This is a genomic window from Botrimarina colliarenosi (assembly GCF_007859955.1).
GTDB lineage: Bacteria > Planctomycetota > Planctomycetia > Pirellulales > Lacipirellulaceae > Botrimarina > Botrimarina colliarenosi.
Window position 1 is genome coordinate 57,672 of sequence record NZ_SJPR01000007.1, and the last position, 57,671, is coordinate 115,342.

At 66.3% G+C, this 57,671-nt stretch carries 51 protein-coding genes (2 of these 51 cut by a window edge); 36 read left to right on the forward strand and 15 right to left on the reverse strand.

The window, feature by feature from the left end; all coding sequences use genetic code 11:
• On the reverse strand, positions 1-322 hold the beginning of the coding sequence (locus tag Pla108_RS18470) for a sigma-70 family RNA polymerase sigma factor (protein ID WP_197526691.1). The gene continues 530 nt to the left of window position 1, outside the view; only the first 322 of its 852 coding nucleotides appear in the window; its start codon is at positions 320-322; its stop codon lies beyond the left edge, outside the window.
• Between the two features lie 606 nt (positions 323-928).
• Between Pla108_RS18470 and Pla108_RS18475 the strand changes: the two genes are divergently transcribed.
• The 5 genes from Pla108_RS18475 (at position 929) to Pla108_RS18495 (ending at position 6,649) form a co-directional block, all read left to right on the forward strand.
• Positions 929-1,825 carry a B12-binding domain-containing protein gene (locus Pla108_RS18475; protein WP_146446461.1) on the forward strand — a complete coding sequence of 299 codons (897 nt, stop codon included), beginning with the start codon at positions 929-931 and terminating at the stop codon, positions 1,823-1,825.
• 108 nt (positions 1,826-1,933) lie between these two features.
• Positions 1,934-2,851 (forward strand): PfkB family carbohydrate kinase, encoded by a 918-nt coding sequence (locus tag Pla108_RS18480; protein ID WP_146446462.1) that lies wholly within the window; start codon positions 1,934-1,936, stop codon positions 2,849-2,851.
• Positions 2,852-2,872: 21 nt separating this feature from the next.
• Entirely contained in the window at positions 2,873-3,460 is a 588-nt protein-coding gene (gene thpR / locus Pla108_RS18485) for an RNA 2',3'-cyclic phosphodiesterase (RefSeq protein ID WP_146446463.1), read from the forward strand.
• 403 nt (positions 3,461-3,863) lie between these two features.
• Positions 3,864-5,009 (forward strand): recombinase RecA, encoded by a 1,146-nt coding sequence (recA, locus tag Pla108_RS18490; RefSeq protein ID WP_390616058.1) that lies wholly within the window; start codon positions 3,864-3,866, stop codon positions 5,007-5,009.
• Positions 5,010-5,053: 44 nt separating this feature from the next.
• Positions 5,054-6,649 carry a S1C family serine protease gene (locus Pla108_RS18495; protein WP_146446464.1) on the forward strand — a complete coding sequence of 532 codons (1,596 nt, stop codon included), beginning with the start codon at positions 5,054-5,056 and terminating at the stop codon, positions 6,647-6,649.
• Here Pla108_RS18495 and Pla108_RS18500 read toward each other — a convergent pair.
• Positions 6,646-7,455, reverse strand: a complete 810-nt coding sequence (locus Pla108_RS18500) for a hypothetical protein (protein ID WP_146446465.1) — start codon at positions 7,453-7,455, stop codon at positions 6,646-6,648. The genes Pla108_RS18495 and Pla108_RS18500 overlap by 4 nt on opposite strands.
• A 445-nt stretch (positions 7,456-7,900) precedes the next feature.
• Between Pla108_RS18500 and thiC the strand changes: the two genes are divergently transcribed.
• The 3 genes from thiC to ppnP all read left to right on the forward strand — a co-directional run bounded on the left by thiC (position 7,901) and on the right by ppnP (position 10,117).
• Positions 7,901-9,238 (forward strand): phosphomethylpyrimidine synthase ThiC, encoded by a 1,338-nt coding sequence (thiC, locus tag Pla108_RS18505; RefSeq protein WP_146446533.1) that lies wholly within the window; start codon positions 7,901-7,903, stop codon positions 9,236-9,238.
• A gap of 23 nt (positions 9,239-9,261) precedes the next feature.
• Positions 9,262-9,645 (forward strand): heavy-metal-associated domain-containing protein, encoded by a 384-nt coding sequence (locus Pla108_RS18510; RefSeq protein ID WP_146446466.1) that lies wholly within the window; start codon positions 9,262-9,264, stop codon positions 9,643-9,645.
• 151 nt (positions 9,646-9,796) lie between these two features.
• The gene (ppnP, locus tag Pla108_RS18515; RefSeq protein ID WP_146446467.1) at positions 9,797-10,117 is read left to right on the forward strand and encodes a pyrimidine/purine nucleoside phosphorylase; all 321 of its coding nucleotides are present in this window, start codon (positions 9,797-9,799) and stop codon (positions 10,115-10,117) included.
• Positions 10,118-10,128: 11 nt separating this feature from the next.
• Here the strand turns inward: ppnP and Pla108_RS18520 are convergent, their stop codons facing one another.
• Positions 10,129-10,323, reverse strand: a complete 195-nt coding sequence (locus Pla108_RS18520; RefSeq protein ID WP_146446468.1) for a DUF433 domain-containing protein — start codon at positions 10,321-10,323, stop codon at positions 10,129-10,131.
• Positions 10,324-10,404: 81 nt separating this feature from the next.
• Positions 10,405-11,745 carry an MFS transporter gene (locus Pla108_RS18525; protein ID WP_146446469.1) on the reverse strand — a complete coding sequence of 447 codons (1,341 nt, stop codon included), beginning with the start codon at positions 11,743-11,745 and terminating at the stop codon, positions 10,405-10,407.
• A 231-nt stretch (positions 11,746-11,976) separates the two neighbouring features.
• Between Pla108_RS18525 and Pla108_RS18530 the strand changes: the two genes are divergently transcribed.
• Complete coding sequence (locus Pla108_RS18530; protein WP_231934552.1) at positions 11,977-12,687, forward strand: hypothetical protein; 711 nt, start codon at positions 11,977-11,979, stop codon at positions 12,685-12,687.
• Positions 12,688-12,714: 27 nt separating this feature from the next.
• On the opposite strand, the gene Pla108_RS18535 is transcribed toward Pla108_RS18530, so the two are convergent.
• Positions 12,715-13,089, reverse strand: a complete 375-nt coding sequence (locus Pla108_RS18535; protein ID WP_146446471.1) for a hypothetical protein — start codon at positions 13,087-13,089, stop codon at positions 12,715-12,717.
• A gap of 257 nt (positions 13,090-13,346) precedes the next feature.
• On the opposite strand from Pla108_RS18535, the gene Pla108_RS18540 reads away from it, so the two are divergent.
• The 3 genes from Pla108_RS18540 to Pla108_RS18550 all read left to right on the forward strand — a co-directional run bounded on the left by Pla108_RS18540 (position 13,347) and on the right by Pla108_RS18550 (position 16,209).
• Positions 13,347-14,222, forward strand: coding sequence for a helix-turn-helix domain-containing protein (locus Pla108_RS18540; protein WP_197526693.1), 876 nt, complete (start codon positions 13,347-13,349; stop codon positions 14,220-14,222).
• A gap of 211 nt (positions 14,223-14,433) precedes the next feature.
• On the forward strand, positions 14,434-15,162 hold the full coding sequence (locus Pla108_RS18545) for a hypothetical protein (protein WP_146446473.1): 729 nt from the start codon (positions 14,434-14,436) through the stop codon (positions 15,160-15,162).
• 138 nt (positions 15,163-15,300) lie between these two features.
• Positions 15,301-16,209: an NAD(P)-dependent oxidoreductase gene (locus tag Pla108_RS18550; RefSeq protein WP_146446474.1), complete on the forward strand. Its 909-nt coding sequence runs from the start codon at positions 15,301-15,303 to the stop codon at positions 16,207-16,209.
• 18 nt (positions 16,210-16,227) lie between these two features.
• On the opposite strand, the gene Pla108_RS18555 is transcribed toward Pla108_RS18550, so the two are convergent.
• On the reverse strand, positions 16,228-17,898 hold the full coding sequence (locus Pla108_RS18555; RefSeq protein ID WP_146446475.1) for a hypothetical protein: 1,671 nt from the start codon (positions 17,896-17,898) through the stop codon (positions 16,228-16,230).
• Between the two features lie 361 nt (positions 17,899-18,259).
• On the opposite strand from Pla108_RS18555, the gene Pla108_RS18560 reads away from it, so the two are divergent.
• Entirely contained in the window at positions 18,260-19,231 is a 972-nt protein-coding gene (locus Pla108_RS18560; protein WP_146446476.1) for a hypothetical protein, read from the forward strand.
• A gap of 114 nt (positions 19,232-19,345) precedes the next feature.
• On the opposite strand, the gene Pla108_RS18565 is transcribed toward Pla108_RS18560, so the two are convergent.
• From Pla108_RS18565 to Pla108_RS18585, 5 genes are all read right to left on the reverse strand, one after another.
• Entirely contained in the window at positions 19,346-20,293 is a 948-nt protein-coding gene (locus Pla108_RS18565) for a phosphatidate cytidylyltransferase (protein WP_146446477.1), read from the reverse strand.
• 116 nt (positions 20,294-20,409) lie between these two features.
• Positions 20,410-21,036: a lysophospholipid acyltransferase family protein gene (locus tag Pla108_RS18570; protein WP_231934553.1), complete on the reverse strand. Its 627-nt coding sequence runs from the start codon at positions 21,034-21,036 to the stop codon at positions 20,410-20,412.
• Between the two features lie 66 nt (positions 21,037-21,102).
• Entirely contained in the window at positions 21,103-22,359 is a 1,257-nt protein-coding gene (locus tag Pla108_RS18575; protein WP_146446478.1) for a glycosyltransferase, read from the reverse strand.
• Positions 22,360-22,384: 25 nt separating this feature from the next.
• Positions 22,385-23,914 carry a lipopolysaccharide biosynthesis protein gene (locus tag Pla108_RS18580; RefSeq protein ID WP_197526694.1) on the reverse strand — a complete coding sequence of 510 codons (1,530 nt, stop codon included), beginning with the start codon at positions 23,912-23,914 and terminating at the stop codon, positions 22,385-22,387.
• The gene (locus tag Pla108_RS18585; RefSeq protein WP_146446480.1) at positions 23,907-24,833 is read right to left on the reverse strand and encodes a polysaccharide deacetylase family protein; all 927 of its coding nucleotides are present in this window, start codon (positions 24,831-24,833) and stop codon (positions 23,907-23,909) included. Before Pla108_RS18585 ends, Pla108_RS18580 begins: the two co-directional genes overlap by 8 nt.
• A gap of 322 nt (positions 24,834-25,155) precedes the next feature.
• On the opposite strand from Pla108_RS18585, the gene Pla108_RS18590 reads away from it, so the two are divergent.
• The 6 genes from Pla108_RS18590 (at position 25,156) to Pla108_RS18615 (ending at position 35,558) form a co-directional block, all read left to right on the forward strand.
• Positions 25,156-26,832, forward strand: coding sequence for a GumC family protein (locus Pla108_RS18590; protein ID WP_146446481.1), 1,677 nt, complete (start codon positions 25,156-25,158; stop codon positions 26,830-26,832).
• A 149-nt stretch (positions 26,833-26,981) separates the two neighbouring features.
• Positions 26,982-28,406 carry an O-antigen ligase family protein gene (locus Pla108_RS18595; RefSeq protein ID WP_146446482.1) on the forward strand — a complete coding sequence of 475 codons (1,425 nt, stop codon included), beginning with the start codon at positions 26,982-26,984 and terminating at the stop codon, positions 28,404-28,406.
• A 70-nt stretch (positions 28,407-28,476) separates the two neighbouring features.
• Positions 28,477-29,277 carry a WecB/TagA/CpsF family glycosyltransferase gene (locus Pla108_RS18600; RefSeq protein WP_146446483.1) on the forward strand — a complete coding sequence of 267 codons (801 nt, stop codon included), beginning with the start codon at positions 28,477-28,479 and terminating at the stop codon, positions 29,275-29,277.
• A 49-nt stretch (positions 29,278-29,326) separates the two neighbouring features.
• Positions 29,327-30,409 (forward strand): hypothetical protein, encoded by a 1,083-nt coding sequence (locus Pla108_RS18605; RefSeq protein ID WP_146446484.1) that lies wholly within the window; start codon positions 29,327-29,329, stop codon positions 30,407-30,409.
• 80 nt (positions 30,410-30,489) lie between these two features.
• Positions 30,490-34,212 carry a hypothetical protein gene (locus tag Pla108_RS18610; protein WP_146446485.1) on the forward strand — a complete coding sequence of 1,241 codons (3,723 nt, stop codon included), beginning with the start codon at positions 30,490-30,492 and terminating at the stop codon, positions 34,210-34,212.
• 137 nt (positions 34,213-34,349) lie between these two features.
• The gene (locus Pla108_RS18615; RefSeq protein ID WP_146446486.1) at positions 34,350-35,558 is read left to right on the forward strand and encodes a hypothetical protein; all 1,209 of its coding nucleotides are present in this window, start codon (positions 34,350-34,352) and stop codon (positions 35,556-35,558) included.
• Here the strand turns inward: Pla108_RS18615 and Pla108_RS18620 are convergent.
• Positions 35,555-36,643, reverse strand: coding sequence for a tRNA dihydrouridine synthase (locus Pla108_RS18620; protein ID WP_146446487.1), 1,089 nt, complete (start codon positions 36,641-36,643; stop codon positions 35,555-35,557). The genes Pla108_RS18615 and Pla108_RS18620 overlap by 4 nt on opposite strands.
• 31 nt (positions 36,644-36,674) lie before the next feature.
• Positions 36,675-37,817: a tRNA epoxyqueuosine(34) reductase QueG gene (queG, locus tag Pla108_RS18625; RefSeq protein ID WP_146446488.1), complete on the reverse strand. Its 1,143-nt coding sequence runs from the start codon at positions 37,815-37,817 to the stop codon at positions 36,675-36,677.
• A gap of 183 nt (positions 37,818-38,000) precedes the next feature.
• On the opposite strand from queG, the gene Pla108_RS18630 reads away from it, so the two are divergent.
• The gene (locus tag Pla108_RS18630) at positions 38,001-38,465 is read left to right on the forward strand and encodes a hypothetical protein (protein WP_146446489.1); all 465 of its coding nucleotides are present in this window, start codon (positions 38,001-38,003) and stop codon (positions 38,463-38,465) included.
• A gap of 153 nt (positions 38,466-38,618) precedes the next feature.
• Entirely contained in the window at positions 38,619-38,963 is a 345-nt protein-coding gene (locus Pla108_RS18635) for a histidine triad nucleotide-binding protein (protein WP_146446490.1), read from the forward strand.
• Between the two features lie 57 nt (positions 38,964-39,020).
• On the opposite strand, the gene aat is transcribed toward Pla108_RS18635, so the two are convergent.
• Positions 39,021-39,728 (reverse strand): leucyl/phenylalanyl-tRNA--protein transferase, encoded by a 708-nt coding sequence (gene aat / locus Pla108_RS18640; protein ID WP_146446491.1) that lies wholly within the window; start codon positions 39,726-39,728, stop codon positions 39,021-39,023.
• 52 nt (positions 39,729-39,780) lie between these two features.
• Positions 39,781-40,920, reverse strand: a complete 1,140-nt coding sequence (locus tag Pla108_RS18645; RefSeq protein ID WP_146446492.1) for an ATP dependent DNA ligase — start codon at positions 40,918-40,920, stop codon at positions 39,781-39,783.
• A 261-nt stretch (positions 40,921-41,181) separates the two neighbouring features.
• Here Pla108_RS18645 and Pla108_RS18650 point away from each other — a divergent pair, with 261 nt between their 5' ends.
• The 15 genes from Pla108_RS18650 to Pla108_RS18720 form a co-directional block, all read left to right on the forward strand.
• Positions 41,182-42,402, forward strand: a complete 1,221-nt coding sequence (locus Pla108_RS18650; protein WP_146446493.1) for a S1C family serine protease — start codon at positions 41,182-41,184, stop codon at positions 42,400-42,402.
• A gap of 173 nt (positions 42,403-42,575) precedes the next feature.
• Complete coding sequence (gene dnaG, locus Pla108_RS18655) at positions 42,576-44,462, forward strand: DNA primase (RefSeq protein WP_197526695.1); 1,887 nt, start codon at positions 42,576-42,578, stop codon at positions 44,460-44,462.
• Between the two features lie 298 nt (positions 44,463-44,760).
• A complete protein-coding gene (locus Pla108_RS18660; protein WP_146446535.1) occupies positions 44,761-46,488 on the forward strand; it encodes a sigma-70 family RNA polymerase sigma factor in 1,728 nt (575 codons plus the stop codon).
• A gap of 257 nt (positions 46,489-46,745) precedes the next feature.
• Entirely contained in the window at positions 46,746-47,453 is a 708-nt protein-coding gene (locus tag Pla108_RS18665; RefSeq protein ID WP_146446495.1) for a zinc ribbon domain-containing protein, read from the forward strand.
• A gap of 295 nt (positions 47,454-47,748) precedes the next feature.
• On the forward strand, positions 47,749-48,228 hold the full coding sequence (gene greA, locus Pla108_RS18670; RefSeq protein WP_146446496.1) for a transcription elongation factor GreA: 480 nt from the start codon (positions 47,749-47,751) through the stop codon (positions 48,226-48,228).
• 424 nt (positions 48,229-48,652) lie between these two features.
• Positions 48,653-49,780 (forward strand): GspE/PulE family protein, encoded by a 1,128-nt coding sequence (locus tag Pla108_RS18675; RefSeq protein ID WP_197526696.1) that lies wholly within the window; start codon positions 48,653-48,655, stop codon positions 49,778-49,780.
• Positions 49,781-49,819: 39 nt separating this feature from the next.
• A complete protein-coding gene (locus tag Pla108_RS18680) occupies positions 49,820-50,854 on the forward strand; it encodes a type II secretion system F family protein (RefSeq protein ID WP_146446498.1) in 1,035 nt (344 codons plus the stop codon).
• Between the two features lie 33 nt (positions 50,855-50,887).
• On the forward strand, positions 50,888-51,943 hold the full coding sequence (locus Pla108_RS18685; RefSeq protein WP_261342531.1) for a type II secretion system F family protein: 1,056 nt from the start codon (positions 50,888-50,890) through the stop codon (positions 51,941-51,943).
• Between the two features lie 13 nt (positions 51,944-51,956).
• Positions 51,957-53,228 (forward strand): type II secretion system F family protein, encoded by a 1,272-nt coding sequence (locus tag Pla108_RS18690; RefSeq protein ID WP_146446500.1) that lies wholly within the window; start codon positions 51,957-51,959, stop codon positions 53,226-53,228.
• A 98-nt stretch (positions 53,229-53,326) separates the two neighbouring features.
• Positions 53,327-53,662: a hypothetical protein gene (locus Pla108_RS18695; RefSeq protein WP_146446501.1), complete on the forward strand. Its 336-nt coding sequence runs from the start codon at positions 53,327-53,329 to the stop codon at positions 53,660-53,662.
• Between the two features lie 502 nt (positions 53,663-54,164).
• Positions 54,165-54,563: a hypothetical protein gene (locus Pla108_RS18700; protein ID WP_146446502.1), complete on the forward strand. Its 399-nt coding sequence runs from the start codon at positions 54,165-54,167 to the stop codon at positions 54,561-54,563.
• 38 nt (positions 54,564-54,601) lie between these two features.
• Positions 54,602-55,624, forward strand: coding sequence for a DUF1559 domain-containing protein (locus tag Pla108_RS18705; protein ID WP_146446536.1), 1,023 nt, complete (start codon positions 54,602-54,604; stop codon positions 55,622-55,624).
• Positions 55,625-55,810: 186 nt separating this feature from the next.
• Positions 55,811-56,833: an IS110 family transposase gene (locus tag Pla108_RS18710; protein WP_146446503.1), complete on the forward strand. Its 1,023-nt coding sequence runs from the start codon at positions 55,811-55,813 to the stop codon at positions 56,831-56,833.
• A gap of 334 nt (positions 56,834-57,167) precedes the next feature.
• Positions 57,168-57,410: a DUF6429 family protein gene (locus Pla108_RS18715; protein WP_146446504.1), complete on the forward strand. Its 243-nt coding sequence runs from the start codon at positions 57,168-57,170 to the stop codon at positions 57,408-57,410.
• Positions 57,411-57,461: 51 nt separating this feature from the next.
• On the forward strand, positions 57,462-57,671 hold the 5' portion of the coding sequence (locus Pla108_RS18720) for a hypothetical protein (RefSeq protein WP_146446505.1). 954 nt of this gene lie beyond the right edge of the window; 210 of the gene's 1,164 nt are visible here — the first part of the coding sequence; its start codon is at positions 57,462-57,464; the stop codon falls past the right edge of the window.

Here is a 57,671-nt window from a genome sequence, read left to right on the forward strand (position 1 = left end):
TGAGGTGGTTGCGAATCCGCTCGGCCCGGCAGAGGTACTCCTCGACCTCGGCGACCTTCGCCGCGTCGGGCGACGTCCGCGAAAGCCGTGATCGCAACGCATTCGCGCGGTACTTGCAAAAGTTCATCCGGCGGAAGAGCTCTTGCTCCTCTTCAAACTTCAGCAGCGGCGTCGCGCACATCCGGCCCAGATGGGAGGGGAGCCCCGCCGACGGCGACTCTTCGACGGCGCCACGTCCCAACTCAACCGCCGCGGCGAGGCCCGACAGCTCGGACAGGTTGTCGCGACGGCCTACGAAGCTGCCGTTCGCGATGAACGCCATTTCGGTCTCTAACAAGGCCTCGACACGCCGGGTGAGTCGGGCCTTCGCGGACGCTTCCCGGCGGCGGCTGGATGAGGCGGGCGAGCGGAGGCGTTGGGAAGGTCGTTGGGAAGTTTTCATAGGAGTGGCGCCAGGGCTTTCGAGGCTGGAGGTCCCGCGGCGGAGTTCAAACGGCTCGTTTGCGGCGGCCTTGGTTTTGATGGCTAACGTTTCGTGGCGAATTTGCTTTAGAAGCGGCTCTGACGAGCCTCCTAGGCCAAACGGCGTCGCGGTGGGATGGGAGGAACGACAACGGCAGTGCTGTGAGCCGGCAAGTTTCGTCCGATCCGTCCATAACGTTCATTTCGTTCACTTCAAACCTACCGGCGCCAGACCTCCGCGAGCAACCGTAAAAACGTTCAATTCGTTCATTTCGTTCGAAGAATTAACCACCTACCAATAACGGGGGGGGGGGGATTTCCCGACAACCCGCAGGGAGCGTTGTAGGTCGCCTTCGCAGACAAGGACCTACCCGATGCGGGCCGCCGCGCTAGAGTCGGGCAGTCGGCGGCAATCGGCACGTCCCTCCAACGCACCGCTCGGCCCCGGTGACACGGCGGAACTTACATGCAGGAACTCCTTAGCCCTAAACAAGTTGCGACCTCAATTGGGGTCAGCGAGTCATCGCTAAAGCGATGGTGCGATCAAGGCGTCATCGCGACAGAAAGAACTCCCGGAGGACATCGCCGGATCCAAGTCGGCGCGGTGATTCGCTTCCTCCGCGAGCAGCGGCGTTCCCTCGTACGGCCCGAAGTGCTGGGTCTGCCCGTCGGCGCTGGTCAGGTAATTCGATCGCAGGACAAGGCCAACGAGGCGCTCTTCGACGCCCTCAAGGCGGGCAACCATGAACAAGCCCGGCGGCTCTTCATCGACCTCTACGTCGCGGGAATGAGCGTCGTCCAACTGGGCGACCAAGTTGTTGCTCCCGCGCTCCACCGTCTTGGTGACAGCTGGCAGTGCGGCCAGATCGAGGTCTACCAAGAGCACCGCGCCTGCGAGATACTCAGCCGCGCTCTGTACGAGTTGCGGCTGATGCTGCCGCCACCTTCGCCCTCCGCGCCGATCGCCATCGGCGGCACCCCCCCGGGCGACGACTATCGACTGCCGACGCTCATGGTCGAGTTGGTGCTTGCGGACGAAGGATGGAACGCCGTCTCGCTAGGCAGCAACCTCCCCTTCGGCACGATGGCGGCGGCGGCCGTTCAGCACCGTCCCGACCTCTTCTGGCTCAGCTCGACGCATGTCGCGGACGCCACCGCGCTGCGGGCCGGTATGGCGTCCTTCCTCGCCTCGACACCGGTGTCGATGAAGGTCGTGGTCGGCGGTCAGAAGTCGAACCAGGTCTTTAGCGGCCTGGATCAGGGCGGCCGACTGCTGCACGGCGCCGACTTGGCCGAGCTGCAGCGGATCGCCAGCGGACTGCGGCCGACCGCTGCGGTGTCGAGCCAGCCCGCCCCCGACTGACGGGCACTAGCCAATCCTCCCCCCGGCGGGGACGATCTTCTTACCTTCGCCGCCGCCACGCGTCTGGGCCGGCGTCAATCCGTACTCCCCCGCTAGAGGCTGCTCAGGATGTCGCTGCTCGTCGTTGGTTCGGTCGCTATTGATAACGTCGAAACGCCCTCAGAGCGGCGTGATGACCTGCTCGGTGGCTCGGCGACCCATTTCTCCTATTCTGCCAGCTTCTTCACGCCGGTTCGCTTGGTGGGGGTTGTCGGCGACGACTTCCCGAAGGCGCACACCGATTTGCTCGAAGGCGCCGGCGTCGACACCGAGGGGCTTCAGCGGCGTGCGGGCGGCAAGACGTTCACCTGGACGGGCCGCTACCTGCCCAACATGAACGACCGCGAAACGCTCGACGTGCAGCTCAACGTCTTCGGCGACTTCGACCCGGTCGTGCCCGAGTCGTTCAAAGACGCCCGGCTCGTGTTCCTAGCGAACGGCGTCCCGGCGGTGCAGGCGAAGGTCCTCGCCCAAGCGCCCCACCGCAAGCTCGTGGTCGCCGACACGATGGACCTCTGGATCACCACCCATCGCGCCGACCTCGACGCGTTGATGCATAACCTCGACGGCCTGTTCCTGAATGACAGCGAGGCGAAGCTCCTTACCGGTTGCGAGAACCTCGTCTCGGCGGGCGAGGCGGTGCTCGACATGGGGCCGCGCTTTGTCATCGTCAAGAAGGGCGAACACGGCTCGATGTACTTCGGACGCGACGCCCAGGGAAACCCCGAGTCGTACGTCCTACCGGCCTACCCGACCCGTGAAGTTATCGACCCAACCGGCGCCGGCGACAGCTTCGCGGGCGGCATGATGGGCTATCTGTCCCAGTGCGAACACCTGACCGCGAAAGACCTTAAGACCGCCATGGCGTACGGCACGGTCGTCGCCAGCTTCAATGTCGAAGGCTTTGGCCTCGAGCGGATGACACGGCTGACGCGCGAAGTGATCGACGAGCGCCTCGACGCCTACCGGCGGATGCTTTCGATCTGACGTCAGCCGAGGGAGGCAACGATGGCGAAGACCCGCACTTTCGTCGCGATCGACGCTGACGACGCCGTCCGACGCCGCCTCGCGGCGTTGACGGACCGCCTACGCCCCTACGCGCCCGACGCCAACTGGGTCGAGGAAGAGAACCTCCACCTGACGCTGCTGTTCCTCGGCGACTTGGCGGACGCCGAAGTCGCCGAGGTCTGCCGTCGCACCGAGTGGATCGCCCGGGCCAACCCGCCGTTCACCCTCCGGGTGGCCGGCGTCGGGGCGTTCCCCAATCCGGTCCGGCCACGCGCCCTGTGGGTCGGCGCGACGGACGGGGCCGAGGAGATTTGCCGCCTTCAAGCCGATCTCGACGAGGACCTGACCGAGCTGGCGCCCCGTGGCGAAAACCGGAGCTTCGTCCCCCACTGGACGCTCGCTCGCATGGGCCGCCGGGGGGCTGCGGTATCGCCCCACCTGACCGACGTTCTGGCCGGCCTCGCCGATCACGAGGCGGGGGAGCTGCGTATCGACCAGATCGTCGTCTACTCCAGCGAATTGCGGCCCGGGGGTCCCGATTACTATCCGCTAGCAACCTGCCCGTTGGGGATCCAAGGTAAGGCCTAGGGACCGACTAAGCCGTCGGCGACCTCAGGGGCTAAGCCGTCGACGACCGGAGGGGCTAACCCGTCGGCGACCGCAGGGGGGTAGGAAAGCCGCAGGAAAAGTGTTGCGTGAACAGCCGAACACCGATACAGTGTTCCTGCGTACACTACCCTGGCGGCCGCCGGACTTGGCGGTCGTCCGCTTGCCTTCCGCTCCTTTCCCCCGCATAAAGGGGCCCGGTCGCCGCCGGGCTTAAATCCCGATGGTCGCCACCGCCCAACCGAAGAGCCCGACCCAACCGAAGAGCCCCAACGCCCCGGCGAAGAGCCCGACGACTGCCCCCAAGGGCGTCACCGGCCAATCGAAGGCGCCGGTCACACCGAACAGCTCCGCCGCCTCGCCCGCCCGCCCCAAGACCGACACCATGGCAAAGAAGTCCTCCGCTAAGAAAGGCCCCGATTCCAAACAAAGAAAGGGCCCCAAGTCCGACGCCAAGAAGTCGGTCATGGACCTCGTGCTGGAGAACAGCGACGACCTGCGGCACACCGTCGCCGCGATCGAGAAGCAGTTCGGCGAAGGGGCCATCATGCCCCTCGGCGCCGACTCCGACCGCCGGATCAAGGGCATCTCGACCTCCAGCCTGTCGCTCGACATGGCCCTGGGTGGTCAAGGCATCCCGGAAGGGCGGATCATCGAGATCTTCGGTCCCGAGTCGAGCGGCAAGACGACGCTCGCCCTGCACGTGGTGGCCGAGGCGCAAAAGAAGGGAGGGATCGCCGCGTTCATCGACGCCGAGCACGCCCTCGACCCGAGCTGGGCGAAGAAGCTGGGGGTCGATCTTGAGACGCTGCTCGTCAGCCAGCCCGGCCACGGCGAAGAAGCGATGCACATCACCGAGATGCTCGTCAAAAGCAACGCGGTCGATGTCATCGTCATCGACTCGGTCGCCGCCCTCGTGCCGAAGAAGGAACTCGATGGCGAGATCGGCGATTCGCACGTCGGCCTCCAGGCCCGGCTGATGAGCCAAACGATGCGGAAGCTCACCGGCGCCATCGCCAAGAGCAAGACCTCGGTGATCTTCATCAACCAGATCCGCGAGAAGATCGGCGTCATGTTCGGCAGCCCCGAGACGACCCCCGGCGGCCGGGCCCTCAAGTTCTACTGCTCTTGCCGGATCGACGTGCGGCGCATCGGCCAGCTCAAGGATGGCGAGGAGGTCGTCGGCCAGCGGGTCCGGGCCAAAGTGGTCAAGAACAAAGTGGCGCCCCCTTTCCGCGTCGCCGAGTTCGATATGATGCACAAGGACGGGATCAGCTACGAAGGTGACCTGATCGACCTGGGGACCGAGAAGAAAGTCATCTCCCGCACCGGCGCATGGATCCGGTACGGCGAGATGCAACTCGGCCAGGGGCGTGAAAAGGCCCGGCTGTTCCTCCGTGAGAACCGCGAGATCGCCGACGAGATCCGCGAAAAGCTCCTCGCCACCGGCGGCTTCGACGACTTGCTGAGCATGGTGAAGCCCGACGCCGAAGAAGCCGAAGACGATGGCGATTTAGACGAGTCGCTCTGAAGCAGAGCGGTCGTAGCCGGCGACAGCCTAGGGAGGCGCCCCGCGTGTCTGGATCCTCGATAACCCCGCGCTGGCTGCTGGCCACGGTGCTGGCCAGCGGCGTGACGCTGGGCAATACCGCGGCCGCGCACGCCGCCCCCGAAGGGGCGTCTGCGACGGAGGGGGCGGCGGTTCTCGCGGCGATCGAATCGTCGCTGGTTGATTTGATCGACCGTTGCGAACGTTCGGTCGTTTCGATCACGCGCTACTCGGAGCCGCCAGAACTCGCCGGCGCCGCTATCTCTCGAGGTGGAAACCAGATCCTGGCGCCGGGACCGGGGCAGCCACGAATCTTCATCGGCGGGCGCCAAATGCTCCCCGCGGGGCTTGGCAACCTCCAACAAGTCCCCGAACCAACCCCTCTAGCGAGCGGCGCTGGGGTGGTGATCGATTCGGCGGGGCTCGTCCTCACGCAGTTTGGCGTCGTCCAGCAAGACGCAACCCACGTCGTAACCGACGTCGATGGCAACCGCTACCTCGCCGACCTCCGCGCCGCCGACGCCCGCAGCGGCCTCGCGGTGCTGGCGATCAGCAAGCGGCTGGCGCCCGAGCCCGGCGACAAGAGCGAACCGATCCAACTCCCCGCCCTGCCGATTGGCGAGGCGGAAACCTTGCGGAAAGGTCGCCTTGTGGTGTCGATCGGCAATCCTTTCGCCATCGAGTCGGACGGCCAGCCGACCGCTAGTTGGGGATCGATCACCAACACCGCTGCGAAGCTCCCCCCGAACGAACCGCTCACCGACCTGGAGGTCTCTGACGGGCGGTTCCGTGAGACACTGCACCGCTTCGGATCGCTGATCCAAACCGACGCCCGCCTCGGCTGGAACGCCAGTGGCGGCGCCCTCGTAATGATCAACGGGGACCTAGTCGGGATCACGACAACCGCCTCGACCATCGCCGGGCACGAGCAGCCTGCCGGCTACGCGATCCCCCTCAACGCGGCGATGCGACGCGCCGTCGAAGCCTTGTCCGCCGGGCGTGAGCCGGAGTACGGCCTCCTCGGCGTCAGCTTCAACCGGGGCGTGAGCCGCAATCCCAAGACGGGGCGCGTCGGCATCGGCGTTAGCGAGGCTTACCAGGGCTGTCCAGCCCAGGTGGCGGGGCTCCAGACGGGCGACCTTCTGCTATCCATCGCCGGCGCGCTGGTCCGTTCGCCCGAGGCGCTGCAGCTCCTGGTAGGCAGCCTCCCCCCGGGCGACAAGGTCGAGGTCAGCTTCGAGCGCGCTGGCGACGTGAATCAGACGACCGTCGTCCTCGGCAAGGCGTACGTCGAGGGAGGCGATCAGATCGTCAGCGCCCCGCGCCGGCTCTGGCGGGGGCTCGAGGTCGATTTCGCGACGGCGGTCCCCGGCACGGTGCTCATGGAGAAAGCCCGTGAGGGCGCCATCGACGAAGAAGGGTGCGTCGTGGTGATCGGCGTCGAAGAAGGGAGCGTCTCTTGGGAGAGTGGCGTCCGCCCCTACTCGTATATCAGCCACGTCAGCGGCCGTCGGGTGAGCTCGCCCGACGAGTTCTACGACGCGGTCCGCGACGCCAAGGACAATGTGAAACTGAAGTTCACCAAGCCCCTGTCCGCCACGCCGCAGGCGGCGCTGAATTAGCGCTGACGAGGCAACGCCGTGGGCGTTCGACCCAATGCCATCGGCGAGAGGGCGGCGAGCAGCAGCAACGCCGCGGCCGGTTCGGGAATCGTGGTGATCGACGGGCTTGCTTCGATAAAGGCGGGCTGGGTGATCGACGGCGCCGGGGCGAGCACGAGTTCGGGCGAGTCACGCCAGACGGTGTAGTCGGCGGCGTTGACGACGTTGTCGTGGTTGCCATCCGCCCGCAGGTCCATCGTCGATCCGTAGGTCTCCTGAAAGACGAGGTAGTCGTTCAGATCGACGACGAGGTCCTTGTTGTAGTCCGCTCGCAGGTTGCGGAGTTCGCCGTTGATGAAGCTATTCTCGCCGTTGGCGGTGAGGACGGCGTAGAACGCCCCCAGCTTGGTGATGTCGTAAGAGAAGCCGAGGCTCACCACTTCCCCCGGCGTCAGCGACCCACTCCCCTCGGCGAGCGACGCCTCGGAGAAAGAGCCCCCGGTCGGCGGCCCGAGCACGAACCAGTCGGCGATCGAGTCAACCGAGCTGTCACCCGACGCGTCGTAATTGCCGGCGATCGAGGTCCAGCCCGCGGGCAGCAGCGCGCTGCGGCTGGAGTAGATCGTGTACCCATCGAGGGTGTCGGCGACTCCGCCGGTGTTTTTGAGGAAGAGCTCGCCATCGGTTTGATCGATTACGAGCTCGATCGTGCCTGCATGGGCGAGCCCGGCCGCCGCCACAGCGACGTAGCAACCCAGCAAGCAGGCGAGACAGCGCCGACCGGCGGCCCGTCGTTCGAGAAGGCAGACACCCGAGGTGCGTTTCAAAATGGATCCTTGAATTGGATGCGTCACGGTGTCGGTCGGGGCGCCCGGCGGTCGGGTCGTGAGCCTCTCTCCATTCTAACCCTACGCGGCGTCCGCAGGGGCCGCAACGATAGGGGAGATGTCCCCCGCGATCCTATCGCCTGCGTGACCGGTAAAACCGGGCCGAACGGTCCCCTGGGAACCAGCTCGCCGCCCCCGTTGGCCGCGTTGACACCCCCCCCGGGCCCGATACGATGACACGGTGAAACCTCTCGCTCCGCAACGGTTTGCGGCGTGTGCAGGCGAACCCTCAACGCGACCACCGCCGCTCAAGAGCCCCGACCCGAAGCTGGCCTCCGGCGACTGCCGGCAGAAGCGATTCGCTCGGGGCGTTCCATTCGATTGCAAACGGCCCGCCACTTCTCCGCCGCCGGCCTCATTTTTTAGGACCCCGATGCCCGCCCCCATCACCCAGTACGAGATTGCCCGCGCGGGCGAGATCACCCCGGCCATGGAGTTCGTGGCCCAACGTGAGCAGATCACGGCCGAGACGGTCCGCGACGAGGTCGCCCGCGGCCGCCTCGTCATCCCCGCCAACACGGTCCACCTGGCCGGCGCCCTCGAGCCGATGGGGATCGGCGTCGCCACCAACTGCAAGGTGAACGCCAACATCGGCAACTCGGCGGTCACCAGCGACATCGATGGTGAGCTCGAGAAGCTCCGCACCGCGATCGACTTCGGCGCCGACACCGTCATGGACCTGTCGACCGGCAAGAACATCGACGGCATCCGCAAGGCGATCATCGAGGCGTCGCCCGTGCCGATCGGCACCGTCCCGATCTACCAGATGCTCGAGGAGCTCGGCGGCGAGATCGAGGACATGACCGCCCAGCACTTCCTCGACATGGTCGAGCACCAGGCGAAGCAGGGCGTCGACTACATGACGGTCCACTGCGGCGTGCTGCTGGAGCACCTCCACCTGTCGATGCACCGCGTCACCGGCATCGTCAGCCGCGGCGGCTCGCTGATCGCCAAGTGGATGATGTCGCACCGCAAGCAGAACCCGCTCTACGAGGCGTTCGACGACCTGTGCGACATCATGCGCCAGTACGACGTCACCTGGAGCCTCGGCGACGGCATGCGGCCCGGCTCGATCGCCGACGCCAGCGACGCCGCGCAGTTCGCTGAACTCGACGTGCTGGGTGAGCTCACCAAACGCGGCCGCGAGCGGGGCACGCAGGTCATGGTCGAAGGCCCGGGGCACATCCCCATGGACCAGATCCAGATGAACATGGAGCGGCAGGCCGACATCTGCGACGGCGCCCCGTTCTATGTCCTTGGCCCGCTGGTGACCGACTTCGCCCCCGGATACGACCACATCACCAGTGGGATCGGCGCCGCACTCGCCGGCTGGTACGGCGCGGCGATGCTCTGCTATGTCACGCCGAAGGAGCACCTCGGGCTCCCCGAGAAGGAAGACGTCAAGCAGGGCATGATCGCCTATAAGATCGCCGCCCACGCCGCCGACATCGCCCGCAAGCGGCCCGGCGCCCAGGACCGCGACGACGCGTTGTCTCGGGCCCGCTTCGCGTTCGACTGGAACGAGCAGTTCCGGCTGGCGCTCGACCCGGAGACGGCCCGCGCGTACCACGACCAGACGCTGCCGCAAGACACCTTCAAGAGCGCCCACTTCTGCAGCATGTGCGGGCCGAAGTACTGCTCGATGAAGATCACCCAAGACATCCGCAAGATGGCCGAAGAGGGCGAGCTGGTGCAGCTCGCCGAAACGGCCACGGCGGAGTGACCCCGATTCCCGGAGACTCTGTGATGAAGAACCGCTATCTCGCTTGGTTGCTTGTGGCCGCCTCCGGCTGCGGCACGGCGACGACGCCGACCGCTAGCTCCACCGACGCCGTCGAAACCGCAACGCCCGTCGCGTTCAACGTCGCCGACGCCCCGGTCGTCGAGTTCGAGGCCCCCGGCATGCACTGCGAGGCGTGCGCCGCCACGATCGTCGAGACACTCCGTGAGAAGCCGGGCGTCATCGACGTGAAGGCCGACGCCGAGACGAAGATTGTGACGGTCGCTGTCGAGGAGCCGGCTTTTGAGGCCGACGCCGCAATCGCCGCGATCGCCGACGCCGGTTTCGGCGAGGCGACCCTCGTCGAAGAGGTCGAGCCGGTCGAGCCCGCGGCCGACAACGCCGGTTGAAGAAATCCGGCACACGGTTTTTTAAGCTTGTGGGAGGGGTCTCCTGACCCCGATTACGCGCAGCCTGCCCTTGCGGCTAGGATGCCGTAATCGGCGTCAGGAGACGCCTCCCACATTTTTTGTTTCTCTCTCCGATTGAGCCCCATCGATCATGCCCCAAGAGTTCTCCGGCGTCACCGTCGTCGTCCCCGCCAACGTCTACTTCGACGGCCAGGTCACCAGCCGCACGGTGAAGTTCGCCGACGGCACGACCAAGACGCTCGGCCTGATGCAGCCGGGCGAGTACGAGTTCGGCACCGCGAAGCCCGAGCTGATGGAGATCACCGCCGGCAAGCTCGGCGTGCTGCTCGCCGGCGAAACCGAGTGGAAAGAGTACGCGGCGGGCGACTCGTTCAACGTGCCGGGGGACTCGAAGTTCCAGGTCCGGGCGAGCGGGGTTGTGGATTACGTTTGCTCGTACTTGGATGCGTGATAGCGACTCAGTCACCGAGCGGCGTAAGAGAGACAGGCGTCAATGTCGTTCGCTGTCGGATAGGGATAGGCAGCAAGAACCTCCTCGCGCGATCGTCCCACCGCGAGCAAGCCCAGCACCGTCGCGACCGTGACGCGCAAACCACGGACGCACGGCTTACCCCCCGTCACCGCTGGGTCGAGAGTAACGCGTTCGTGATGATTCATGACGGCTGTGGGTTTTGCCAAGACTCTAAGTGACAAAACGTTATCGCTCGCTGTCGGTTCTCCGCCCAAATCATTGAAGCGTCAGTCTCCCAGGCTCCGCTCCTTCGGGCGATACCACAGCGCGATCGGCAGCATCACCGCCGCGCCGATCGCGAAGGCCGTGTTGCGGGGCTGGTTGAAATGCTCGCAGATCTCGAGCGCCCCCTGGTACAGCAGCGCGCCGAGGATGATGCCGATCCAGTTGCACTGGTTCATCAGGGCGATCATCCGGCCCTTTTCGTTGGCGGGCGGCAGGGCCTGGACGGCGACCTGGATCGGCACGATGAAGACACCGGTGCTAATGCCCGCAACGATCAAGACCGGGATACTGCCGTAGAAGCCGAGCAGGTGCTCCTTGGGGCCGCCGCGGAGGCTCATCAGGCCGAGGCTCACGACGATGCCGAAGGCGCCCCAGGCGACGACGCGGGGGTTGATCCGCCCGGCCGAGAGCTTGCCGCCGAGCAGGCAGCCGATCGGGATGCCGATGCCGAGCATCGCCGCCAGGATGCTGGTCTCTTGGTCGCCCAGCCCGAGCTGTGACTTGCCGAGCGCGTTGACCGCCTGCTGGACGATGCTCCCAAGGAGCCAGAAGCTGCTGGTGACGATGATCGCAAGCAACAGTTCGCGGTCGCGTTTGACCAGCGCGATCGACTCGGGCGGTACGAAGAAGTCGGACAGCCGGAGCTTCATCCCCGGGTTGGCGGGCGTGACGCGGCGGACGAAGAGGCTCGTCAGCGTGCCGACAATCGCGATGACGATGCAGACCGCCGATCCGATCCAGACCGTATCGACACTCGAGCCGATCTGCCCGGCGAGCACGACGCCGAAGATGATCGCCATGAAGGTGAACATCAGGAAGATGCCGTTCGCCTGTGGCAAGTCGCGGTCGTGGATGATCTCTGGGAGAATGCCGTACTTGGGGGGTCCGAAGAACGCGCTCTGCGTTCCCATGAGAAACAGAACGACGAGCATCCCGCTGAAACCGATCGAGCCGTAAAAGAGGAAGCCGACCATGCCGAGCGCCATGACGACGATTTCGGCAACCTTCGCGGCGACGATAAGCGTCCGTTTGCTGGTGCGGTCGGCGAGCCACCCCGCGAAACCGGAGAAGAGCAGAAAGGCGATGGCGAAGACGATCATCGCCTCCGACTGGCGGTCGGGGGCGGTCTCGCCACGGGCCTGGGCGGCGGCGAGCTCGACCGCGGTGGGCGTCGCCAAGAGCAACAACAGCTGCTTGAACAGGTTGTCGTTGAAGGCCCCCAGAAACTGGGTGACCGACATGCCCCAAAACGAGGGGTCTCGCAGCAGCGGCGGGAGTTCTCCCTCGGCGCGCGTCGAGGACGGCAGTTCATCGATGGACGATTGCTGGTCATGGTGCGTCATGCGGCGGATTGTCGGCGAGAACGGCGTTTGCCGAAAGACGAGTCCCCCCACGATCGACGGACCATCCCGCGACGTCTGAGCCGTGGGCGCGAGCCCTCGGTGGAGCAGAAAGAGCAGTTGAACCACCAAGGACACGAAGGGCACGACGTACGGGCAACTTAGACCACGTCCGTCCCAAAGACGGGCCGTCGTGTCCTTTGTGCCCTTGGTGGTTCAAAGCTTTCCCGCCGCATGCGGGGATGGTTCAGCAGATCGGGCTCCGCCGGAAGACGGATCGCTTTTTTTGCCCCCCAGGGGGAACGCTGGCGTCCGGCCCCGCGTCAGATCGCCAACACGTTCACCTCTGCTCCTCGTCACAACTTTTTAAGGGGGAATACCATGCGAGGCCGCTCAATGGGTCGGACCACTGTCCCAACCACTTTGGCGCTGGCTCTTGCCACGCTGGCGGCGCCAACCTGTCTGGCGGAGGACACGCCGGCGGCCACCAAGCAAGCCGAGGTTCTTCAACACCTGAGGGCCTACTCGCGACGGCTCGACGATGCAATCCGCGAGAAGACCGACACGCTCCAGCAACTCCAGCAGGATGCAGGGCAGCCAAGCAACGAGACCCTTGAGTTTCGTGTGCGTCTGGCCAGCGATCGATTGCGCCGTCTGGAAGAGCGCAAGGTCGACGCCGAGGAACGTCTCCTCAGAACCCGACACGCGGCCGCCGCCGAGTCCGACTCGACAGAGCAGAAAGAAGTCAATTTTCTTGAAGAATGGATCGCCGCCCTCGACGACAAGATCGACGGGGCGACCGCGGCGTTGGACCTGCTGTTGGAAAGCAATCCCGATTTTGAGCGGCGCCGGGCGGAAATCGACCGGCTTTGCTCTCAACAAGATCGGATTGAAGCGAAGATCTTCGAGGTCAACATGGTGGGCCTCGTTGCATCAACCGATTAGTAGGCCGCGTCAGCGGGTCGATGGTCTTCAGGAAGATCCATCGACCCGCTTCAATCTTTCGATTACCTCCGGCAACGGGTACTCGACGATCGGCAGGCCCGACTTCACCACCTCGCGGAGGCGGCGCCAGCCGCGGGTGACGAGCTCTTCGCGCTCGCGGACGTAGGCGCCATCCAGTTGGCGTTTGTCGAACGGCCCTTCGCAAAGGACGGGGGCGAACTTCTCATCAACGATGTACTGGGCCAGCGACGGGTTGCAGCGCTGGTGCCGCTCGGGCGACGTGTGGAGCACCTCGGGGTCGAGTTGGCCGATCACGTACCGCAGGTAGAGGTCCGAATCGGTGATCGCCCCGACATCGTCGCCGCAAACCTCGCACAGGTAGCCCTCGTCGCACTTCGCCACAGGATTTGCCTCCCGACTGCCCAAATAAAGCTGCTATGCTGCGCCATTAGAACCGGCGTTCGTCGGCGATGCGACGGCCCCAGCCGTTGTCCGTCCAGTACTCCTTGCATCCAGCACAACCTGGCGCGTCTCGCCGGGCCTGAAAGTCCGCGACACGAGGCGCCGATGGGAATCCTGGTCGCCCCCGCGAAGCTTCGACCCCGACTGAGCCCCGCAGCGACACCCCGCCGCGACGCCCTTTCTTGATCAGCGTGACCGTGCCCCCCGCCACCTACACGCCAAAACAGATCGCCCAGGCGCTCGGGGTCAGCGAGTCGTCCGTGAAGCGGTGGGTCGATAGCGGGCGGTTGCCGGCGGCGAAGACGGCGGGAGGACACCGCAAGGTGCCGCTCTCGAGCATCGCCGCGTTCGTCCGCGAGACGGGTCACGATCTGGCCGAGCCGGCCGTCCTGGGGATGGTCGCCACGTCGAGGCGTCCGTCGCTCGCGAGTTCGCAGAACGAACTTTATGACGCACTTGTCGACGGACTAGAATCCCGTGTCCGCGAGATCGTGCTATCGCACTATCAGCAGGGCGAGAGCCCGCAGGCGTTGGGGGACGAACTTATTGGCCCGGCGTTCCGGCGGATCGGCGAGAGCTGGGCGGCTGGCGACGTGGCGGTCCACCAAGAACGCCGCGCCTGCGAAGCGATGATGACAACGCTGCACGAGTTGCGGCGATGGATCGCGACGCCTCCTGACGACGCCCCCTTGGCGATCGTGGCGACGCCGCCGCTGGACTTCGCCGAAGTCCCGCCCCGGCTCGTGGAGTTGACGCTGCTAGCCGCCGGATGGCGGGTCGTTGCGGCGGGGAGGGGGCTGCCCCTCAGCGAGATTCAGGAATCGGTGAGCCGCCACGCCCCCCGCTTGGTTTGCCTGAGCGTCACGCACCTCGAGTCGCCTTCCGCCGACTTTGTTTCGGAACTCAACGAGATGGCGTGCCCGACGGCTTCGCGGGATGCTGCCCGGCCTCGCTACGCGGTCGGGGGCGGCGCCATTACTCCCGAGATGGCGACCCGCCTGCGTTGCGACTTAGTGGCGACCTATTTGGGTGAACTCAGCCGATACCAAGGGACGTTAGTCGGCGCTGTTTGACGAACATTCCGCCGTCCACCGATGGCCGCCCGCGCGGGAGGGGCCGCAACGTGCCGGACATCCGGATTCTGCCGGTCCGCCGAGGCGGGTAGCCGTGATGCGGACCGCCCAAGTCGATGAGTCCTCCCTGCCGCATCTCCCTGGAGGTAGATTACGGCGGACTGGCGAGGCGGTCCGCGACGACATCACACCGATAAATTGGTGACAGGTGATGGGCGATTTAACGAGTCGGTCGACCGCTGATGCGGCAGCGTTGCTCGCTGCGTTGCAAGCGACGCCGAAGCCGGTGGCGAGCGTCCCCCCTTCGCTTTATGACATCGCCAGTTTGAACGAAGTCTTACTGGTCGATAACCGTAAAGCGTCCCGCACCGACCGGATCCGGTCCACGATCGATTACGACACCATCGACTCCTGTGTCGATTGCGAGGCGGTCCTCGGCTTGCCGACGCCGAAGGCTGGCCTACCGAGCGAGGTCTGGCGCTGCCGGGCGTGCCATGCCGTTGTGGTGACCGGCGAGACGGACGAAACCTTGGCGTCGCAGCGCTTCGCCGAGCGAATCGCCGACGACGAAAAAATCGCGTTGGACCAACTGCCCGCCAGCCAACCCGCCGCTTTCACCAAGCTGATCCGGCGTCTCACGTCGTCCGACTACGTCGAGAGCGAAAAGCGTGGTCATCCGCGCTACACCGTGTCGATCCCCGCCGTTGGAATTCCGCTTAACGAATCACGGCGGGCCGTCCACGGGCCGATTCGCATCACGACACGCGACCTTTCGCTGAAAGGGGTCTCGGCATTCAGCGAGAAGCCCTTGCCGACCGAGCTGTTGTTGATCGACTTCACGCTCGCGGGGTTCGTCGGGTGGCAGGCGGCGGTGCAAGTCAAGCGGCGCCGGACCGCGTGGTTCTTGCACGAGTTCGGTGGCCTCTTCATCGGCGAGTAGGGCGACCGCCGTCCCCTCGAGTCGAATCCGACTCAGCCAATTGTGTGGGCCAATTGTGTGGGCCAATTGTGTGGGGGTAGCCCGACCGACAACCGGCTGTCAGGCTGACGGAAACATCCGTGCCTGCCGAGAGTCTTCATGTCAGCAAACGAACCGGTCGCCTACGTCGGCGTTGGAATCATGGGCGCCGCGATGGCGCGAAACCTGCTTCGGGCGGGCGTCCCGGTCGTCGCTTGCAACCGTTCGCGGGCCAAGGCCGAGGCGCTAACGGCCGACGGCGCGCAAGTGGTCGACACGGCGGCCGAGGCGGTCACTGCGGGCTGTCGTGTTGTGTTCGTGAACGTGCCCGACACGCCCGACGTCGACGCGGTGCTATTCGGCGAAGGGGGCGTGATCGCCGCCGACTCCGAGTTGCTCAAGGGGCTGATCGTGGTTGACCACTCAACGATCTGTCCGGTGGCGACCGCCGGGTTCGCCCAGCGGCTCGCTGAGGTCGGCGCGACGCTCGTCGACGCCCCGGTCTCGGGCGGCGACGTCGGCGCCCGCGACGGAACGCTCTCGATCATGTGCGGCGGCGACCGGGCGGCCTTCGACAAGGTCCAGCCACTGCTCCAGAAGGTCGGCAAGCGGATCACGCATCTCGGGCCCGCGGGGAGCGGCCAAGCCTGCAAGGCGTGCAACCAAATCGCCGTCGTCGGCGCGCTTGCCGGCGTTTGCGAGGCGCTCGCACTGGCGAAGGCGACGGGGCTCGATCTGGAGCAGGTCGTCGAGGTGGTGTCGGCGGGCGCTGCGGGGTCTTGGCAGTTGGCGAACCTCGGGCCCCAGATCGCCGCGGGAGACCACGCCCCCGGCTTCATGATCGAGCTGCTGCAAAAGGACCTGCGTCTCGTCGCGAGCGCCGCCGGCGCGCACGACCTGCCGCTGCCGGTGACCCGCCTCGTCGAGTCGCTCTACCAAGCGGCCGCCGCGGCAGGCGCCGGCCGCGACGGCACCCAAGCCCTCGCCGGGGTGTACGAGCGTCTTGGGGGCTTCCGGTACAGCGAGTGAACCGAAGCGCGTCGGCGTTTAAGGACGTCGCCAGGCGATTGCTGAGAGAACGGCAAACACCGCCGCGAAAATCGACGTCGGCTCGGGCGCCGCTTCCGTCGTGCTAGCCGCCACGACATGGTCTCGCCAAACGGTGTAGTCGGCGGCGTTGACGACGCCGTCGCCGTTGCCGTCGGCCGCCAACTCGGCGCCCGACTGCCCATAGCTGTCCTGCCAGACGAGGTAGTCCGAGGGCCCGACCATCCCATCGCCGTCGTAATCGCCGGGCAGTTCGTAGGTGATGGTCAGCAGCGGTGCCTCTTGTGGCTGGCCCCATTCCCAGGTGTTGAATCCTGCCGAGTGGCCGTTTTCGCTGCCCCGTACAGAAAGACCCAAGTGGCTCACCCCGTTGTCGACGAGCGATTGCAGGTAGGCGGTGTCGAGGTCCATGTCGACCGGGTCAAAAGACCCGATTGGTCCGGAGTGTCCGATCTCGTTCGCAGGTGTGTCGGACGAAGTGTTGTCGAGGACCCCGTCCCCTTCGAATCCATGGAGGCTCCACGACGGCAGCCCCGCGGGCCCGCTGCTGCGCTGGCTCACCGACATGACGATCTCCGCCCCGGTAATGACCGCCCCCTCGGGGACCCCTTCGAGAGAGAACTCCATCATGCCGCGACGGTCGGCGCCGTAGAAAGGAAACAGATTGGGCAGGACCTCCGAGTCACCGTCGAGCGTGATCCACGTCCCGCCGTACTGCTGAGTCTCGACATCGTAGACGGGCCGCACCTGGTGGGTCCCCGCGAGCGACTCCCCTTCCACGACAACCCGGACGTTGCTCGACTGCGTGAAACGGCTGCCGTCCGACGTGCGGAAGGAGTAGGTGAATTGCGATCCGTACTCCGAGTCGACCGAGGCGAGGCCGGTGCTACCGGTCGCCCCGAACAGCCCCGATCCGAAGACGACGCCGTAGTAGCCGGGCTCGAGCACGAGATCGACCTCGCCGAAGGCGTCCACCGGCGGCCCGCCGAAGGGGCGGGACGGGATGTCAATGAGCGTCGTCGCCAGCACGTCGCTGGAAGTGAGATCCGTCGAGTCGGGCGGATCGATGAAACCGGTCGCACGGAACAGGGCGCCGAAGACCGTTTGCGATCCCGAACTGAAACGCCCGCCGATCTGCGAGATGCGGGTCGGGCGGTCGACCTCGAAGTTCATCCCCGAAAAGAACCCGCTGCTGACCGAGGTCGAGTTGCTGCTCGCGATGGCGTCATCCGGCGCCGACTCGAAGTAGACGTAATCGCCCGCCGTCGGCGGCGCGGCGAGCGACGAGAACGTCGATTGCATCCCGGTGCGGAACAAGAAGTCGGCGTCCGGATCGCCGTACGGCGGATCGCTCGTCGGAGCGCCCCCGGGGTAGCTGTCGTTCTGTGACTTGCACCACGAGAAGTACGTCGTCCCCGAGTGGTTCACGAGCTCGATCTCGTACTCCGTATTGCGAGAGAAATTCGCCTCTTGAGGGAAACTGAACCGCCGGTAGCTGCTGGTTGGGTCCCCCGCCGGTATCAGCAGGTGCTCGCTCTCGCGGATGACCGACCCGTTGCGGAGGACACGGACCGTAAAGTCGCCGTCGGTGACGGATCCGGACCCGCCGCCGCTAAGATGGATATCGACAAAGTTCAGCCGGTCGAATTCCGGCGTGAAAGTCTGCGACATCGACACAATTCCCGCGTTGAGGCAGCTCCACGCGTTGGCCGGATTGAATTGGTCAACCGCCTCCTGGGCCACCGCCGCGTGGCCGCTCAAAGCGAGGCAAATGAAAAACGCTACAGGGCGTACCATTCGGCGAAACCACATCACGGCGCCTCGGAACGAGCGAGAAGAGGGGGGCACGTGCCGGGCGGATTTTCGCCCCTTACGGACAGCAGTGCAAGCAAGCCCGGTGTCTTTTTTGAACCAGATCGGGGTGGGTCGCGTACCGCGGGTCGTGTTAGGTTCGGCGTCCCCGCATTGGTGGACCCGGTCGCAAGACGCGACCGACCGCCGAGATCACTGACCTCCCCCGAGGGTTCTGAGCATGGAAGCTCGATTGACCCGGCGCGTCGGCGCCGCGGCTGCTGTTGTCGCTTTGGTAGGCGTCGCCGCCGAAGTGGCCGCCCAACGACCCGCCCACAACGTCTCGCTCCGCCGCGCAGCCGGCTACCGGACGGCGAACTTCGTTGTCCAGGCGCCGACGGCCGAGCTGGCCCGCGAAATCGGCGAGTCGGCCGAAGAGCTCCGCGAGTCGCTCGCCATCGAGTGGGTCGGCCAGCCGATGCCCCAATGGAGCGAGCCTTGCCCGATCCAGGCGAAGGTTTCGCCCGCCCTCGGAGCCGGCGGCGCCACGACCTTCGTCTTCGACCGAGGTACGGTCTTCGGCTGGGAGATGGAAGTCCAAGGGAGCCGCGAGCGGGTGCTCGACTCGGTGCTGCCACACGAGATCACGCACACCGTGTTCGCGAGCTACTTCCGTCAGCCGCTGCCACGCTGGGCCGACGAAGGCGCCTGCACGACGGTCGAGCACCGCAGCGAGATCGCCAAGCAAGAACGCCTGCTGATCCAGTTCCTCAAGACCGGCAAGGGGATCCCCTTCAGCAAGATGTTCGCCATGAAGGAGTACCCGGTCGACATCCTGCCGCTCTACTCGCAGGGGCACTCGCTGACGCAGTTCCTCATCGAGGGGCACGGCAAGCAGGAGTTCCTCGAGTTCCTCGCCGACGGCATGCAAGACGAGAACTGGCGCCGCGTCGTGCAGAAGCACTACGGCTACGACAGCCTGTACGAGCTCCAGAACGAGTGGCTCGGTTGGGTGCGGGCGGACCGTCCGCGGCTCGACAACCGCTCCGACGCGCCGGTGCAACTCGCCTCGGCGAACGAGCCGATCACCCCGATCCGCGACCTGTCGCAGAGTTCGCTAGCGAAGCAGCCCTCGGTCTACGCCCAGCAACTCGAGCCCGCGCCGACGCCGCCGATGGCGAGCGTCTACAGCGGCGGCAAGGTCTGGCGGTAGCTGGCGGTTCGCGGGCGTGAGCGGCATGGCGCTAGCCACCGGTCCACGTTGTGGCCCGCCGATCGCCTCGTTCACCGGCGGCTAGCGCCGTGCCGCTTACGCGCGGGGCGGCGATTACGAAAGGAACCACCGCGCCACGTGGTAAAAGACCGGCGCCGCGAAGCAGAGGGCGTCGGCCCGGTCGAGCACGCCCGGCTGGCCCTCGACGAGCGCGCCGTAGTCCTGGACACGGCGGTCACGCTTCACAGCCGACAGGGTCATCGCCCCGGCGAAGCCCATGACGGCGACCAGCAGCGACGCCACCGCCGCCTGCCACAGGGTGGCGAAGGGCGTGGCGCCCACCTGGTGCAGCGCAGCGCCGACCAGGGCGATCGTCGCCGACGACCCCAGGAAGCCCTCCCACGTGCGGGTCTGGTTGATCGCCGGAGCGATCACGTGGCGGCCGTAGAGGCGGCTCCAGGCGAACTGCACCGCTTCGGAGAGCAGCGACAGCAGCACCAACAAGAAAAGCAGCCGGGCGTTCGCGCTGTAGGTAAGGCCGGGGGCCTCGAGGTACAGCAGGGCCGGGGCGTAGCTCAAGCTATAGACGCAGATCAGCAGGCCGACCTGGATCTTAGCCACCCGTTCGAGGAACCGCTTGGGGTCGCCGGCGATCGCGATCCGCGCCGGGATAAACACGCAGGCGAATACCGGGATCATCACGGCGAACGCCCCGTAGGCGTTCTGAGCGACCAGCACGTACTGCAGAGGCAGGAAGAAAAAGAAGACCCAGAACAACGCCCGATGGTCCGAGAGCCGGGTCGGCGTCAGCGTGATGAACTCGCGTAGCGTCGCGAAGCTAATCAGTCCGAACAGCACGACGGTGATCGTCTTGCTGAGCAGCGCGATCGCCAGCAGCGTGCAGATGATCCACCAGCTCCGGACCCGGCGGTTGAACGCTTCGATCGCGGCCGGATTGAGCCCCCACTGCGGCTGGCGCCCGAGCGCCCATCCGACGAGCGTCGCCAGCCCCAAAAGGACGACGACGACCGCGGCGAACGCCCAGTTGGTGAGGTGAGGCATAGGATTGCGGAATTTGGATTGCGGAATGCGGACTTGATGAAGGGCCGGGGGTTCACTTGCGTTTCATACCGCAATCCGGTCCCGCCTCTGAGGAACGGCCCAATCCGCAATCCCCCTTACTCGTCTTCGCCCGGCGCCAGCTTGAGGACGGCTTGGCGGGCGCGGGCGAGGAAGTCGTTCTTGGATTCATCTTGCTCGAGCCAGATCGGCGCGCCGAACGACACGGTCGCCAGCAGCGGGATCGGCAGGTACTCGTCGCGTGGCAGGACGCGGTGCATGTTGTGGAGGTGGACCGGCACGAGCTCGATGTCGGGCCGCTTCTTGCCGAGGTAGTAGAGTCCGCTCTTGAACTCCCCGACACGCTGCCCGTCCGACCGGCCCCCTTCGGGGAAGATGATGACCGAGAAACGGTCGCCCATCTCGTGGAGCATCAAGTCGATCGGGCTCTGGTGCACCTTCACGCTCTTGCGGTCGATCAGCATCGCGTTGAACGCCCTCGCCAAGTGCGGGCGGATCAAGCCTTTGCTCCAGTAGTCGTGGGCCGCCACCGGCCGAGTCACCTCACGGCACGCCGGCGGCAACGCGGTCCGCACCAGCACGAGGTCGATGTGGCTGGTGTGGTTGGCGAAGTAGACGCGTTGGCAGGTGTCGGGCTGACAATCAATCCAGCGCACCTGCGGGCCGCTCATAAAGCGGGCCAGCCCGGTAAGGATCCAGTCGGTAAGCGTCAGGGCGGCGGACATCGCGGGCGGGATCGGCGGCAGAGACGCCCGGCGACGAGCGCCGAGGCCCCAAGTTGGCCAGACCCGCTAGTATGACAGCGCCGCGTCGCTAGTTCGAGCCTGCATCTCGGCGGCCGCCTGCTGAGGGGTCGCTTGCTGAGGCGCCGCGGCGACGCGGCGGCCCGTCTTCTGCTCGTAGATTTCGGCGATCAGCCGCTCATACCCGCCGACCATCACCCCCAGCGACGACCGCTCCACCACGCGGCGGCGGCCCGCCTCGCCCATCCGCTTGGCGAGCAGCGGCTCGTTCAGCAGGTCGGTGACCCGTTCGGCGAGCAGCTTTTTGTCGCCCGGCGGGACCAGCCAGCCGGTCTGGCCCTCGATGACCGACTCCGATACCGAGCCGACGTTGGTCGCCACCACCGGGAGGCCGCAGCTCATGCCTTCCAAGATCGAAACGGGATTCGCTTCGTTGTGCGACGTGAGGGTCAACACGTCGAGCGCCGCCAAGACGCTCGGGACGTCATCGCGGTTGCCCAACAGTTTCAGGGCGGAACCTTGCGGGTTGGTTGGATCGTAGAGGCCCAGCAGGGTCGCGGCCTCCTCGATCGACCGCCGCTCAGGCCCCTCGCCGATGACGACGAACTGGGCTTCGGGCACGGCGTGGCGGATGCGGCTGGCGGCCGCCACGAACAGCTCGTGGTTCTTCTCCGGCCGCAAGGCGGCGAGGATCCCCACCAGCGGCGTTGTCGGGCCGACGCCCAATTCCTCGCGGATCGCCATCGAGCCTTGCGGCGGAGCGAAACGCTCAACGTCGACCCCGTTGGGGATGACGCGTACTTTCGAATCCGGGAAGCGTTCGAACTCGACGAGGAACCGCCCGTGCGGCTCGGCGACCGCGATGAAGGCGTCGGTCAGCGGCGTCTGCAGGCGGTTGAGCCGGCCGACGCCGTCGGGCCAGCCGGTGCTGTGCAGCGCCGCGGCGACCACCGGCACGCCGGCGCAACGCGCCGCCAACCGGCCCCAGAACATCTTGTCTCCGGCGCCAACGGTAACCACCGCATCGATCTTTCGGCGCCGCATCAGCTCCGTCAGACGCGGCAGCACACGCAGGTCGTACTTCCCCTTGAGCAAGCCGTAATGGACCGGGAACCCTTCCTCGGCAAGCGTGTCGCCGAGCGGGCCCCGCTCCTTGAGGCAGACCACCTCGGGGGCGAAGCGCGTCGGATCGAGCCGCCGCACGAGGTTCACGAGGAGCGTCTCCGCCCCGCCGACCGGCATGCTGGTCTGGACGAACAGCACCCGCAAGGGCGTGTCTCGGCGTGATTTTTGTTCTTGGATCATAATTTTCAGTTGTAGGCGTCGTGCCTTACGGGGCGCTGTGTCCCAGACGCGTCGTGAATCGACTCAGCCGCTGGATCGCCGTCGCTCCGATCTGCGACCGCTCTTCCGGGGTGAGGATCCAGCCGCGCGCCAGCGCGAGGCCGAAGAGCACCACCACGCCTATCGCGGCGGGCGTTGGCCCGAGCGTCAGCAGCCCCGGTGCGAACGCGACCAGCACCGTGCCGCGGTGCACCTGCATGCCGGTCCGGTAGTTGATGTAGAGCTGTGTCAACAGCGTCAGCAGCGTCGCGGCGGCGGTCGCCGCGACCGCGCCGAGGAGGCCCAGTGTCGGCAGCAGCAGCAAGTTCAGCACGATATTGGTGACGAGGCCCACGACCAGCGGCGGAGTCGCCCGGTGCGATTTCTCGGCGCACCAGACGTACTGTTGGGCCACCAGCAGCAACGAGAACCAGACGCAATTCGCGATCGTCCACGGCATCACCGCGAGGCCCGCGTCGTACTTGTCCTCGAACGCCAGATGGAACAGCAACGGGCAGAGCGCCAGCAATACCACGCCGGCGGAGAGCATCACGAGCGTGCCGATTTTCAAGACTAAGTTGAGCCGTCCCGAGACCGCTTCGCGGCGGCCCGCCTCCCAGTCGTGGCTCAGGTGGGGCGTCATCGCTCCCACCAACAGATTGGCGAACGAAATCAACAGCACCGGCACGATGATACTCGTGTGGTAGTTACCGACTTGCACGAGCGCCTCGTCGGTGTCAAAGCCGCCGAAGTGAACAATCATGTAGCGGTCTACGACCCCGAAGACGTTCGTCAACAGGTTGGTGACCCAGACCCAAATGGCGAACCGCATCAGCGGCGGCCAGAAATCGCGGTGCGCGACGGCGTCGCCCGCCTCGGCTTCGGGCCGCACCCGCAGGGCGACCCAGCTCAGCACGCCGACGATCGACAGCGCGCACGCCACGGCGTAGCCGATGACGACGCTCGCCGTCTCGGCCCGCCAACAGGCGACCAGCGTCAGCGACACCGCGGCGAATGACATGCTCTGCGTAAAGTGCATCGCCGAAACGACACGGAACATCCGCAGCCCGGCGAAGATCGCCTCGAAGAAGTGGTGCAGGATCACGACCACCAGACAGCCCACCACCCCCAGCGCGAGGCCCGCCCGGTCGGGGCTGCCGAAAACCAGCGCGGCCAGGTCGGCCCGACGCCAAGCCAGCAGCGCGACGGTCGATCCGGCGAGCAGAAACGTCCAGAACGAGGTTCGGCGGAGGAACAGCCGCAGCTGCCCCCGCTGGCGGTAGCGTTCCAGGTAGCGACCGAACGATCCCGGCAGCCCGAGCACCGCCAGCGGCGCGGCGAGCAGCAAGAAGCTGTAGGCCATCTCCCAGTAGCCGAGCTGTTCGGGCTCGAGCCAGCGACAGAACAGCACCGCGCGGCCGAAGCCAACGCTGCGCTGCACGACGTTCACCAGCAGCACGACCGCGAGGCTCGAGACGAGCGTCTCGGGCGCGAGGTTGTTGCGGGCGGAGCGAGTCGGGGCGAGTGGCTTAGCCATCGACCGCCTCCGCCGGCAGGAGCAGGGGCGCATCATCCGCCGCGACAGGGCCGGACGACAAACCGCTCAGGTAGGCGTCGTCGTCGATCGGGTCGGCGGCGAGCAGCTTGCGGGGATCGATTGTCATCCAGTTGGTGAAGCGGACCCACTCGGGGTCGGCGTGGATGCGTCGCAAATGAAACGGCCCCCTTTCCTTCGAGACCCGCTCGGGTTGGTTGTAGGCGCCATAGGCGGAGCAGACGACACGGACGCCCGCGTCACGAGCGATCTGCATCGCCTCGGGTGTAAGGTTCTCGACCTGCCCAAAGGGGAAGGCGAACGAGCGCGGCCGCTTCCCGGTCCACGTCGTGATGTCTTCGATCGATCCCACGATCTCCTCCCGCAGCCAATCGGCGTCGGTCGAACGGCCGAGGTCGGGGTGTGTCCGCGTGTGGGCGCCGATCTCGACCCCCGCGGCCGCCATGGCGCGGAGCTCGGTAAGGCTGTTGGGGCGGAGCCGCACACCTGCTGCTAAGTCGTGCGGGAACGCGGTCTGGTCGCGGATGATTTGGGTCGAGACAAAGTACGTGAACGGCAATCCGCGCCGCAGCAAGAGCGGGATCGCGTAGTCGCAGTTCTCGCCGTACCCGTCGTCGAAGGTGATCGCGACGGCGGGTCGGCGACTGGCGCCTGCGCCCAAACGCCGCTGCGCTTCTTGCAGCGAGACCACATCGAAGCGGCGCGAGAGCCAATCGATCTGGCGGCGGAACGCTTGGTGCGAGAGCGTCCAGTCGTTGGGGTTTGTGTCGGCGACGCGGTGGTAAAACAGCACGCAGACCGGCGCGCGTCCCAATTTGGCGAGCCGCCGCACCGCCCGCATCCGCAGGGACGCGGTGGCCCCCTGGTACAAACCCAGCAACGATCGGCGGAGGGGCGACATCGACACGGGTGGGGGGGTTCTCGCAGCGGGAGTGGCGGCGGAACGCCCGGCGCGGCGCGGGGCGTCTGTAACTCTGCCTTGCAGGGGAGGGAACGCAAGTCGCAACCGGGCGGAACCGGCGCCGCGTTGACGTGGCGCGGCGACCGTTGCGTTTTCGCAACACCGAGATCGACCGCCCCGACCGGCCCGGTAGCCGTGTGACCGGACCAATCCCCCGAGGAAACCAGGGCTTCTGACGACGAAACGCCCGGCGTGCCGCCAATCCGGCACTAGGGTTGCTCAACCGGGTGGCGCCGAACCGCGCCCCCTCAGGCCATGCCCCATGCCGACCAACTCCGCCAGCCTGACTCCCGCCCGACTGCTGCAACTCATGCAGCGGCACCGATCGCTGCTGATCGCTCCGGCCGTCGCCGGCGCCGTGATCGCCGCCTTGAGCACCTTGGTGCTGCCGCGCGACTGGAAGGCGACGCAGGGCCTTGTCATCCGCAGTGACGCGGCCGGCTACACCGATCAGCGCCTCGGCAAGTTCACCGACTTGTCGGAGATGAAGACCGTCCAAGAGACGCTCCTGGAACTGGCCCGCAGCCAGAGCGTCGTCACGGCGGTCCTTAGCGAGGTGCTCGGCAAAGAGCCCTCACGGCAAGACATCGCCGACTTCCGCGACAAGTTGCGCCTCAACCCGCCCGGCGGCGCCGAATTCGGTAAGACCGAGGTCTTCTACGTCGGCGTTCTCAATCCGAACCGCGACCGCGCCATCGCTATGGTCAAGTCGCTCACTCGGCAACTCGACCTGCGTCTCAACGAGCTCCGCAACGAGCGCGCCAGCAGCCTGGTCGCCGAGGTGGAACGCTCGGTCGCCATCGCCCGAGAGCAACTCCACAAGCAGGCCGAGACGCTCGCCGCTTTCGAGGGTTCGATCGGGGCCGACCTCATCGAACTGCGGCACCTCACCAGCCCCAACGGCGGCCAGAGCGAACTGGGCCAGAAAGTTCTCGCTATCGAGTCGGAACGTCGCCAGTCGGTTGATCGACGCCGCCAGAACGAGGCGCTGCTCAATGAGCTCCAGACCGCGGTCGAGAACCCGTCAAGGATCCTCGCTACGCCCGACGCGTTGCTGAGCGGGCAGCCGGCGCTGCGGCGCTTAAAGAATGGCCTTGTCGACGCCCAGCTGGTCGTCGCCCGAACCGCCGGCACGCGGACCCCAAACCATCCGCTGGTGGTTGCGGCCCGACACTCGCAGCAGGCCGTCCAAAAGGAGCTCGTCCGCGAACTGCCGTCGGCGATCGCCGGCGTTGAGCTTGAACTTCAAGTGTCGCAGCGCCGCGAGGAAGAGCTAGCGGCCCAGATCGCCCAACTCCGCGACCGCTCGGCCGGCTTGGCGGGGCAACGTTCGGAGTACGCCGAGCTCGTCGCCAACGTCGAAGGCCAGACCGCGGTCCTCGAACGATCGCTCAAACAACTCGCCGACGCCAAAGCGGCGCGCGGCGGCGCCAACTCGTCGAGCCTGCTCGCCTCGATCGACGAAGTCGAAACGGGCGTCCACCCGGTCGGCCCCGGCCGCACGACGGTGACCGCCGCCGGCGGGATGGCGGGCCTGCTGCTCGGGGCGACGCTCGTTTTCGTTTTCTACGCCCCGCCGACCGAGACGCCAGCGGTGGTGCTTAGCCGGACCCCGACTCGTGGCCCTGCCGCGGCGCCCTCATCAACGCCCCCCACAGCTGCCAGAGTGGAAGCCCGACCGGCCCTTACCCCGGCGCCGGCTCCCGCAGAGACGCCGGCCCAGGCGCCCGCAGCGGCCGTCCAGCAGCCCCAACCTAGGCCTGCGCCGCAGCCCGCGCCGCGAGCACAGCCTCAACCCGCGCCCGCCACGTCCGAGTTGCCCTGGGCCGTTGAGATCGCCCGCGCCACGGCCGACGACGCCGCCAAGGCCCGCCCCGTGTCGCCCCTCACGACCGTCTCGACCGTCGCCACGACTCCGACCCGTACCTTCGGCGCCTGAGTCGCAATCCACAACGTTCGCCATCGGGTGGCGTGCCAATCGGGTCGCCCCTTCGGGCCTCCACAGGCGGACTGGCGTAGGTTTGCACTGACGACGGACCGTCCCTCCCTCCTCCCGCGTTTGTCGCCCCCCCGCCTCGTGGTCGCACGATGCTTGTCCCGGCGCTTTTGATCGGCCTTGTGATCGCGCTGCTTGCTGCGAAGGTCGCTCCGCGCCTCTCTGTCGCCGCCCAGGTAATGGGCGTGCTTATCGTCGGCTACGTCCTGGGCTACGACTTCTGGCACGCCGACGCGGGGCCGATCCCGCTGACGCTCGACCGCCTAGCGCTGGTTGGCGTTGTCGGCTTGTCGTTCTGGCGGCTGCGGACTGGCGAGACCAAAACGACGACGCCGATCGGCCTCGACTGGTCGATCGCTCTGCTTTGCGGCTGGCTCGCCGTTAGCTGTGTTCTCAACAAGCCGGGCGAGGGGGTCAATCTCCCGACGTCGCCGCTTTTCCGCCTGGTGGTGAGCTTCTGGGCGCCGGCAGTCTTGTACGCGGTGCTGCGGACCTCGGTGATCGACACCGGCGCGGCGCGGGTGGTGCTGACGGCGTTGGCCTGCCTGGGCGTCTATCTCGGTGTCACGGCGTTACTCGAGACGGCGGGCGCCTGGTCGCTGATCTTCCCGAGATTCATCGCCAACCCCGACCTGGGCCTGCACTTTGGCCGCGCCCGGGGTCCGGCGCTCAACTCGGTGAGCCTCGGCGTCCATCTCGTGGTCTGCACCGCCGCGGCGTGGCTGCTGATCCCCCGCGCGAGCCGGCCGATGCAACTCTTCTGGTTTGGCGCCTGCGCTGTGATGACGCTCGGCGTGCTGCTCACGTACACCCGGTCGACGTGGCTCGGCCTGATGGCCGCGGTCGTTGTCGTCATGTGCCTGCAGTTGCCCAAGGTCTGGCGCCTTCCGTCGTTCGCGACGGCCACGGTGCTTGGCGTGCTGCTGCTGGTGGTCGGCAAGGACGCGATTGTCGCCCTTAAGCGTGAGGACTCGGGCGCCGTGTCGGCCCACTCGGTGCAGCAGCGCGAGGCGTTCGCCTATGTCTCGGCGCAGATGGTCCGTGACGCGCCGCTGTGGGGCGTCGGCTTCGGCCGTTTCTACGACAAGAAGATGCCGTACTTGACTGACCGGCGGCAGTCGTTCGAGCTCGAGTCGATCCGCCCGCTGCACCACCACAACACGTTCCTCGGCCTGCTGGTCGAGACGGGAATGTTGGGTCTCGCGGCGTTCCTAGCGGTGCTTGCCGGCTTCGGCTGGATCGGCTGGCGGCTCGCCCACGACCCGACGGTGTCGGCCGACTGCAACCGCCTGGGGCTGCTCTGCATCGCCGCGGTGGTGAACTACCTGCCCTCGGCCTTGTTCCACGACCTGACGTTGGTGCACAGCGAGGAGTGGCTGCTGTTCGCCGTCGCCGGCGCCGCGGCCGGCTGCTGGCTCAACGCCGATCGCTCCGCCGTTCAGCTCGAGGAGACGTCCCCCCTCCCCTTCCCGTCGCCAGCCGACGCTTCGCAATCCATCGCCGCCGCGGTCGCCTGATAGCGCCGCCCCCACTCTTCTCAAATTCTTTTTTCTCGACCTAATCTCTTCTCAACCCGTCTCACCGACCATGTCCGACGCCTCTCCGACCGATCAGGTCCAGCTCTTTGGCATGACGATCGACCGGCTCAACCTCCAGCAGGCGACCGATCGCGTGCTCGGTTGGGCGCTCGACGACGCCGCCACCGGGCCGTGTCGCTACGTTGTTACGCCGAATGTCGACCACGCCGTGATGTTCCAGCATGACGGCCGGCTCCGTAACGCCTACCGCAACGCGGCGATGGTGGTGGCGGACGGCGCGCCGCTGGTTGCGGTCTCGCGGCTGCTCGGCAAGCGGCTGCCCGAACGGGTCGCCGGCAGCGACCTCGCGCCGGGGTTGATCGCCGCGGCGAGCGCCGCCTCGCTGTCGGGCGAGCGTCGGATGCGGGTGTTCCTGCTCGGGGCCGGTCCGGGGGTCGCCGATCGGGCCGCCTTCCGCATCGGCCAGCAGTGGCCGGGTGTCGACACCGTTGGCACGTACTGCCCGCCGCTGGGTTTCGAGAAGGACGACGCCGAGAACGAGCGGATCTTGCAGCGGATCGCCGACGCGGCGCCCGACGTCGTGCTGATCGGCCTTGGCGCCCCGAAGCAAGAGCTGTGGGTCGCCCGGTTCCACGACCGGATCCCCGCCCGCGTGGCCCTCTGCGTCGGGGCGACGATCGACTTCCTCGCTGGCGAGAAGAAGCGTTCGCCGGCGTGGATGCAGCGCAACGGGCTGGAGTGGCTCCACCGCCTCGCGTCGGAGCCCCGCCGACTCGCCGCCCGCTACGCCCGCGACGCCTGGGTCTTTCCGCAACTGGTCTGGGGCGAGTTCCGCCGCAGCGCCGGCTGATCGGCGGCGCTGGCTAATCGGTGGCTGCGCGATCCGCTAGACTCCGGTGATGCAAGACGACGCGGTCCCCACGATTGTCCTCGCCATCGACGGCCTCCGCGCCGCGGCGCTCGGCGCGTACGGTCAGACCGGTTACGAGACGCCGGCGTTCGACACGCTGGCGGCGGAGGGGCGGACCTACGACAATATCCACGCCACGACGCCCCAGGCGAGCGATTTCTACGCCCGCCTCGCCCCCGTCCTGAAAGGCCGCGCAGCGACCCTGCTGACCGACGACCCCGGCGTCACCGAGTCGGCGCGCGGAGCCTTTGGTCACGTCGTGCCGATCCACCCGGCGGCGCCAACCGCGCACGCCGCGTCAATCGAAGAGGCGACCATGGCGGCGACTTGGGGCGAGTTCGCCGAGGCGTTGATCGCCACAGTCGCGGACAGCCCCGGGCTTATTTGGATCCACACGCGCGGGCTCTACGGACCGTGGGACGCGCCGCCCGCTCTGATGGCGCCGCTCCTCGACGAGGACGATCCGGAGATCGAGCCGACGATCACGCCGCCCGACTCCCTCACGGAAGACGACGACGAGCGCTTCGCCGCATCGTGCCGCTACGCGGCTCAGGTCATGCTGCTCGACGCCTGCCTGGGCGGGCTGCTCGACCTCATCGACGGCTTGTTCGAGGGCGAAGACTACCGCCTCGCCGTGCTCGGGCTCCGCGGCTTCCCGTTGGGCGAGCATGGCCGTCTCGGCGGCGTCGACCAGCGGCTCTATAGCGAGCAGCAGCACACGCCGCTCTTCGTCCGTGGCGCCGACCCCGACTCGCGGTTCGATCGCGCTGCGACGCCGCAGTCGATCGAAGCCGCGATGCTTCAAGTGCTAGCAGGCGCCGACGCTAGCGACGGCGTTGTGCGGATGGAGTCTTCCGAGGCCTTCGCGATCGTGACCGCTGACTGGCTGCTCCGGGCGCCGGCAGGCATGCCTGACGCCGTTGAATTGTACGTCAAGCCCGACGATCGCTGGGAACAGAACAACATCGCGTCGTTGCGGCGAGAGGTGGTCGACGAACTGCTAGCAAGCCTCTCGGCGGGGCATGCCGCTTCGAGAGAATCCGCCGTGGCGGCGCCCGGCGACGGCGACTAGACTCCCCGCGACGCCCGATCGAAGGATTCGATGCTGGCGCCCGTCTATCCATCCGATTACCGCTGGGACAAGGAAGTCCGATGCGGTCCGTCTCCGATACGGACAGCCCTGTCGCGTCGCTCGCCGGACGCCGCCGATGCGTCCCGGGGGAGGCGTCGTTCGTCCTTGCCTGCCTGATCCTCGCCGCGTTTGGCGTGGGGGTGGCGTTTGGCGACGGACCCCTTGTGACGCGGCTGCGCGTCACCATCGACTCGCCGACACCGACCCCCCTGAACGGCGAACTGTCGGTGACGGCCGGAACGCTCGAGCGGCTGCGCCCGCTGAGCCTCAGCCCGGCCGGCGCGGCGGGGTCGTCGCTCGACGAGGGCCGCGTCTTGCTCCGGCATCAGACCGCGACCTCTCGCGAAGCCTTCGACGTAACGGTTCGATCGGCGCCCGGAGAATCGCTGACGCTGCAGTTGGGCGACGCGGTCGCGTCGGTGCCACTCGACTCGGCACGGGACGCTACGGCGACCGCCCCCCTCACGGTCGCCATCGGTGAGCAAGGCGCCGCAATAACGGTCACGCGGCCGCAGGCCGACCGGGTCCGGATCGAGTCCCCGCGCGACTCGTTCCTGTTCGTGCCGGGCGAGTCTTTCAGCTTTGGCGCCTTCGCCGACCCCGCAGGCGTCGCGGCGGGTGAGACGGTAGAGCTCGTCGCTACGCTGGCCCGCGGCCGAACGGGCGCCGAGGTTTGGCGGAGTGAGCCACAGCGGGTCGATACCGACGCCAACGGCGTCGCGCACGTCGCCTTCGAGGCGCCGCTGCCCAACGAGGAGGGCGTGTACCGGCTAACGCTGACGGCGACCAAACCGGCCTCGTTCCGCTCCCGTTTCCTCCCCGGCTCTCAGCTGCTGCATACGGCGGAACAGCCCCTCGCCCAGCGGTCGGTGCAGCTAGCGGTCTTCGACGCCAAACGGCGCCCGCCCACGCCCGGCGACTGGCAGGAGGCGTTTGCGTTCGATCCCCGTTCGCATGGCTGGGCCGACCGGCTCCCCGAACGGATGCGTTGGCGGCGTCTGCCGTGGTTCGCTTCGGAGCCCCGGAGCAGCCAGGACGGCGCTGACACGCCCCGCGACGGCGCCATCGAAATCGAGCCGAGCCCCGGCGACGGCCGCGTCCACTGGCGCGCGTACCCGCTCTCGGTCGATCAACCCGGCGCGACGTACGCCATCGAGGTCGAGACGCTCGGCGAACCGGGCGACGCTGTGACAATCGCCGTTCTGGAACCCGACGCGTTGGGGGACCTCCGCCCCGTTAGCAGCGTCGTGACGCACCTCACGCCACGCTGGAACCGTGACGGCGAACGCCCTTTCCCGCGGCTGCTGGTCCGGCCGCGGACGAACTCACCCTTGCTGGTGCTGTGCAACCCGAGTGAGACGCGCCCGGCCCGATTTGGACGGGTTCGATTGCTGAAGTCCCAGGGCGTCGCCACGCCCGGCGCCGCGGCGGAGCGAGTCGTTGCGCTCGATTGGATTGACGCCGACTTACCGCATGCCGTTGGCGCCAGCCACGTGCGATCGGAACTGGGCGCCTTCGAGCACCCCGACTTGGTTACCTACTGGGAGACGGCGAGCGCCTTGGCGGACCGCGTCGAGGCGGCCGGCGCCAACGCGGCGGCGATCCCTGTCAATCAATCGGGCGGCGCCCTTTACGACAGCCGGCTGTGGGCCTCGCCCCGCTACGACCTGGGGATGTGGTCCGATGGCGTCTCCGACACGCCCCGCCGAGAGCTGCTCAAGCTGATCGCGAAAGAGTTCCGGCGGCGGGGCCTGCAGATCACTCCCGTCCTCCGCTTCGACGCCCCAACCGCTGCGATCGATCGGCGTTCGGGCTCGTACCGAGCCGGCGGCGAAGCGGCCGTGGTGGCGCGGCGCCTGGCGGTCGAGGAGGTCCTCGACGCGGTGGGCGACCCCGGCGTGCTCGCCGGGGTGGCGATTCGGGCGACGCCCGACGGGTGGAGCCTCCGTGACCCTGCCGAGACGCCACCCGACGCCGACGCGCGATCGCTGGTCAACGCCTACGAGGAGTTGGCCAGGGTGGTGACGACGCGGCTGGGACGTCCTACGCAGCTCACCCTCTTGCCGGCCGACCTAACACGCCGTGCTGACTTAGCGCGCGCCTTCAACCCTCGACTTGGCGCCGCCAGTGGCGCCGGGGCCGAGGTGCTGCGGTCACTCGGACTCGCAGCCCTGTCACAGGACTCGGATCCGGCGATCGTGGCGGCGCCCTACGGCGCGGCCTGGGGACACCGCTCCGGTGATCTGGCGACGACGCCGCTGACGCTCGCGGCGCTCCGCCGCTCGTTGCCGCCGAGCGCCAGCCCTCAAGCCGCGACATCGGTCCGGTCGTTGCGAGCCGATCGCCAGCCGATCCAACTGATCCAGTCCGGCAAGCGGCTTCGCAACGCGTCGGGAGGCGGCGACGTCTTGCTGCCGGCCGTCAGCGCCGATCCCCTTGCCGAGTCGACGTTGCTCGCGGGTTCCACGCAGGAAGGGGTCGCGACGGCGTTGGTCGACGGCCTCGCTGCGAGCGGCTGGATTGATGAAGAAGCGAGCCGGCGTCGCCGTCTCTTCACGATGCTTCCCATGCCGACCGAGCCGATCGCCGACGCGGCGGAATCTGACACGGCCCGGGACATCACCGCCAACGCCACCGATCTCGACAGCGAATCACTGGTGCTTGTCGTCAATCAAACCGCCTGGCCTCGGCGGGCCCGTGTCACCCTGCAGACGCCGCAGCGGCTGCGCGGCTTGCCAATCGACCCGGCGCCGGCTGCCGATGGCGCTGCCGCCGCGGGGCAGTGGTTCGACGCCGGGCGGCACGTCCTCGACCTGCAACTGGGGCCACAAGAAACGGTCGCGTGGCGGTTCTCCGCCAGCGGCGTCCGCGTCGAAGGAGTCCGTATCGACCCCCAGACCGACGCGCTGCGCGAGCTGGCCGAAGCGCTCGCCGAACTCCAGGGCCGCGACACGACCCGCCGCCGCGCGTATGACCGTTTGATCAATCCGTCGTTCGAAGTCGCCGACACCGCCGCCGAAACGGCCCTCGTGGGTTGGCGTCCGGGCGAAGGGGTACGCGTCGACACCACGACGGCGGTTGATGGCGCCGCTTCGGTCTTGCTCACCGCCGCCGAGAACCGTCCCGCCACGCTGACCAGCGATCCGTTCCCTGCTCCCGACACCGGGCAACTTGTGCTCGGGCTGCGGGTGTTGCCGGGATCGCTCGCCGACGGCAGCGAGTTGCGGATTGATATCGAACAAATCGACGGCGCTTACCGCAGCCGCGCGACGCTCGGCGCCGAACAGTTGTCGCGTCCTAGCGACAGCGCCGACGGATGGCTGCCGCCGATCGTCTTCCCGATCGACGACCTCCCGGTCCGCCGGACGGGCGACCTCCGCCTCCGCTTCACGCTCGTCGGGGACGGCGTGATTCACCTCGACGACCTGCGGCCGGAGGACCTCGTCCTGCCGCTGGACGGCTACGGCGGCATCGACTTGCGGACCGAGCGGTTCGCCATCGTGCGGCTGTTGCAAACGTCCCAGACGCTGCTCGACGAAGGCCGCCTCGAGGCGTGCCGCGAATTGCTCGAGAGTTACTGGGCCCGGTTCTTGATCGATAACTTCCCGGCACGGGACGCCAAGTCAACCATCGCCCAGGAGGCGGCGCCCGGGACGAAGCCAGCCCCCAGCGAGCCCTCCGAAGAGCCGGCGCCATCGGTCAGCGAGCGTCTGCGTGGTTACCTGCCGCGGTGGTGGCGGTAGCGGCCGGTCCGCAACCCGTGAGCGGCACGGCGCTAGCCGCCGGTGAATCACCGAGCGGGGCAACCGGCGGCTAGCGCCGTGCCGCTCAGGGATGGCAGGCTGGCGATAATCCCCGTGGGACCAATTAAGCTGACGCCATGCCGACGCCACGCGCCGTTTCCGACCGACCTCTGCTTCTCCTCTCGGCATGGGGCGTGACGTTAGCGGCAGCGATCGCGGCGACCTGGCGCCTGTGGACACCGTATCGAGCGACGCCTCAGATCGCCCCCTTCGAGTTCTTGGCGGCGGTCCCTCTGCGACCCGACTTCCTGCTGCTCGGCGTTATGAGCGGTTGCGTGGTGCGGGCGATCGCCCGACCGGCCGATTGGCGACGAAGCGTCGGCGTCGCGACAGCGGCGCTCGTCGCGCTCATGGCGTTCGACCAGTTGCGTTGGCAACCTTGGGCCTACCACGCGGCGCTCGCCGGGGCGATTCTGGCGGGGACCTCGACGGCGACGGCGTACCGCTGGTTACGGCTGGTGACGGTCGCCGTCTATGCCTTCTCGGCCTTCGCGAAGCTCGACGCCGAGTTCGCGGCAACGCTCGGCCCGCAGATGCTGGGCGTGGTCGGCCTACCGCCACGACTCGCCCTGCTGTTGCCGATCGGTGAGCTTGGGGTCGCGGTGTTGCTCGCCGCCTCGCTGCGTTGGAAGCACCTCCAATTGCCGGCAGGCGTCGCCGCGGCGGTGATGCACGCGGCGACGATCGGTGTGCTGGGGCCGTGGGCGTTGGACCACAGCCTCGGGGTGCTCTTTTGGAACGCTGGCTTCGCCCTGCAAACCCTAGTGCTTTTCGGCTTGCGGCGTCCCCTATGGGAGGACTCCGCCGACAGGCCGCGGCTGGCGGCGATTGTCGCCTTGGGCTTGGCGGTGGTCGCGCCGCTACAAACGCCGCTGGGTCTCTGGGATCAGTGGCCGGGGTGGGCACTCTATGCTCCAGGGGGTGAACGGGCGACGCTCTACGTTCATAGCGCCGCCGCCGATCGACTCCCTGAGTCGTTGCAGTCCTATATCGATGACGACGTTAACAACGCGCCTAGCGAGGGGCCGTGGCGCCGCGTCCGGGTCGATGACTGGGCGCTCGCCGCCACCGGCGCGCCGATCTATCCGCAGAACCGGATCGTCGCGGCGATCGCCAGCGGGCTTGCCGAGCGTTATCCGCTGACGGGGCGGCTGCGGGTGGTCGCCGAGTCGGAACCCCACCGGCTGACCCGCGAGCGCACCCGGCAGACACTCGACGGCGAAGAGGCGATTGGCGAAGCGAGCAAGCTGCTCGGCGTCACGCCGGGCGTCCGCTGGAGTCGTTAGGTCGCCACGAGAGCGGGCGTCGGAGTCGCCAGTGGGTTCGGCTCGTCGACCGCGGGGTGGACACCGGGCAAGTCGTCGGCGTACCAGCGGTCGAGCAGGCTCCGCCATTCGCCGGCCCGTTTGACCGAAACGAAGTCGGCCCGCACCGCGAGGTGCTCGGGGTGGAGCTGGGCGTACTTGATCGCGAACTTCCGCATCCCGGGGACACAGCGTTCGTCGCCGTAGAGCTGCTCGGCGAGCCGGTAATGCTCGGCGATCACCTCGCGCTGCTCGTGCAGCGACGGCGGATCGGGCAGCGGCCGACCGGCGGCCAGTTCGGCGACCTGCTGAAAGATCCACGGGTTGCCGATCGCGCCACGGGCGACCGTCACGCCATCGACGCCCGTGTAGGCGATCATGTCGAGGCACGACTGGGCGTCGAACAGGTCGCCGCTCCCCAGGACGACGCGGTCGCCGGCGTGTTGCTTAAGCTCTCGCAAGAACTCCCACCGTGACGGGCCGACGTACTTCTGTGACACGGTACGGCCATGGACCGTCACGCCGGCGATGCCGATCTCAAACGCCCGGTCGAAGATCGTAAAAAACTTGTCGCGGCTCTCAGCGGTGTCGTCGACGCCGCGGCGCATCTTGACCGTCACCGGTTTGTCGGCCGGCACGGCGTCGCGGACTCGCTGGACGATTTCGAGAGCCACATCGGGCTGGCTGAGGTGAAAGCCGCCACGGCAGCGGCCGAGCACCTTCTTCACCGGGCAGCCGAAGTTGATATCGATGACATCGAAGCCGGCGTCGGAGAGGCGTCTGGCGGCGGGGCCGAAGTCCTCGGGGTCGGCGCCCATCAGCTGCCCGCCGACGGGGTGCTCCTCGGGCGAGATGTGCAGCAGGTGCCGCGTCTTGTTGCGGAGCTTGATGTTCACGAGGAACTTATCGAGCATCACCTCGCACAGCGCGTACGACGCCCCGTGCCGACGGGCGAGCGTCCGCATCGGCGAGTCGCTGTAGCCCGACAGGGCGGCCTGGACGACCGGGAAGCCGATCTCAAGGTCGCCAAATCGGAGCGGCTTCAGCGGAGTGGGGGCGTTGGGCATACCAGCGATTGTTTGGGGCGGCGCGCAGCCGTCAAGCCGAAAGGCCTTGGAGGGCCGTTTCGATCTCTGCCTGCACGAGGGGGTCGTTCTCGGTCTCCCGACGGGCCGTCAACAGCTTAATCGCCGCGACGCTGGCGATCTGGCCCAACGCCCAGGCGGACGCCTCGCGAACGAGCGGCTCCTCGTCGATCATCCCCCGCGCAAGCGCCTCCTCGGCGCCGGCCGCCCGGGTCGCCCCCAGCACCAACGCGGCGTTGCGGAGCAAACCACGACGCTTTGGCCGCCACAGCGGCGTTTTACGGAAACGCTCGCGGAACGCCTCGTCCGACAACTCGAAGAGGGGCGCCAGCTCAATCGGGTTCATCCCCTCCCGAGGGGCGAAATCTGACCCAGCCGCGCTGCCGGATTGCTTCGCGGCGTGGTGGTTCCAGGGGCAGACATCCTGGCAGACGTCGCAGCCGAGCAGCCACGAGCCGATCCCCTCGCGCAGGTCGGCCGCCGGCATCCCACGCTGCTCGATGTTGAGATAGCTAATGCAGCGGGTGGCGTCGAGGACGCCCGGCGCGGCGAAGGCGTCCGTTGGGCAGGCGTCAAGGCACGCGGTACAGGTGCCGCAATGATCGACGCCGGCCGGCTCGTCGTAGGCGAGCGTCGCGTCCGTCAGCAGCACGGCCAGAAAGAAATAGCTCCCCCGGTCGCGGTTGAGGACGAGCGTGTTCTTGCCGACCCAGCCGAGCCCCGCGAGCACCGCGAAGTCGCGTTCTAGGAAGGGCGCCGTATCGACCAAGCCCCGTGTCACCGCCCCGGGACGCCACTCCCGCAGCGCGTCGGCGAGGCGATGTAGCCGGGGGCGGATCACGTCGTGGTAGTCGCGGTCGCCCCAGGCGTAGCGCGAGACGCGCCCCTGCCCCGGCGCCGGCGGCGCAGGCTCCTTCGTGCGGTAGTCGAGAGCAAGCACCACCACGCTCCGCGCGCCGTCGAGTAACCGTGCCGGGTGCTCGTAGTCGTCGCGCCGGTCGGCCAAGTAGCGCATGTCGCCCGCGTAGCCGGCGGCGAGCCAGTCGTCGAAACGGGCGATCCCCGGGGGCGTGACGGCCGGCGTTACGCCCGCCATCGAGAAACCGATCTCGGCGGCGAGCGTTTTGAGGCGGCGGGTGAGTTCGGCGTCGGTCATCGGGGCGGTCGGACCCGCGATCACGGGGCCCAGACCCACCAGCGGGGGGGATTCAGGAGGTCGTAACCGGAACATCCGGCTTAAGCGGCCCGTCGGAAGGAAACATTTGGTGACCGCCGGCGCCGCAATTAGCGTGGAGTGAGCTAACAGGCTTTCTCCTCACAGCTTACGAGACGTCCCGCCATGCGTTACCCCCTCCTGATCGCCGCCCTCGCCTCTTGCGGCCTGTTTACGTCGTCCAGCGCGAACGCCTACTGGTGGACCGGCGCCGGGGTCGGCATCGGTGACCTGTACCGCTCGCTCGACTACCCGACCGACCGCCGGGTGCCGTACTTCGCGGCCCACCCGCCTGTGTACTACAGCACGCCGGTCCCCCGCACCTACGGCCACAGCCCGTTCGCCTACACGCCCGACACCCGGACGCCCGAAGTCGCGTCGCCTTGCGCGCAGCCGCTTGAGATCGTGAACCCGTACGTGCCGAGCTCGACGGGCGAGAACGCCCCCGCCGCCCGCGGCGCCAAGACGATCCGCAATCGCACGATCAGCCACGGCGAGAGTCGTCCCAGCGAAGGCGTGCAAGTCGAAGCGGTAGGTCCGCTGATGATCATCAACCCGTACGTCGCGGCGCCCTCTTCGAAGACGATCTGAGCGCACGCGATAACGGACCTTCTGGAAGGGCGTCGCCGAGACTTCGGCGGCGCCCTTTTTCTTTTCCGTGGCGGTTGCGTGGGTTCACTCCGGGCGCTTACGCTTCCGGCTCGCCCCTCCGACCCTCGTCGATGTCCACTTGCGGAGATTGCTATGCCGCGCGAAACGCTGTTTACAAAAATCGCCGCCCGCGAAATCCCGGCCGAGATCCTCTTTGAGGACGATCGCTGCCTCGCATTTCGAGACGTCTCGCCGCAGGCGCCGACACACTTCCTCGTCGTTCCAAAGGATCCGGTCGAGTCGATCGACGCCCTCACCGCCGCCGACGCCGAGCTGGCGGGCCACCTGATGCTGGTCTGCCAGCAGGTCGCCGCCGCCGAGGGATTAACCAAGGGCTACCGCGTCGTGGTCAACAACGGCGCCGACGGCGGCCAATCGATCGACCACCTCCACTTCCATGTGCTGGGCGGCCGCGCGCTCGTCTGGCCCCCGGGCTAAAAAGCGAGCCGGTGGGCGTCAGCCCCCGGAGGGCGCCACCAAACGGCCCCCTCCTCGCTAGACGCACCACGTTACCGGCAAGTCAACCGCGACCGTCACCCGCGCCAGGTAGTCGTCGCGCGACACCTCCACCGCGCCGAGGCTCCCCGTGTGGGCGGTCCACTGCTGGATGTCGAGCAGGACGTAGCCGCGTTCGTTGAGACGATCAACCAGCGTCGCCAGCGCGACCTTCGAGGCGTCGGTCTCGTAGTGGAACATCGACTCGGCGGCGAAGAGCCCGCCGATCGCGACGCCGTAGACGCCCCCCACGAGGCGGCGTGTCTCCCCTTCGCCAAGCCAAACCTCGACGCTGTGGGCGTGGCCTTGTCGATGCAATTGCGTGTACGCCTTGAGCATCGCCCGAGTGATCCAGGTGCCGTCTTCACGGCCGGGGGCGGTCCCGCAGGCGCGCATAACGCCGGCGAAGTCCTCGTCAAACGTGACGGTAAACCGGCCGCTCCGCATCCGGCGCCGGAGTCGCGCCGACCGGTAGAAGCCATCGAGCGGCATCAGCGCGCGAGGGTCGGGCGACCACCACAACAGCGGATCGTCCTCGCCGGTCGGCCAGGGAAAGATCCCGTGTCGGTAGGCGTCGAGGAGCCAATCCGGCTCGAGCCGCCCCCCGACCGCCACCAACCCGTCCGGGTCGGCGAGCCGGGGATCGGGGAAGCGCGACGCCCGCTGCCCGGCTTGGCTTGAATCGGCGGCGGAGCGACGGCGTGCCATAGGGCCAGCTTACGCGTCCGCGGCGTTCCGCGTCACCTGCCGTAGCCGCCAATCACCAAGGGAGCTTTACTTCGTCCAGCAGCTGGTCCCACTCGACGTTCTTCGGTCGGCGGCCCTTGGGCCACTCGGTGTACGTCACGCGACACGTAAAGCGTGGCCGCAGCCAGACGCCCGAATCGGTGGTCTTCACGAAAGGCCGGGTCGAAGTGTTCTTCTCAAACTTCTTGAAGAGCTCGCGTTCTTCGTCGATATCGAGCCGGGGCGCGACCTTGCCGACGTAGCTGAGTTTGCCCCCGACGTCGGTGGCGAGCAAGAAGTTGTCGATCCGGCCATCCCTGTCGATTTGGTAGCCGATGATCAGGCACTCCAACCGCTCGCGGGCCGGCTCGGCGACCGGCTTGGGGTCGACGCCTGCGAGGGAATCGACGCCCGCGTCGCCAGCAAAGTCACCAACGGCGCCTTCGAGGCTGTCATTCCCGTTGTCGGGCGCGCTGGCGGCCGCCTTGGCGATGGCGCCAACGAGGTTCTGCTTCGGCGGCGCTTTGAAGCCCCAGTCGAGCAGCCGCTCGTAGGGGACGCCTCCGACGATCAGCGCCGCCGACAGGGCGGCCGAGACGCCGAGATTGCCGCTATTGGCGAGCCAGACCCGCTTGGGCAGCGCGCTGGCGATCTGTTTCCAGGTCTTCAGCGGTTTGATGATGATGTCGGCGACACCAAAGTCGGCGTCATCGAACGAGCAGAGCACGAACGCCACGACATGCGTGACGAACATCAACGCGATCCCGCCAACCAGTCCACCGACGCCACACCACATCTGTAGCGTGGGGTTGCCGAGGGTCGCCACTCGGACGGCAACACCGGCGCCGATGCAGGCGAGCGTCGTGGCGATCATCATCCAGGCCCAGGCGGGGATCAGCCCGCTCCAGACCTCGAGGTGCTTTTCCCACTCCGCCTTCTTCGGCGCCGTGGCTTCCTCGCCGGACTCGGCCGGCAGGTTGTTCATCGCCGTTTCGAAGGCCTCGTCGATCTCGACGTGGATCCCCAGACTGGGGTACCAGCCACAGCGTGGGCAGGCGGCCGTCTTGCTCGGGAGGCCACACTTTTCGCAGGTCGGGCCGGCCGACTCGACCGGCGCAACGATCGTCGCGGTGCCGGTTTCCGGGGCATCTTCTTCGAGGGTCGCTTCAGACACGGCGGCGGCTCCAGAGCTTTTTTTGGTGCGGGCGTGGCGGGACGCTAAAACTTCCGGCGCGAACCCTCACGTTCTGGAAACGTAGCTCACGGAGAGGCCCGTGAAGGGGGCGCCGAATTGGCCGTTTAAAACGATTGGGCGGCCTGACGAGACGCGTGCCGCCCGGCCAAGGCGTCGCTATACTGCAAGAAGAGTCCGCAGCGGCGTCCCGAAGGGCCCCTCCTGTCTTGTCCGAAACGTTTTGGCGCTAGGTTTCGAGGAATGCAGCACGATCTGGAAGCCGCAGCGGACGTCCCGGCCCCCCTGCCCGACGCGCCGCGGCAAATGTTCGACAAGCCGAACCTGCAGTTCAGCGACCCGGACCCCTACGCCTTCGCCAACCGCATCCGCAAGCTGGTGGTGATCGCCAGCCTGCTTGCCTGTTTGGCAGCGGCGCCGTTTTTCTCACGGGTCTTCTCCTACCAGGTGCGCCTCGGCCAGATGCAGGCCGAGTACGAGACCGCCTCGGCGGCAATCGGCGAGTTGGCGCCCCAACTCAAGGCTTTCGAAGAGGCGTCGCGGTCGATCGCCAAGAAGGTCGGCCCGAGCGTCGTCAGCATCAACAAGCTGTCGCTGTCGCGGGGCCGGACCCGGTTCGAAGGCGTCGGATCGGGCTTCATCGTCGACGCCGAGGGCTACGTCATCACCAACTACCACGTCATCAACGCGGCCGAGCGGCTGATCGTCCGCTTCAGCAACGGCGATTCTTCCGACGCGTCGATCGTCGGCGGCGACGAGCGGACCGATCTGGCGGTGCTCAAGATCGACGGCGGCAACCTGCCCGCGATCGCCTGGGGCGACAGCGACCAATTGCAGATGGGCGACCTCGTCTGGGCGGTCGGCAGCCCCTTCGGCCTGGAGAACAGCATCACCTTCGGCATCGTCAGCGCGACGGCAAGGCGGCGCAGCAGCGGCGTCACCGACGACATCTATCAAGAGTTTTTCCAGAGCGACACCGCGGTCAACCCCGGCAACTCGGGCGGCCCGATGGTGAACCTCGCGGGCGAGGTGATCGGTGTGAACACGATGATCGCCGGTGAGTTCTTCCGCGGCGTCAGCTTCTCGATCCCCAGCCGGATGGCGCGCGAGAGCTACGAGCAGATCCGCGAGAAAGGCTTCATCGAGCGGGGTTTTCTTGGCATCGACCCGTCGCTTCCCTCGATCGCGATCCGTCAGCGGCTCGGCCTCGACCGCGGAGAAGGGGTCGCCGTCAACAACCTGCGGAGCAACACCCCCGCCGCCGACGCAGGCCTCAAGAACAACGACGTCATCCTGCAGTGGAACGACCACAAAGCGTTCGACCCCAGCGTGTTGAGCCAACAGATCGCCTCGACCGAGGTCGGCTCGAGCGCCCGGGTGGTCGTCCGACGGGTTGAAGGAGGGACGCCGGTCGACAAAGAGCTGACCGTCCGGGTCGGCCGCCGGACCGACGTTGAGCGGTAGAGTGGATGTCGCGTTTACGGGGACAGCGAGTCGGAAACGTCAGCGCCCGGAGCAGCGGCGGGGCACGCTCACGATGCCGGGCATGCGCTACCACTCCGGGCGCTGACGCTTCCGGCTCGCTGACAAATGATCTTTCGAGTCCAACGAACTGCTAACTGCGAAGGATCGCTGCTGTGAATTTCTCCGGCGCCGACGACGCCAAGGAACGGGTCCGCCAAGCGACCGACATTGTCGACTTGGTCGGCAACTACATGCAGCTGCGCCGGCAGGGTCGCGGCTATGTCGGCCTCTGCCCGTGGCATGAGGATTCGCGGCCCAGCCTTCAGGTGAACCCAGAACGGCAGTCGTTCAAGTGCTGGGTCTGCGACCTGGGGGGTGACGTCTTCTCGTTCCTGATGAAGATGGACGGCCTCGACTTCCGCGAGGCGCTCGAGCAGCTCGCCGACCGGGCCGGCATCGACCTGGCGCCCGCCCAACAGGGCCCCCGCGCCGAGCCAGGCTCGCCCGGCGACAAGAAGACGCTGCTCGCGGCCATGGCGTGGGCGACCGAGCGCTACCACCGCTGCCTGCTCGAAGCCCAACAAGCCGAGCCGGCCCGGGCTTACCTCGCCGAACGAGGAATCACCGCCGAAGCGATCCAGCGATTCCGCATCGGCTTCGCCCCACCGACATGGGACTGGCTGTTCAAGCAGGGCCCCGGCGCGGGCTACTCGCCGGCGGTGCTCGATCGCGTGAACCTGATCACCCAGCGCAGCTCGGGCGACGGCTGGTACGACCAGTTCCGCGGGCGGGTCCTCTTCCCGATCCGCGATGTGCGGGGCCGGCCCGTCGCCATCGGCGGTCGCGTGTTGCCGCAGCTAGCAGCCGCCGAGGCGCGGGCCGACTACAAGCCGGCCAAGTACGTCAACTCGTCGGAGACCCCGATCTACTCGAAGAGCCACACGCTCTACGCCCTCGACCTGGCGAAGGAGGCGTCGCCACAGCTCCCCGCGTTGATTGTCGTCGAAGGCTACACCGACGTCATCGCGTGCCATCAGGCGGGCGTCACGAACGTCGTGGCGTGCTGTGGCACGGCGATGGGCGAGGGACACCTCAAGCTGGTGCGTCGGTTTACCGACCGAATGGTCCTCGTGCTCGACGGCGACGACGCCGGCCGCCGCCGTGCTAGCGAGCTTTTAGAGCTATTTATTACGAGTCCGATCGATCTTCGGATTCTGACCTTGCCTAGCGGACTCGATCCGTGTGATTTTGTAGCGTCGCATGGAGGCGACAAGTTCGCGGACCTGGTCGCCCGGGCCCCGGACGCCCTTGAACACAAACTGCAAAGCGTGACCGACGGAATGGTCCTCTCAGCAGACAACACGCACGCCGCGACGCGCGCCGTCGAGCAATTGCTCGCGACGGTCGCCCGTCGGCAGCCGATCCTTGGCGAGTCCGCCAGCGCGCAAGTGCTGCGTGATCACTCGATCCTCGGCCGGCTTTCGCGTCACTTCCACCTGCCTGAGGACAGCCTCCGCGCCCGGCTGTCCGACCTCCGTCGCGCCGGCGACGCCAAGCCGCTCGTCACGCCGCACGACGAGCCAATCGAATCCGCCGCCCCGACGCGGGTCCGGGTCGCCGACCTGTCGGCGTGGGAACGCGAGGCGCTCGAGCTGACGCTCGTCAGCGATGAGATCGCCCAACGCCTCACGCAGTGCCTCGACGAGGTCGACTTCAACGTGCCCGCCGCCCGCGAGCTGTTTGTCGCCATCCGCGAGGCCACCGAGACCGGCGAGGCGACCTACGACCGAATCCGGCTGTCGATCACCAACCCGGCGGTGCAAACGCTGCTGGCCGAGATCGACGAGCTCAGCGTGGGCCGCTCGGAGAGCGACCCGCTGCAACGACTCACGGACCTGCTGCAAGGCCGCGATCGGCGCCACGAGGACGCCGCCCGCGGTCAACAAATCTCTGCTGTACGCAAAGGAGAGCTCCGCGACAGCGACGCGGACCAGGCGGTCGCCGCCTTGTTCGCTTCGCGAAAACGCCCCGAGACCGGTTCCCCGTCCACGGATGGATAGGGTGTCTCGAAGGTGAGGCCCGCCGCGTCACGCCGTCCCGCAACGGTGTGGAGCGAGAGGCCGCCCCCCTGTCACCTCAATCGACGCGCATGACGCGCGCCTGGAGTGTTGACCCATGTCCGCTGCTACGACCCAACCTCAGCTTTCGCTCTACACCGGTCCCGAAGCCAACGACGTCGCTGACCCGGCGCTCGCCGAGGATGCGACCCTCGTCGTGGCCGAGGTCGCCGAAGCGACCGACCTGCTCGACGCCCCCGCCCCGGCGGCCGAGTTCACGCCCGACGGGCGTCCCTCGCGGATGGAGACCCCCACCGGTCCGCCGGCCGGCATCCCCGGTGGCGTTGACGCGGCGCTCCGCAAGATCGTCGCCCTGGCCCGCCGCCAAGGCTGCCTCTACTACGGCCAGGTCTACGACTACCTGCCCGACGAGACCTACGGCACCGACCAGATCAACGCCCTGCTCTCGGCCGCCGAGGGCCTCGGTGTCGATCTCCGCGACCCCCCCGGCACGCGTCCCCGCTACGAAGAGGCCCAGGTCTACGGCGAAGGCGACCGCTCGTCGCTGCTCCGCGATGGGCTGCCGACCTCGTCGAGCGACCCGATTCGGATGTACCTCTCGCAGATGGCGGAGATCCCGCTGCTGACGCGTGAGGAAGAGATCAATCTCGCGAAGAAGATTGAGCTGACCCGCAAGCGGTTCCGCCGCAACCTGCTCCGCTCGTTCTACGCTCTTGAGGCGACCGTCAAGGTGCTCGAGAAGGTCCACGCCGGCGAGTTGCCGTTCGACCGGACCATCAAGGTGTCGCTCACCGAGCGGCTCACTAAGGAGCAGGTGTCGGCCCGTCTGCCGCACAACCTGGCGACGCTCCGCTCGCTGATGCAGGCCCAGCGGGCCGACTACGCGACGCTGGTCGATCGCCGCGTCGACGCCGCCGCCAAGCAGGAGGCCCGCCAGCGCTACCTCCGCCGCCGTGAGAAAATGCTCACGCTGGTCGAGGAGCTGAGCCTCCGCACGAAGCGTGTCAGCCCCCTCATCCAAGAGTTGAAGGGGTTTGCCGACCGGATCGACGAAGTCCGCCGTGAGCTGGCCGAGCTGAAGGCGACCGACGCCTCGGAAGACAAGATCAACTCCGTGAAGGCCGAGCTGCTGCAGCTCACCAAACGCGTGGTTGAGAGCCCGGCGTCGCTCCGGCGTCGCGCCGAGATCGTCGCCAAGCAGTACCGCGAGTTCGAGAACACCAAGCGGGAGCTCTCCAGCGGCAACCTACGCCTGGTCGTTTCGATCGCCAAGAAGTACCGCAACCGCGGGCTGTCGTTCCTCGACCTCATCCAAGAGGGGAACACCGGCCTGATGCGAGCGGTCGACAAGTACGAGTACCGCCGCGGCTTCAAGTTCAGCACCTACGCCACTTGGTGGATCCGCCAAGCGATCACCCGGGCGATCGCCGACCAGGCCCGCACGATCCGCATCCCGGTGCACATGATCGACGTGCTCACCAAGCTGCGGAACACGGCGAAGGGTCTCCAGCAAGAACTGGGCCGCGAGCCGACCTACGAAGAGATCTCGCTCGCCGCCGATATCTCGCTCGAAGAGACCGAGCGCGTGCTCGACATCGGCCGCCACCCGGTGAGCCTCGACCGCCCCGTTGGCGACGGCGACGACTGCAGCTTCGGCGACTTCGTCGAGGACCACGGCACCGACAACCCGTCGAAGCTGGCCAACAACGGCCTGCTGCGGGAGCGGATCGACGAGCTGCTGAAGACGCTCACCTTCCGCGAGCGTGAGATCATCCGCCTGCGTTACGGCCTGGCCGACGGCTACAGCTACACACTGGAAGAAGTGGGCCGGATCTTCAAAGTGACCCGCGAACGGGTCCGCCAGATCGAGGCCAAGGCGGTCGCCAAGCTGCAACACCCGGTCCGCAGCGGGATGCTGTCGAGCTTCGTCCCCGAGGCGCCGGAAGTCGATGGCTTCGACATCGAAGGCGTCGAGGAACAAGGCCCGACGCTTCGCGCCGCAGCCTAATGCGGATCGCGGTTGATTACTCGAACAGGGCCCGCGACGCCTCGGCGTCGCGGGCCTTTTTTGTTGCGCGACTCCCGGCGCTGACGCTTAGGGCTCCCAATCTGGCTTTGCTCCCGCACCGCGAGAGGGAGCCCTAAGCGTCAGCGCCGGGAGTTGCGAAACGAGGCCGCCCCAGCGTGCGGACCCTTGCGAATCTGCCCCCACCGCCGCATAACGCGGGTTGGCAAGTTGACCGTCCGCAAAGAGACCTCGTCCGAATGTCGTCTACCGTCTCCGCCGCCGCCCTCCGCGAGTTGCACCGGCTCCACAGCCAGCTCTCCGACCTCCGCGGCCGGCTCGACCGCGGTCCCAAGCAGGTCGCCGCCCACAAGGGGAGCGTCGCCCAACTCGAAGCGGCGCTCCAAGCGGCGAAGAACCACGCCCAAGAAACCCGTAAGGCAGCCGACCGCAAGCAGCTCGACGTCAAGGCGCAGGAAGACAAGATCGCCAACTGGGAAAACCAGCTCAACACCGCCAAAAGCAACAAAGAGTTCCAGACCTTCCAGGAGCAGATCGCCGCGGCCCGGATGGCCGCCAGCGTCCTCGAAGACGAAACCCTCGAGCTCCTGGGACGGATCGATGAGACCGCCGCCGAGGTGGGCCGCCACGAAGAGCGTCTCGCCGCGGGCCAGGCGGAGCTGAAGAAGGTCGCCGCCAACGTCGCCGCCAACGCCACGACGCTCGAGGCCGAAGTGGCCCGGCTCGAGGCGGACCTCGCCGTCGCCGAGAAAGCGCTGCCGGGCGACTTTAAGTTGGACTACCAACGGGTGGTCGCCGCCAAGGGGGCCGACGGCTTGGCGCCGTGCGAAGACGGCGTCTGCGAAGGCTGCGGCCAGTCGACCACGCTACAAATGCAGTCCGACCTCAAGGCCTCCAAGCCGGTTTTCTGCAAGTCGTGCGGCGTGCTGCTCTACCTGCCCGAGTAGGGTTGGGGTCGATTGTCTGGGCGGCCCGAGGCTAGCGCCGACGGCTCAGAAAATCGGAGCGACCAGCCCTTGAGCCGCAGGCGCTAGCCTCGGGCGACCCCGCTTTGGTCCGTAATCAGCAGCGAAACGGCGGCCAGTCGGCCTTTACATCGCCCCCGCCGGTCGCCAGAATCAGTACGGAACAGCAGGGCCCCCGGGGCCCTGTTGTTTTTTGTTATCCGTCGAGTGACGCTCCTGCATCTAGGAGTTTTTCACTAGGCCCTCACCGCTCAAGCCTCAAGCCTCTCCGCTGCCCATGTCCGACATCATGCCCATGACCCGCGTCGGCTACGAAAAGCTGCGGGCCGAGCTCGACGTCCTCGAGAACGTGAAGATGCCGGAAGTCACCCAGCGGATCGCCGACGCGCGCGCCGAGGGGGACCTCAAAGAGAACGCCGAGTACCACGGCGCCCGCGAGTCGCAGGGGATGCTGCAGGCCAAGATCAACCTGCTGAAGGACAAGCTCAACCGCGCCGACATCGTCGATACGTCCAAGCTGCCGAAGGACGAAGTCGTCTTCGGCGCCACGATCAAGGTGAAGGACCTCGACTTCGGCGACACCGAGGAGTTCACACTCGTCGGCGCCGGCGAGGAGGACTTCGACGAGGGAAAGATCAACGTCACCAGCCCGCTCGCCCAGGGCTTCATCGGCAAGAAGGTCGGCGCGAAGATCGAGGTCGAAGTCCCGGCGGGTGTGAACCGCTTTGAGATCCTTGAGATCCGCTTCGAGGAGTAGTTGTCGAGAATAACGACACAGCCCTACCTCTCTAGGTAACGCCCAGGCATCGCCGACCCAGGGCAATTCTCGCCGAGTTGATGTCCATCGACCTCCGTTTCAGGGAGACTCGAACCTGCTGAGAACGATGAAGCCTCCGCAGGTTTGGCGGATGTCGAAAGCCGGTAAGTGGTATACGGCCGACGCTGAATAGGTTCCCCGGTGCGTCGAACTTCCGTTCGGCGAGCCGGCGTTGCTCGTTCGCCGACATTTCTGGACCTGCGACTTGGCTGAATCTGCGCCGTGAAAGGTGGAGAATGGTCGCGACCTCTCTTAGAATGCCATCTTTCTTAGAATGAGTGCGGCTAGGAAACGGCCGACCTTCGCAGGTTGCTCATCGCCATCCATCTGTTGCCCCACGCCATTCGAGAATCGGCCTAACGCTATGACATGGCCCTCGAATGCGCCGGAACTCGTCCAAGTCTTGCTCGAGCAGACTCTCTCGAAAGGGGCGAGTGACCTGCACCTGACGCCAACGCCTGATGGGCTTTTAGCCGAGTGGCGGATCGACGGCGTCATGCAAAGGATCGTGACATTTCCGCCTGCGATCGGCCCGAATATCGTGTCGCGATTGAAGGTGCTGTCCGGTCTGTTGACGTACGAAACCAACAAGCCGCAAGAAGGACGCCTCCGCCTCGAAGGGCTGGGCAGACCGATGCGAGTCAGCACGCTGCCGACGGTTTTCGGCGAGCGAATCGTCGGGCGAGTCATGTCAGAAAACGCCGGGGAACTTGCGACGCTGAGTAGTATTGGGATGCCGGTGGACGTAGCGCGAGTCCTTGAGCGATCTCTGGCTCAAACGAGCGGGGCGGTGCTGTTTGTCGGTCCGTCTGGCGCCGGGAAGACAACGACGGCTTACGCCAGTTTGCGTACGATCCGTGAGCAGTCGGCTGGTGGTCGGAGCGTGGTCTCGCTCGAAGACCCCGTCGAGGTGATCGTGCCCGGCGTCGCACAATCGCAGGCCAATCCCCATGCCGGCTTCGACATGCATGCCGGCCTCCGGGCAATTGTCCGGCAAGACCCAGAAGTCATCTATGTCGGCGAGATCCGCGATTCCGAGACGGCGCACATCGCTTTTCAAGCGGCGGTTACCGGCCAACTGGTAGTCACGACCTTCCACGCCAACGATGCGGCGACGGCCATCACCCGGCTACTCGATATGGGCGCCCCGGCGTACATGATTCGGTCTGCAACGCGGGCAATCGTCGCTCAACGTTTGCTTCGTCGACTCTGCACCGAGTGCCGGCGTGGCGCGACGCACACCGATTGTCAGGCCTGCGGAGGGATTGGCTATCGGGGGCGTGTCGTCGTTGCCGAAGCGGTCGATCTTACAACATCAACACTCGCTGACTCGATTCATCCCGGGTACGATCGGGCACAGTTCGCGAAAGAACTCCAAGATCGCCAAGTCGCTTGTCTCCGTTCGCAGGCCGCCGACCTCGTGTCTGCCGGGGTCACGGATCAGCTCGAGGTCGATCGCGTACTAGGGTGGAACGAACGCGCTGGCGCGTAGCCCGGCGTTATCCTTATCGGGTGGAGCGGGATAGCAACGATGCCGAAGCGTGCGACTCTCGAAGAGCTGATCGCAGTGAACGCGGAGATCTTAGCGCTCGCACGGGGCGGCCTGCCGCTCGCCCCGACGCTTACGCAAGCCGCCGGCATGTTGAAGGGCGCCGACTCTATAGCGGCCCGGCTGGGTGAGAGGGTTCAAGCCGGCCAGACTCTTGACGAAGCGATCGAAGCCGACGGCGCTCTGCCTCGCTACTACGCCGCGTTGGTGCGAGCCGGCGAGGCTTGCGGCCAATTGCCCGCGGCGCTGCAAGAACTGAGCGAGGCGCTGACGCGTTCGTTGCAACTGCGGCGCACTTGTGTAATGGCGGCCGGCTACCCGGTGTTCGTGGCCGTCGCCGCGTGGACTCTCTTGCTGTTCGCTAGCCAATCGTTGCTGCCCGAGTACGACTGGATCACCGCATCGCCTAGCGGCAACCCCGACGCTGAGACGCGGCGCGTGGTAATGGGGGCATTCCTCTACGGCGTGCCCCTCCTCTTAGGCGCGTTAGTGCTGTGGGTTGTGGCGCGAGGTGGTCCCGATGGAGGAGTGTTGGCGGCGCCATTGGGCTCCGCCGCCAATTTGCCCGGCGTGCGGAACGTCCTCAGGCTGACGGCAGCCTCCACCTACTGCCGATTGCTGACGCTGATGCTAAAGCAACGAACTTCCTTGCCGGTCGCATTAGAGCTCGCCGCCGAGGCGACAGGTTGGCCAAGGTATGTCGGGCCTTCTAAACGACTCGCCGCGGCGATCCGTCAAGGGAACGCGGTTAGCGACGAAGGCGACGCGTTGAAACAGCTGCCTCCCCTCGTTCGCTCGGCCGTGGCGATGCAAGGAGACGCCGCTGTCTTAAGCGAGGCGATCGACCAAGCCGCCTCGTCTTACGAAGAGCGAGCTTCGTTGGCGTCCGACACCACCGCCGTTATGCTGCCAGTGATCTCTTCAGCTGTTCTTGGTGGAAGCGCGGTAGTAATCTACGCAGTGTTAATGCTCTGGCCGTACATCCAGTCGTTGAAAGAGATGGCGGGGTGGTTTTAACGTTCGGCATCGGCCCCTCTTCGAAGGTTCTGCGTGTTTCCGTCTGAAGACTCCTCGATCGACCGACCCACCGACGACGGCGCCCGGGCAACGCCCGCCGCTCAGATCGCGCTGGGAACCGAGTGGCGGTTGCCGCTGCCCGCAATGCTCCGCGCACTCGGGGAAGAGCATGGCGGCCGCGTGGGCGTCGCGATTGAATCGCTTGCCGATGAGCTCGACGGCGGCCGCTCGTTGAAAGCGGCCCTCGCGGAGGTTTCACCTCGCTTTCCGAAGAGTCTCCGCAGGCAGTTGCAGATGGTGGCCGAAGCGGGTGGGGATCTTTCAACGGTGTTGCCAGCCTTGTCGAATGTCGTCACCAGCGAGCGCCAATTAAGGGGCCGTTTGTTTGCGATCTTCACTTACCCGCTACTCGTGTCGACGATGTTGGTGGGGGTCATCCTCTTTTCATCGTGGGTTCTTGTCCCTGAATTCGCGTCGATGTATGGCGGTTTTGGGCTCGAACTGCCGGCGGCGACCGAGTTCTTCTTCTGGTTCTGCCGCTGGGCTCCGCTCACCATCCTGCTTATCGGGCTAACCGTCGCCGGACTCTCCGTGATGGCAATGACGCCGGGGTTGGCTCGCTACGTGCATTGGTTCGTCGGCAGCTTGCCCTTCATTGGTCCTCTGTGGACCTACGAAGGCCATGCTTCGCTCGCCCGAATGCTGGCGACCTACACGAAGGCGCGTCTTCCGTTAGGCGAATCATTGCGTTGCGCCGCGGCAGGATTGGTCGATCACAATCTTGCCACGGCGGCGCTACAAGTCGCGCAGCATTGCGACGAAGGCAAGAGTCTCGCCGATGCGATGAGTGCGTCGCGGCACTTCGAAAGGGATTTAGTCGGGCAAATCCGTGAGGGCGAAGAAAGCAGCGCCCTGCCCGCCGCCCTGGAGTCAGCCGCCTCGAGCTATTCGGCCCACGCACGACGACAACTGGAGTTTCTCTCTTGCTCGCTTCCCCCTCTCATGATCTGGCTGGTGGGTGGGTTTCTCATGCTGTTCGTCCCCGCGATGTTCTTGCCGATGCTCAAACTGATCGAAGGGTTATCCTGACTCACTACTCGCATTGAATCTCAATCCGCTAACCATCGTTTTTGCAACGCTCGCCCTCGGTTTGGCGATCCGGTTCCTGCTGCGCCTTGCGTACGGAGCACGCGGCCCCGAGCGGCACGACCCGGTGTACTCGCTATTCCGCGTCATCAGCTGGTTGCTGCTGATCCCGCTTGCTTGCGTGGTCGCGGTGTGGTCGCTGTTTGGAGCGTTCGTCCCCGTATTTGTCGTGTGGTACTCTGGTCTCGAGATGGCGCTGGCGAAGCGGTCGCAAATGCGTCAAGAAGCGTGGTCGATCGTCACCCGAGCGATGGCCGCCAACCTCCCCGTCGGGCCAGCGTTGCAGGGGCGTCTCGACCGTTTTCGTGGGCCGGTCCTCCGACGCCTGCGGCGATTCGTCAAGGACCTTGCGAAGGGGACGGAACTGCCCGTCGCTATCGGTAAGAACGCAAGAGCGTTCCCACCGATGGCGCAGGCCTACGCCGCCTTGGCGGCCGACGGGGGACTGCCGATCTCGGTCGTCGCAGGTCTTGAACCTGTGGAGGATCAGGGCTCGCAAGTGTGGGGTCTCACCCGCCGCTTCAGCTATCTGGCGTGGGTGACGTTGCTGATGATTGGCATCGTGACATTCATCTTCGTGGCGATCGTCCCTGCATTCGAAGCGATCTTCGTCGATTTCGGGCTAGAACTGCCGGCGATCAGCCGTTCGCTGATCGGATTACATCAGCTTCCATTCGCCGAGTTATTGGTCAGTCTCATTTCGTTGACGCTGATTCTACTTGGACTTTTCGTCGTGATCGTCATGCTCTGCTATGCAGTCGATCTACCCGTCTTAGGATTGTTAACCGACTATCTCTTTAGTGCTTGGCGTCGGGCCGATGTCCTGCGGCTATTGGCGAACGTGGTAGAAAACCGAATGCCGCTACCCGATGCGATCAATCGGCTCGCACAAGGTACGCCGAGGTACCCCATTCGCTTCATCGCCCATCGTCTGCGCCAATGCCACGACGAGATAGATGTTGGCGCCGACTGGTCGATGTCACTCGAACGGGCAGACTTAATCGATCCGGTTGACAGAGACCTCCTGCGGGCGGCTCAATCAGCCGGCAACACCCCCTGGGCATTGCGGTCCATAGCCGACCGTCGCGTCGCCCAGGCCGCGTTTCAATGGGAGGCGTGGCAACAGATCGGGTTCACACTTGCGATAGTCGTGTTCGGTCTCTTTGTCGCTTGGATCTGCATCGCGCTGTTCGTGCCACTCGTCAAGCTAATCAACGGACTCGCCTGATGTTCCATCACTCCAGAGAACACACATCACGTAGCCGTAGGGGATCGCTCCTCTTGGAGTGCGTAGCGGGGCTGGTAGCATTGGGGATCGCCCTGGTAGTGATCAGTCGCACGACTCAAACGATCGACCGCCAGTGGCGCCTGACGACTCAAGAGCGGCTTGCTACCGAAACCCTCGACAATGCGATGGAGCTCGCCCTCGCACTCGACTGGGGCGACATCACTGCCGAAAGGCTAGCCGACATCCAGCCGTCGCCGCATGCCGTAGCGAGACTGCATCAATGGCGCCTCTCCGTCGAGGTAGCAGAGGAAGACTCGCCAATCACCGGCAAACGTCTGCAATTCGTTCTCAGTTGGCAACCAACGCCGGCAGCCGAACCGCTAAGCCGAAGCTTGGCGACCTGGGTCTATCCCCGGGAGGGCGTCGAGCCATGAAATGCTTCATCCGATCTCGCCGCCGCGGCAGCACCAGCCTAGTCGAACTCATTGTCGTTATCTTCCTCGTTACCATCGCGTTCGGACTAGTGGGCAACGGGCTCGCAAGCCTCGCCCGCGTCGATCACCGATTCGATAGTGTCAGCGCGGAGTCAGGCGACCTCGAGCGCCTCGCCGCGTGCCTCCGGACCGACGTCCGAGCCGCCGAGGAAGCTCGCTTCGAAGCGCCTACGCTGAGCCTTACTTTGCCGAACGGAGAGAGCATCACTTACATGCCTAAAGCGGGCCGATGGGAGCGTATTGCGGACGGAAAGTCCGCTTATTTTCGCCTACCTACCGACGTGGGATGGTCCGTTTCGAGTGACCGGCTGGACGACGAGGGAGTCATCGAGATGAACTTCCACAGCTCACAACCGTCTGGCGGCGAAGCGAAACCGGTCTTCAGGTCACTCGTCGCGGAGCTGAATCGTAACGCCCGTCTTCGGATCCCGAGGGGCTCGGAATGAGACAGCAACATCGCTCGAAGCTCGCACAGCGGCCGGGGTTTGTTATGATCTCGGTCCTCGTGCTGCTTGTGGTTACGGCCGCTCTCGCGACGGGCTGGACGACGAGCGTTCTTCAGGGGCGTCGCCAGGCGCGGCTAGAGCTCAAGCAACGGCAAGCCGAGCGGCTCGCCGAGGTCGCCGTCGCCCGCGCCGTCGCTCGATTGAACGCCGAGCCCGATTATGCCGGCGAAGTTTGGCAGGTTAGCGCCGTCCAGCTGGGACAGGAATACGGCGCCGAAGTGCAGATCACCATCGACGCGACCGATGGTGGCGGCGCGCAGCGTGTCATCGCCCAGGTCGCGTTGTCCCCCATCGCTGATTCTCCCGTCCGCCACACGATATCGCACCGCTTCTAAACTGCGGTTCACCTTCAATAAGACAAGACCGAGTCGCCATGTCCGCACTACTACGCCGCTCCCTGCGAAGGTCGTGGGGTTTCACCCTAGTCGAACTGCTCGTAGTGATCGCGATCATCGGCATCTTGGTCGCGTTGCTGCTTCCAGCGGTCCAGGCGGCTCGCGAAGCCGCTCGACGATCATCCTGCCAGAACAACTTGCGGCAGGTGACAATTGGTGTGCACAACTTCGAGGCGGCCTTCGAGAGATTCCCCAGCGGCTCGACCAACCCGTCCGGTCCGATCCGCAATCTGCCCGAAGGCGATCACAAGAGTTGGATCGTGCGAATCCTCCCCTACATGGGCGAGCAGGTGCGTTACCGGACGATGGACCTTGAGGTAGGCGCTTACCATCGGTTGAACAACGCGGTGCGGCAGTCGGGGATCCAGCTCTTGCGATGCCCGAGCACGCCCGCGGATGATTACCCCTACTCGAGTTACGCGGGGGTCCATCATGACGCTGAGGCTCCGATCGCGGAGACCAATACGGGCCTCTTATTCCTCAACAGCCGCATCCGATTCGAAGAGATGCTGGACGGCGCCGGCTACACACTGCTGCTGGGAGAGAAAATCACTGACGGCTTGACCGATCTCGGTTGGATGAGCGGAACGCCCGCGACGCTGCGCAATGTTGGCGTCGCCATCAACGAAAACGGTGGCAAGGAAGCCGATCGCTGGGGCGGCGGCTCGCTTCCACCTTGGTGGGAATCAGCGGCAAATTACCTAACCTACGACGGCAGTGGCGGTGGAGACTTCGGAGGTGATGAGGGCCTCGAGGAAGAGTCGGGCGACGAAGCTCCGGTGGATGACGCCGAACAAAGCGATGACCCCTACATCCCACGGGGAGGCGACCCGAACAACTCGCTCGCTGTCGGTGGGTTCGGCAGCTACCACCCGGGCGGCTGCCAGTTCGCGATAGCTGACGGCTCCATCCGATTCGTCGGCGACGACACCGAACTCGGTGTCCTCGCGAAACTGGCCAATCGCGAAGACGGCAAGATGGTCGATATCGACGACCTTTAGCCATACGACCAGACTTGCGATTACGACCAGCTTAGAATCAATAGACTCCTGGCACGCTCCGGGCTGGTTTTTTTACAGCCGCCAGATCTGCTGAGAAGTGAGTCTATGAGGAAGCCAAAGTCGGCTGGGTAACATTGCAGGGCGTAAGCCTTGCGTTCCTAGGTCCGCTGATCCAGGAGGTTTCCGATGTTCTACGTAGGTCTGGATGTTCACGCTCGTCAGGTAACGTTCACGGTGTTGGATGGCGACGGCAAGCTGGTCGAGAGGGGCCGTGTCCGCTCGGTCGAGGAGATGCGGCCTCGGCTCAAACGACTCAGGGGGCGGGTCGAGGTCTGCTACGAGGCCAGCTGTGGCTACGGGCACTCGTACGATCTGCTCCACCCGATCGTCGATCGGGTCGTCGTCGCCCACCCGGGTCATCTGCGGCTGATCTATCGGTCGAGGAGTAAGAACGACCGCAACGACGCCGACGGCCTGGCCAAGCTGCTGTATCTGGGCGAGGTGCCGGAAGTCCACGTGCCGTCGCTTGACGTCCGCGCGTGGCGAGAGCTGATCAACGCCCGGAGCCAAGTGATTGACAAACGAACGCGGGCGAAGTGCGCCGTGCGGTCCCTGCTGCGTAGCGCCGGTGAGGTCCCGCCACGCAGCCCGAATCTGTGGACCAAGACGGGGATGCGCTGGCTTCGTGCGATCGATCTGCCAACGGCGTCGCAGAACCTTCGGCGTGACCTGCTCCTCGAAGAGATTGAGGGGTTCCACCGGCAGGTGCTCCGCCTCGACCAAGAACTCAACCACAAAGGTCAAGAATCGGCGGCCGTACAGCGGTTGCGGACGATCCCCGGCGTCGGGCCTCGGACGGCGGAGGCGATGGTCGCGTTCGTGGACGACCCCCACCGCTTCCCCAACGCCAAGGCGGTCGGCCAGTACTTCGTCTTGGTTCCGCGGCAAGACCAGTCGGGCGATAGGAACCGGTTGGGGCACATCACGCGCGAGGGGCCCTCGGTGGTTCGCCGCCTGATCGCCGAGGCCGCGTGGCAGGCCCGCCGCCGCTCGCCGACGGTGGGGGCGTCCTACGATCGAGCCCAGCGTGCGGACCCGCAGCGTAAGAAGATCGCGTTGGTGGCCACGGCGCATTACTTGGTGCGGGTGATGTGGGCGATGCTCAAACGGGAGACGGAGTGGCGTGAGAGCGTGCAGCTCGCGGCCTGAGCCCGATTCCAGTAGCTGAAGTCAAGATCGAGAGCGGGACCAAGGTTGCACCCCGGGGCTCCGACATGGCGCATCGCGACGCCGTAGGTGTGAGTGGGGGCAACCGTATCATGACGTGTGGCGCTCCGCGGCAGCGAATGACGCCGAATGGATGTCTGGTGTAGTCCCGTGCTCGTCTTGCTCCGGTCTTGACAGAGGCTTCCTCATGGATGTCGGGCCGACGCAGGTTCACGAGTCTCGGCTTCTCGGCTATCGGTGAGCTTTCTCAGGTGGTTCCGGATATTAGAATTGACCGCGGATCACCGCCGTATTGCCCCGGTTAGAGGGACACCGCATGCCATACGACACCGACAAAGTCGACAATGCCGTTCTCGCACTTCTAACGTTGACCACCCACCAAGAAGACGAGTTTGGGGCCCGCATCTGGAAAGGCCATGATTGGGACGCCCTCAACCGTCTGCATGAAAAGGGCCTCCTGGGCGACCCCGTCTCAAAAGCGAAGTCCGTGGTCATGACGCCCGAGGGGTTGGCCCGAGGGCGTGAGTTGTTTGAGGAGCTCTTCGCAAGGAACGATTGAGGCAATTCCCCTGACGCCTTAGCCGCTGATATCTCGACAGGAGGTCCATGAGTGAGCGAGTACCAATACGTCGAGTTCCAGGCGGTTGACCGGCCGCTCACGGACCGTGAGCTGGCCTACGCCAGGAAACAGTCAACTCGGGCAGAGATTTCGCGGCGGTCGTTTCACAACGAGTACCATTTCGGAGACTTTCGTGGTGACGTGATCGGAATGCTCCAAAGGGGCTACGACGTCCACCTCCACTACGCCAACTTTGGGATT

Bases quoted from the DNA above. Each gene is read 5' to 3' on its own strand.
- Pla108_RS18475 (WP_146446461.1), top strand. From the start codon at position 929: ATGCAGGAACTCCTTAGCCCTAAACAAGTTGCGACCTCAATTGGGGTC.
- Pla108_RS18480 (WP_146446462.1), top strand. From the start codon at position 1,934: ATGTCGCTGCTCGTCGTTGGTTCGGTCGCTATTGATAACGTCGAAACG.
- thpR (WP_146446463.1), top strand. From the start codon at position 2,873: ATGGCGAAGACCCGCACTTTCGTCGCGATCGACGCTGACGACGCCGTC.
- recA (WP_390616058.1), top strand. From the start codon at position 3,864: ATGGCAAAGAAGTCCTCCGCTAAGAAAGGCCCCGATTCCAAACAAAGA.
- Pla108_RS18510 (WP_146446466.1), top strand. From the start codon at position 9,262: ATGAAGAACCGCTATCTCGCTTGGTTGCTTGTGGCCGCCTCCGGCTGC.
- ppnP (WP_146446467.1), top strand. From the start codon at position 9,797: ATGCCCCAAGAGTTCTCCGGCGTCACCGTCGTCGTCCCCGCCAACGTC.
- Pla108_RS18520 (WP_146446468.1), bottom strand. From the start codon at position 10,323: ATGAATCATCACGAACGCGTTACTCTCGACCCAGCGGTGACGGGGGGT.
- Pla108_RS18525 (WP_146446469.1), bottom strand. From the start codon at position 11,745: ATGACGCACCATGACCAGCAATCGTCCATCGATGAACTGCCGTCCTCG.
- Pla108_RS18530 (WP_231934552.1), top strand. From the start codon at position 11,977: ATGCGGGGATGGTTCAGCAGATCGGGCTCCGCCGGAAGACGGATCGCT.
- Pla108_RS18545 (WP_146446473.1), top strand. From the start codon at position 14,434: ATGGGCGATTTAACGAGTCGGTCGACCGCTGATGCGGCAGCGTTGCTC.
- Pla108_RS18550 (WP_146446474.1), top strand. From the start codon at position 15,301: ATGTCAGCAAACGAACCGGTCGCCTACGTCGGCGTTGGAATCATGGGC.
- Pla108_RS18555 (WP_146446475.1), bottom strand. From the start codon at position 17,898: ATGTCGCAGACTTTCACGCCGGAATTCGACCGGCTGAACTTTGTCGAT.
- Pla108_RS18560 (WP_146446476.1), top strand. From the start codon at position 18,260: ATGGAAGCTCGATTGACCCGGCGCGTCGGCGCCGCGGCTGCTGTTGTC.
- Pla108_RS18565 (WP_146446477.1), bottom strand. From the start codon at position 20,293: ATGCCTCACCTCACCAACTGGGCGTTCGCCGCGGTCGTCGTCGTCCTT.
- Pla108_RS18570 (WP_231934553.1), bottom strand. From the start codon at position 21,036: ATGTCCGCCGCCCTGACGCTTACCGACTGGATCCTTACCGGGCTGGCC.
- Pla108_RS18575 (WP_146446478.1), bottom strand. From the start codon at position 22,359: ATGATCCAAGAACAAAAATCACGCCGAGACACGCCCTTGCGGGTGCTG.
- Pla108_RS18580 (WP_197526694.1), bottom strand. From the start codon at position 23,914: ATGGCTAAGCCACTCGCCCCGACTCGCTCCGCCCGCAACAACCTCGCG.
- Pla108_RS18585 (WP_146446480.1), bottom strand. From the start codon at position 24,833: ATGTCGCCCCTCCGCCGATCGTTGCTGGGTTTGTACCAGGGGGCCACC.
- Pla108_RS18590 (WP_146446481.1), top strand. From the start codon at position 25,156: ATGCCGACCAACTCCGCCAGCCTGACTCCCGCCCGACTGCTGCAACTC.
- Pla108_RS18595 (WP_146446482.1), top strand. From the start codon at position 26,982: ATGCTTGTCCCGGCGCTTTTGATCGGCCTTGTGATCGCGCTGCTTGCT.
- Pla108_RS18600 (WP_146446483.1), top strand. From the start codon at position 28,477: ATGTCCGACGCCTCTCCGACCGATCAGGTCCAGCTCTTTGGCATGACG.
- Pla108_RS18605 (WP_146446484.1), top strand. From the start codon at position 29,327: ATGCAAGACGACGCGGTCCCCACGATTGTCCTCGCCATCGACGGCCTC.
- Pla108_RS18610 (WP_146446485.1), top strand. From the start codon at position 30,490: ATGCGGTCCGTCTCCGATACGGACAGCCCTGTCGCGTCGCTCGCCGGA.
- Pla108_RS18615 (WP_146446486.1), top strand. From the start codon at position 34,350: ATGCCGACGCCACGCGCCGTTTCCGACCGACCTCTGCTTCTCCTCTCG.
- Pla108_RS18620 (WP_146446487.1), bottom strand. From the start codon at position 36,643: ATGCCCAACGCCCCCACTCCGCTGAAGCCGCTCCGATTTGGCGACCTT.
- queG (WP_146446488.1), bottom strand. From the start codon at position 37,817: ATGACCGACGCCGAACTCACCCGCCGCCTCAAAACGCTCGCCGCCGAG.
- Pla108_RS18630 (WP_146446489.1), top strand. From the start codon at position 38,001: ATGCGTTACCCCCTCCTGATCGCCGCCCTCGCCTCTTGCGGCCTGTTT.
- Pla108_RS18635 (WP_146446490.1), top strand. From the start codon at position 38,619: ATGCCGCGCGAAACGCTGTTTACAAAAATCGCCGCCCGCGAAATCCCG.
- aat (WP_146446491.1), bottom strand. From the start codon at position 39,728: ATGGCACGCCGTCGCTCCGCCGCCGATTCAAGCCAAGCCGGGCAGCGG.
- Pla108_RS18650 (WP_146446493.1), top strand. From the start codon at position 41,182: ATGCAGCACGATCTGGAAGCCGCAGCGGACGTCCCGGCCCCCCTGCCC.
- Pla108_RS18660 (WP_146446535.1), top strand. From the start codon at position 44,761: ATGGAGACCCCCACCGGTCCGCCGGCCGGCATCCCCGGTGGCGTTGAC.
- Pla108_RS18665 (WP_146446495.1), top strand. From the start codon at position 46,746: ATGTCGTCTACCGTCTCCGCCGCCGCCCTCCGCGAGTTGCACCGGCTC.
- greA (WP_146446496.1), top strand. From the start codon at position 47,749: ATGTCCGACATCATGCCCATGACCCGCGTCGGCTACGAAAAGCTGCGG.
- Pla108_RS18675 (WP_197526696.1), top strand. From the start codon at position 48,653: ATGACATGGCCCTCGAATGCGCCGGAACTCGTCCAAGTCTTGCTCGAG.
- Pla108_RS18680 (WP_146446498.1), top strand. From the start codon at position 49,820: ATGCCGAAGCGTGCGACTCTCGAAGAGCTGATCGCAGTGAACGCGGAG.
- Pla108_RS18700 (WP_146446502.1), top strand. From the start codon at position 54,165: ATGAGACAGCAACATCGCTCGAAGCTCGCACAGCGGCCGGGGTTTGTT.
- Pla108_RS18705 (WP_146446536.1), top strand. From the start codon at position 54,602: ATGTCCGCACTACTACGCCGCTCCCTGCGAAGGTCGTGGGGTTTCACC.
- Pla108_RS18710 (WP_146446503.1), top strand. From the start codon at position 55,811: ATGTTCTACGTAGGTCTGGATGTTCACGCTCGTCAGGTAACGTTCACG.
- Pla108_RS18715 (WP_146446504.1), top strand. From the start codon at position 57,168: ATGCCATACGACACCGACAAAGTCGACAATGCCGTTCTCGCACTTCTA.